Source organism: Desulfobacula sp. (genome assembly GCF_030145145.1).
In the GTDB taxonomy this organism is placed as follows: domain Bacteria; phylum Desulfobacterota; class Desulfobacteria; order Desulfobacterales; family Desulfobacteraceae; genus Desulfobacula.
Genome location: NZ_JAQYWD010000024.1, coordinates 1 through 57,671 on the forward strand (window position 1 = coordinate 1; position 57,671 = coordinate 57,671).

Below are 57,671 nucleotides of genomic sequence, written 5' to 3' on the forward strand. Positions count from 1 at the left end.
GGCATATTCAAATTATTCATAATCCAATTCCGGTATATTGGAGATACTGTAGAATGCCCAGAACCCGGTAAATATTTTTTCAAAATCTCTTGAAATCAAGTTGATATATTAAAAAATAATGTGGAATAATGGCTGGGATCGATACAATTGGCTCGTATAGTGGAATTGAAACTCAGAGAATAATGGGAGGATATAACAGAAAAAGGCAGAGCCATTTATGACCCTGCCTTAAAAGTTGATTCTATACTTTATGCTATTTTTTTCTTCTGCTTACTCCGGCAAGTCCTATTAGGCCAACACCAAAAAGAAGCATTGTGGCTGGTTCGGGTGTTGGAGCTGGAGTTGAATTTAGTTGAATATTATCGATAAAAGCTGAAGTGTCACCTTGATTACCAATAATACCAGCAAAGGTAAGAGAATGTGATCCCGCCGCAAATGCCCCTAGATTAAGTACACTATTGGTCCAAGTTATAGAATTAACAGCTAAGGTATTTAACGCTACCCCGTCTATGCTTATGGCAATCTGCTGTCCGACGGCATAGTTTGGTCTTAAAGCCCAATAAAAGTCAACCGAGAGGTCCGATGTCGACGACAGCGTAAATTCTTGAGAAGTGCTTGAAATGCCCTGCAAAAAGGCGAACTGGTTTCCTTCCTGCGCAACCCCTCCCCAAGCCGTATTACTCTTCGAAACACCAGCACCGCCAGTAAATGTCCAGCCAACATCTGGCCCAGTAGGAAGATAGGCATAACCAGTCCCACTGATACCAGAACCAGTCCAACTTTCTTCGAAACCTGCATTGGTAATTGATGTAGCACTTGCCAATCCAGTCACACAGAGTATTAACAATCCAGTAACAAACATTAATAATAATTTTTTCATATTCATCTCCGATCAATATTCAGTTTTTGGCAACTTGGCTATCTTCACCATAAGACCCTTTGACTTTCCGTCCCAGCTTCACAACAGGTTTGGCTTTGTCACGCTGTATTGAAAAGCAATATTTATTCCTATGATATAATCAAAGTTAGATTATTTTTTAAGGCACTGATTTTATTTATATAAATTTTGGGCAAATAAGTTCCATATTAATATAAAAATACAAATACATATAAAAATGAGCAAAAGATGTAATAAATTATGTAAAAAATGTTATAGCATTGTGGTGTTTTTCTTCGTCCTTACCTCAAAGATATATTTTTCCTGGTCTTACAAAAATTCATCATGAGTAGTTACCCATCATTGTTCTGATCCTCTTTTTTATAATTTTTCAGTATCGTTTTCATAAACCTTTTCAAACTTTTCTATCTTTAATGTGAAATTCATATATATGGAAACCCGCATGACCAAATGAATCAAGACTCCATTACGTTTAATTGGAGATACAGTAGCCTTGATCAAAGCCTTAAAAACTGTTTTTAGAAGCTCTTGGAATCAAGATGATATATTACCTTAACAGAGGACACACCAGATCCCATTAAGCTTTTCACATTAGCCAAACATCTTTTTGTCCAGGTCTTCTTGTCAAGGCTTACACCTCCCACATGGACGGTATCCTGCTTTTATTGCTTCTTCCCGGGAATGAAAAATAACGGTACAGTTTTTACAGTTAAAATCCTTGCATGAAGCCTGATGAAAGACATTTGATCTTCTGTTTCCATGATACACATTCGCAACGATTTTCAGGGTTTTATTATCTGTTTTAAATGATGCTTTCCCACCCCGCCGGTATTCCCATGGTGGAACAGGGTCCGGGTGACTCCAGAGACCAATCTGATTTTTCCGGGCATGTGTTTCAAGGTTTATCCAATCCCGGCAGAAACCATCTTTGCAATATTGTCGGTAAACCCAGGCTAAACCAGCTTTGATGATCTCCTGGTTTATGCAAATTTCACCAACATAAACAATTCCGACAATCCGGCCATACCGGTCAACATCTTTTTGGATAACTTTGACTTCCCTCTTGAAAACGAGGTTTGATGTAAAATTTTTAGCCTTGGTTCCGAAATCCTGTCCTTTTTCAGGAGTATCAATGCCGTATAGCCTGATTATATACTGTTTATTATTTTGAAGGACGGTTATCGTGTCACCGTCTGCAATGCCGACAACCTTCCCTTTGATGGGTGCTTGGGCAAATGATATGCCAGTAACAAGAAAGATGGCTATAAGAAAGAGAAATACGGTTTGCCGAAATATTTTACCCATGTGCTGGGTCCCCTATCAGTTGAACAATCGATATCTTTATTATCATGCCTAAGAAAAACACTGTTATCTTTCAAGAATTAGAAGATTGTGGATGGCAAGCCCCACATTATCCATTCAGATAATGACCCACCGTAAAACGCAAATCTTCATCCAGATCATCCTGGCCAGATAACCACTGCAAATAATCTTTCGGAATATCTCTGAAAAAAACGCCTTTATGCTTTCCAAAATACATTCGATTCAGCAGAATCGGTTTGCTTGAAATTTCCATCATTTTTTCTTCAACAGCTGCGGGTCCAATATCCTTGCTCATCCTTGCAAATAATCGTTCAAACAATTTTTCAAGAACCAGGATGTCACCCAAAGCGTCATGGGCAGTCGCTTCAATTTTAAGCCCCAGGAAATATCTTAAATATTGAAGACCATACCTTAATATTTTCCCCTCTGGGTCCAGATATCTGGCAAGTTTTAAAGAACAGATAACCTTTTGAGGGTGGACACCCTCCTTAATAAGCATATCAACATCAAATTTGGCATTGTGAGCGACAAGAATATTCTTATCATCGTTGAATAATTTAACCAATTTTTGATGCTGATTGCTGTTCTTAAACATCGGTTTATTTTCAACCATTTCATTTGTAATATGATGGACACACATGGAATCAATTGAAATTGGTAATGGTGGCTTGAATAGCTCGTTCACAATTTCACCTGTTTCAAGTTTATACGCGAGCTGACACAACCTATCTTTTTCTCCAGTCCCAGTAGTTTCGGTGTCGAGGAATATGAACATGAATCTCCGCTTTCTTATGTTTTTGTATTGGATCTTGTATGCTTATCAAAAAGGGTCGGTTGATTCAAGCAAAGTTGCTGTTGTAATTGTATATAAGGGAATTGAATACCTGACCGGAAATTTTCAAGGATATCGATACGACACATTGGGATTGGGTTATTTTTCAAACCATGGACTAACAGGGATAGTCTTGGGTGAATTTTTAACTTAGAGGTCAAACCCAAACAAATAGAAGTCAACACCTCACAATTATCTAAACGACGAGGTCATTTATTTTTTTAACAGTCTGTACAATATTATCAAAGCTTATTTCTGTAATATCGATTTGAATTATTGAAAGTGTAATCGTTTTTTGGCCGTTAGGAATTGAATATTGCTCGACAATAGATTTGCTATTTTGTCCTTTAAACAAGGGGTATACAAGGTAGATTGATAAGCAATTGTATCGCATGGCATACGTGCAAACCTGGTATAAATCTGTCGCTGTAATTTTTAATTTATTATTTTCAATGTAGGGGTTTTTGAATTTTGTATCTAAAATATGTGTTACTTCCGATTTATTGTAAACTACAAAATCCGGCTGAATCGGAAAATATTTATTTCCTGATGAATTTGTAGCAAGATGCTTTGTCGATTGATAAGCAACTCTTACAGGTTGCGAATATATTGATTGCAGAACAGAAAGAAAAAATTTTTCAAACAGGATATTTAAAGGAACAATAAAAGCAAGCGTATTTCTGTCTCCCTGGTTCAATCCGGATGTTAAATTCTGAAACAACATACCTGACAGTTCTATTAAAGGTTGATATTCCTCATTCATACGGTTAAACACGATTGAATCAAAAATTTCCTTGTGCAAAGGTATTAGGTCTACTTCCTCCAGATACGATAATCCTAAGCGTAAGTGTTTTTTATTTTCAGAATTTGACGACATAAACAGTAGTTTATGGATAGTCGTTTTAATAATTCTGTTAATTAAATTATTGACAGAAAACTCATCGCACTGAACCCTAAGATAACCGGGTTTCTGAACTTGCTTTAAAATGGATTGGCCAAATAAGATTTTCCCGCGAACATACAATTGGTCAATATCCTGTGAAATATATTCTCGGTACACATTTCTTTGATGAAGAGATAAAAATCGGTTAACGAATAGTCTGATAATTATTTCTATTAAACTGTCATCGTTTTCTTCAATTGAACTTTCGTTCAAATCCTTAACATTTAAAAAATCCGACCATAATAATAAACGATATACAAAACCAAGCGATTCTTTGATTTCTTCTTTATTTTTAAGATCTAAATTATTTGAATAAATTTTTGGAAGCACTTGAAGGCAGGTGTTTCCTTTAACCAAGCAACCAATGTATTTACTCATGCGGAAGTCACCATTGGCTTCAAGAATACAATTTTGAGACCCAATTATTTCTTTAAATGAAAGAATGTTCTCAAAGTGGCTTTCATAACCTGACAAGGAAGTTTTATAATCCTGAAATACAGTTATGATTTCCGGCATAAACTTAGGCCTCGTATATTCCTCTAATTGCTGAAATAAACTCTTTTTTCTCAAGCCTTTTTATCTGTGAAGTTTCGTGGCCTATAAATTTATCTGTAATTATAGCGGCGACATTCTTATTGTCGTTGTAAAAATATTCCATCAAAAGTGGGATTATTTTATAATACCAGGTTGTATAAAGTGCTCGATAATTAAAAAGCTCAAGAAAGTAGGCGTGTCCGATTCGGTGATCACGATCATAGTATTTTTGTATATTCAAATTCAGTTTTTTAAGAAGCTTTGCAAGGTCGATTTCATTTTCAATTATATTGTTTCCATTTTTTTCAATAACTTCGTCATTGGGTTCAATCTCACAGAATGTAAACCGCCTTCTTAAAGCAGTATCTAAAATTGCGATTGAACGGTCTGCTGTGTTCATTGTTCCAATAATATAAATGTTTGATGGTAACTTAAACGGTTTCCTAGAATACGGTAATGTAACACTTAAAACATCCCGTTTGTCTTTCTCAATAAGGGTGATTAATTCTCCAAATATTTTCGATATATTTCCCCGGTTTATTTCATCAATTATAAGATAGCATGGGGAGTTCGTGGTCTTTGATGGGGCCTTTTTGTGGATTTCACCTGTTTTTAAAATCTCACTGATATCGGTAAACTGTATTCGTGTTAAAGGGTATACGGTTTTTAACGTAAGCCGTACGCCGCCATTGTATTGGAAAATTTCGTATGGTGTATCAAAATGTTTAATCCACTTCACATCCCTTCTATGGGGATAATGTTTAATGTTCTTTTCATATCGATATTCTCCGGTAACAATGCCAATATCACGTATTGTGAGCGGACCATCGTAGATGAAAACAATATCCCCTTTACGAATAGTGTTAACAAACGTATGAATGCTACTGGCATCGTTAGTTGGTTTCTGAGCAGATGGGCCTCTTTCAGCTATCAGCTTATCATAAATGGAATCATAATCACTGTTTGTAAGGTCCTCTGAGGCAAACCAGCCAATTGCAATATAATTATTATCAATACAATCATTATAAATATTTTCATCTATCGTTCTTTGACCTAATGAGATTTTGTAAACAGTACTGTTTTTTCCGATGTTTGTAATATCTGTTTCATCTGCGTTTTCAGTTAATTGACTTAATGCTGCTCTATTGGATAATTTTTTTATAATCCCATCCGCAACCTGATACCGTAAATGTGTTTCATTAGTAGAATCAATATCATCATCGTTAAATACAGGCCTAATACCTTCTACAAACTCTTCATATGAGTAGGATTGGTGAAAGGTTATAAACTCAACCCTGTCATCTGAAAGTATGGTTTCGAATGGTTTAAAGACACCACATCTTTCTTTTTCAATATATTCAATTATTCTTTGGGCTGCATATGTTTTTCCTGTTCCCGGAGGCCCATACAGAATGAGATTGGGGTTATATTCCAATAACTCCTTATACTCTCCATAATCTTCCAAACTATCATCTTCCTGGTCCTCATCTTCAGGGGGCAATACTTCTATTTCATCGGCCTTCTTTTTTACATATGATCTCTTTCGTCCCACAATAATATTATCATATAATGCCACAGGACTTGTTACTGAAAAATATCCTTTTTCCTGTAAGTCTTCCAAAACAGCACGAATATATTTCAGTTTCTTCGTGGCATTATCTTTTTCTGCATACTGCAACAACTCTGTTAAAGTGTAACGTTCATTGTCTTGATTGCGGGATTCATAAAGTTCCCACAATGGAAGGTATGTTTCAAATTTAGTATTATTGAAAACCTCAATGGATTGAATTTTGTAATCTTTTTTACGATCAATAATCATACGAATATCATGATCTTCATAAGTAGGTGATTCATTTAAACTGTTAAGAACGATATAAATATTTCTGGTCTGATTGAAATCTATTTCTTCAACGGCAGGACAATCTTCACTAACAGAGATTTCAAAAAAACCGGTTTCAGCACTTTTGACGCTTTTATTTATTGTGTTTAAATTTAATTCAAAATATTTTTGCTGAAGGAATTCAGTGGATACTGAGATTGAAGGAAATTCTTTTATTACGTCAAACTCAACCATGCCTTCTTCATTAACAGTATTTGGTTTTTCAGAATATTTGCGCACCTTCCACAGTTTCTGCACTTTGGCATTATATATTGGAAATACATAATCCCCTGGCTTTATAGCATTATACCACTTACTATCTGGCTTGCCTGCTGCATAAAAATTATCATCAAACTGTATAGGATATTTTTTGCTGATTTTACCCAAAAATAATCGGCTCATTCTTATCTCCAGTTATATAATTTCAAACCAATGCAAGTTTTAATTTGTTATTGAAATATCATTTTTTATTATTCACACCAATTTCCTAATTTTCTTCAAAACAATCAGAATCAATCATCTTAACTAAAGTTTCGCACTTAATAATTTCATTTAAAAGGTAAGCGACAACATTATCACAGCATATTTCGGTATCATAAAAGCTCCTTTGGCATAGGCTGGCCTCTAACTCTTATTTATGTTCCATGTTCCAATAACAATTTCAACGAGTTTAACTTAACTCTGTTTTAAGTTTTTCAATTGCCTGTATTGCAGAATTAAGCTCATTTTTGATTTCATGTTTTTCAAGGTTGTAATGGCTGAATGTGTTTAACACCAGACTTCTGTATTTTTCAACATCCGTGACCACAGTGACGTCGACACCCCCCTTTATCTCGTTCCAGAAGTCTTCTGTGGTGTAGGAATTTAATTTTGATTTAAAGGACACTTTAATTTTGTTTTTTTCACAGTATTTTTGGATAATTTTTTCAAAATATGAGCGGACATAAACAGCGGCAGATTTATAGTCACATAGATGATAGTGAACTTTTGCCTTCTGGAGCAAATTTCCTCCATCAATGATCAAGGGCATTTCATATCCACTTTTTGTTGTCTGGGCATAGAATTCCAATGTTTGCCAAAGGCTTTGGTCAATAAATCCTTTGGCGTATTCAAACCATGGTTTGTCATAAGTGCTTAGGATAATCTGGTAATCACTAAAGTCATTTTCCAAAATTTCTAATAGTGGCATCCGGTTTGAAATATCAAGACCGATAAAAATATCATCCAGAAATAAAAGTTTATGATTAATACCCTGAGGGTGCCGTTTAATCATCCCCATATAAATTGAGATCGCAATGGCAGATAACCGAGCTTCGTTTAAAAACAAGTGGGGTTTTTGAACATCATGTCCAGCAAATGTTACACGAACACGAACGATTGCATTCTCAAAATAAGTATATTCTTTGTTGGGCCTCACTTGCGGAAAGGAAAGTGCAATTTCCATTTGGTCATCGAATTTTTTAAGAATAGGGGCTGAATGTTTCAAGATATAATCCGGGCTTTGGTCATTAAACAACTCACCAAATGCTTCATTGAATACTTTCAACGCGGAATTGACAGCGGCCTTTTTCTTGGTAATATTGAATTCCCTACCGGTGGGTTGTGCTATAAGTTCTTCCAGGTCTGTATATAATTCACCCAGCTCTTTTCCTTGGGTTAGCACAAATTTAAAATGTTTGAGTACTCCGTTTACAAGTAGCGGGAAAAGATTAATCTCATCATCTTTTTTCAGATGGTGAATGTCCAGAAGATGTTTATATGTCAAAAAGCTTTTGAGCTTGTTGGCGTCCCGAATACTTGTGTCGCCAGCATCCCCAAGATCTTTGCCGGTTTGGGTAAACGAATATTTGCCTGCCGAATGGTTGCCCTGGAAGTCAGGCTTGAAATCAATCTTTATGCCGGTATTTCCCTTTTCTCCATCGTCAATAAAAACATTTTCAAGTTCGGAAAGATCGATATCCTCTATTGAAGCCTGGAAAAAATCTTTCAGGGCAAAATAAAGTGAACTTTTCCCACTCCCGTTTTCACCATATATGAAAAGATTTTTCCTTTTAACTTGGATTGTGTGGGTTCCCATAAAGGCTTTATAGTTTGTAATTTCAATCCTATCTATTTTCATAGAATAATGTTTCCCTGAGGTTCTGATTTCATCGTTTCAATGCGTCTTGTATGGTCTTAACCACAGGAATACTATCCAGGGTTTCAATATGGTTCCGAACAAGGTGGTCCGGGTCATAAAGCCGATCAAACTCTTTTTTGATAACGATCAATTTTTCATTATCCGTCATACTGTTTGATATGGGTGATAGGGTGCCAAGGTGTGTATTAATCTCTTTTTTTGCTTTTTTCACGTCATCCTGAAAATAGAGTTCATACACCAGACCATCAATAATTTGTTCAAAATATGCTGCTTCAAGTTTCTTTTCGTTTTTAATGAGAAAGGGTATAAAATCAACCAGTATTTCAAGCGGCAACCGGTCATCAGAATCAATTTGAGGCACTGGAAGTTTTTCAACAAACATGGGTTTATACTCAAAATACCCTCCATTTCGGGTGACTCCAAGTGAACGAATATAATAATCACTAACTTTTGAATTTAATATTGCCAGCAAGTATTTTGGTTGATCACTTGTAATCATATTACTTGGTGCATTGATAAAGACATCAGGGTCTGCCAAGGCAAATTGGGCAGATAATGCCAGATTTCCCCAAACAATTTTTTGTTTTTCAAATTCCCGATAATATGATGCCGCACAACGTTGCAGCGCATACCACTCATACCGAATTCCTGTTTCTGATTTATTTCTGCTGGAAAGTTTTGTCTTATGTTTTTCAAGGTATTGGTAAAGATAATGATATCTCTTTTTAAACTCTTCTTCTGCCAGGTTTGAAGCTCCGCTGACCGATGCATCTTCATGAAGCGGGAAATGCCAGGGGATAAACAACAGCCATGTCTTTTTAAAATTCACTTGGTAGCGTTTGATATCTCTACCACTGAGGACTGGCTTAAGTACTTTTGAATTTTTTTGATCCTGAGATTCTAATTTAAGTTTTGTTTTTTTATCTATAATGAAAGCCTCATTATAGCCAGTAACTATACCCCTAAAAAGAGAAGCGTCCCACTTTTCAAGCGGGACACCAATTTTTTCAATCTGTTTTTTTACAGCAAAATCATCTTTTTCAACAATGATCCAGGAGTTACTGTTTAAATCATTCAAAATAATTTGACAGTCTTCTACCATTTTTTCAAAATTGGTGTGTTGGGTAATTGCCTTATCTGCCTTGCAAGCCAATGTGGATTTTCTGTTTTTTGCTTTTTCAAAAAGCAAAATGTTTGTATCCACTGTTGCAGTTTCAAATACATGGAAACTTGAAAAATCGATCAGCACCAGAGGATTTGTTTTTATGTTGAAAAATGACCTCAATTTTTTGCCATAATTGGCCCGCATCCATTTGTTTGAGGTTATAAAACATAATCCTCCGCCGTTTTTTAGCAAGCGATATCCTTTTTCATAGAACAGACAATAGATATCTCCGGTTTTGGCAAAAGTTTCAAATTGTTGCTTTTCCAGATCCTTCTGGATTTGCTGACCACTGAAATTCTGGATCTGGACATAAGGGGGGTTGCCGATGATGATGTCAAAACCATCATTTTGATCCCAGACTTCAGAGAAAAATAGTTTAAAGTCAAAATCGACTTTATAGCCTGATGCGGATTTTGAATTAAACCCTGCCATAGATTCTGAATCTTTTAAATAACCATGAAGCTTTTGATTAATTTTTTCTTTTAGCTTGGCCCTTTCTTTTTGGTCTTTACACTGATAAACTTCTTCTTTTAATTTTTCAATCTGGGAAAGCCAAGCAGGGCGGTATCGATCATTAAGCCCTATAAGGGAATTACCCTGGACGATTTTATAATCCAGGTTGGGCAGCGCTTTGATGGAGTTGTAATCCTCTTCATCCACCACTAAAGAAAGCCACAATCGCAGCCGTGCAATATCAATAGCACTGGCATCATAATCCACCCCATATATGCTTTCATGGATGGCATGCCGTTTATAGTCATATGCTGTTTGATTGTTTTTGGTATAGGGTGCCAAAACCTGCCGAGTATTGACGATTTCATGGAGCATGCCCACGGGGAATGCTCCTGAACCGATGGCAGGATCGCATATTTTAATATCCGCCAGCAGGGTATCTATCTTTTTGGCGTACTTTTGAACACTAACCGGCATTTTAAAATGATGCGCCGATGTCTCTTTTCCCTTTTCAATAACCAGACTATCATTTTCAAGATAAAGATGACCTTTTCGGATAAGGGATTCAATATCTTTTTTGGGTACGCTGATCTTGTCTTGTTCTGGCTTGGGAAAAAGGGACTGCTGGCTTTCATTGGCAAACAGAGAATCTTTGGGCTCTTCAAATACAGTCGTTGATGTGGTCAATTTCCCATAATCATTCAAAGCATTGTCCAGAAAATGAATCAGACTTTCCTGGCACATATAATGGACGATTTCCCTTGGAGTATAAAAGGCACCTTTGCTTTTTCGCTCCGTAACATCGAGCATATTTTCAAAGACTTTTCCCAACATCTCCGGGTCAACCGCTACTTCTTTCTCAAGGGGTTCGTCTTCTTTTATCGTAAAATTATATCGGTCAAACACATCCAGAATGCCGGTGCCAAGATCCCCAAATTTATTTTTTTCATCGTTGGTAAAAATTGTATTGGGGATATGGATGTCCGTGGTCTCCCAGTCGTAATCCGGTTCGAACAAACCGCCGTTTAAAAAAGGGATCTTGCAGCCAAGGCGTGGATAATATCCTTTGTTCTTCTGGTCTATTCGCTCCTTGGCCAGGGCTTCGTAGAAAAGATATTGAAGGCTGTCAGTATAAAAGCTGCAGTCCTTTTCAAGCGTGGTATTTAGTTGGTGTCGTAGAAACTTTTTATCTCCATTTCCCCAGGAGGCAGACTCGGGGACCCCAAGCCAACCTTTTTTCTGAAGGAAATATAAAAAAACGATCTGTCCCAAAAGTTTTTTTGAAAACCTGTAAACATTATTTGGAAAGTGCTGTTCGTCTTTTTTAAAATGCGGCTCACCTACTAAGTGATCCGTTAAAAGGAGAAACAAATCTTTATATTGGTTAAAAAAATCTTTGGTGACTTTTTCAATGCTAAAGGCATTTTCAATATCTTCAATGGTGGGCCTGGCGTAGTCCATGACCAGGACGTCCAGGAGCTGGGACTGGGCGGTATGACTGTTTTCATGTTCTCCCACTAGAAAAGAATATCGTTTGGCAGGTGTCAGCTCTTTTTTAGTTTTTACTTTTCCTATTTCATCCTGATAAGCCACAGGTTCAGTTTTAATAAAGGAAAACCGCCAGTCGGATCCCATGTCCTCTTTGGCATAAAAAGCAATCAGGGAATATTCTTTTTCAAATGCTCGCAACCGGTTGACTGCAAAATTTCGAAGTGCTGTCCTTGCTCTGTCCAGTTTGGCAAGGCTTTTGACCTCAACTACTAAAAGATCCATTTCAAGATGATTCGGATCGACATATTTCCCCACTCGCCAGTATTGAGTGATATGCTCTTTAAAGGCATGGGGAATTAAATTGCCGCTGTAATGCCGTCCCCTGGGTTCATACTCGTTTAATAGATTGCCAAGAAAATGTTCATAGGTTTCCCTGTCAAAAGCTTTTCCAAAAATCGATTCAATGTGTTTTGCGGCCTGAGTTTTATCCATGGGTGTCAGCTTAATTTGTCGTATTAAATATGTTTATGTACCTTATTGATTTCCTGCTTTTACCTGATAGGCAGAAAGAATGATCTCCTTTTTGTACTGATGCGGCTGCTGTGATATTGATGACTCCGAATCGACCACACGAATATGCTTGCGTAGAATTTTCAGCATAACCAATGGATCAAGTGTCTTTTCAAACGCTCGCTTAATGGTCATTGCAGTTTTCTTTGCTAGCGTTCCCTGCCGTATCATTCGCTTTATTCCTTCAAGAAATTCTTCATCCGAGTCTGTAAATTTTTTACATTGCTTAAAATTTCTTTCCCTCAACCGTGTTTCAATATAATCAACATTACTTCTTCCCCCTTTTTTTTGCAGGTCTGGTTCGATTTCCTGGAGGGTGTCTTGTTCAAAACACAATTTGTTGATTTCAAGAAGCTTATAATAGTCTTCCGGGATTGATTGTCGCTTGGTATCAGGCGAGCACTCGGCTATCCCTGCTGCATCGAAAAAAGTGATTTCTCTGGATCTTTTCCCGGTATTCAAATAAAATTTTTTTAACTTTCCCAGCCGGAAAAAGGTAATCAACTGGTTGGCGGAAAGGTTTTCTCCTATAGCGCCTGATCTTGCCTTTTTGGGCAGCTTTTTAACTCTTTCAAACAGAGCAGGGTCCTTGTCTCTTAGTTCCCGCATCATTTTTAGGTATTTAAGCTCTGAATCAACAGGTTCCATTTCACCGGTATAGGTGTTTTTACGGGTTAATGAATCAAACAGTTCCTGACTTCCAATCTCTTCACCATCAGATAGGTATCTTGCATCCTCTCCCAGAATATGGTGAAACATTTGTATTTTATTCGTGATGTTGGCCTCAAGCCCTAAATGGGCATCAGATTGTGTGGTTGGGAAGAAATTAAAAATAAAAATTTTTGAATGTAATGACCCCAGACGATTTACCCGGCCTGAACGCTGCAAGACCCTTGTGGGGTTCCAAGGCAGATCATAATTGATCAGAATGTTACTGCGATGAAGGTTTATCCCTTCTGAAAGTACATCTGTTGTAATCAGGATCTGAATATTATTCTGACTGTTTTTTTGATTTGGGTCATAGTTAGCTTTGATGATGTCTTTAGCAATAGCAGGAGAAAGGAAGGAATTGTCATCTTGAAAATAACCACCCTTGCTACTAAATGATAACACTTTGTTCAGAAATATTTGGCTAAGTTTTTCATGTAAATAATCCGCTGTCTCTCTTGATTCTGTGAAGAGGATCAACTTTTTCTTTTTTAATATTTTATCATTTTCCAATGAATGAATAAGACTTTGAATTTTGGGATCATGTTCTACAGGTCCCCATAATTCCAACAGCCTATTCAAAAGCATCAGGTCGTGTTGCAGGTCCTTATAAAATATTGGGTTGAAGTCTTCTGCCAGATACTTTAAAACTTTTTCCTGCTCAATAAAGTTATTCAATTTTTCAAGGTCATCATTATCCAATAGGTCATATACATCCACTTTTTTGCTGATATATACGGTACCCTTTTCAAACATTTCAATGAATTTTTTATAGGAATCAGTAAATCGGCCTAACGTTTTTTTAAAGGCATAAAAACTACTTTCAAGCCGCTTGATAAGGATGCCCTTCATAAAACCGCCAACATTCTTTTGCTGCTGTTTTTCAAATTCACTGAGACGTTTTTTCCCTTCATAATACAAAAGTGGTGTGTATCGGGAATAACGAAACAATGCTAAAAGAGTTATTGTTTCATTGAATATGAATTCCAGCTGTCCTTCAAATTCATAGATTATTTTTACTGGGTCTTGCATTTCAGGGAACTTGAGTCCTTGATTTTCGACATCCTCATTAAAAAAAGTGGTGACATCACTTCGCGTGCGTCTGACCATCACATGCTTTAAAATTTTTCCCCGTATTTCTTCTGACACTTCTAAAATGGTCTGCTGATATTCAGAATCTTTTTTATCAATATGCTTAAAACGCTTACGTAGACTGTTGAAATATTTTTCAAGATTTCGAATGCCGGGTATTGTGCTTCTTTTTGGAGATTGAAAAAGCTTGAGCTGAGCAAAAATATCATCAATGGTATTGTTCATTGGAGTGGCTGTCACCAGAATCACTTTTTTACCCCGGCAGATATCCAATAGGTCCGCATAGGATTGCGTAGCCTCATTTCTAAATCGATGAGCCTCATCAACTACAATATAATTAAAGCGATCTAAACCGAATTGAATAATTCGGTCCAGTTTGCCCAAAGATTCCACTTTTGCAGGTACCCGAAAATCGTGTAGACTTTCTTCCCAGTAACTTTTAATCATAGGAGGACAGATAACTAAAATACGCCCTTTTAATTGCTGAAGCAATTGCGCCGCAATAAACGTTTTACCCAATCCGACGACATCGGAGAGAAAAACCCCGTTATATTCTTCCAGTTTTTTTAAAGCTTGAACAACTGCCTGCTGTTGATATTGCAAATTCATAAAACCGTCAGGAAGAAAAGTATCTATTTCATCGGTAAGATTAATATCCTCCTGCATATATTCATATATTAATTTTAAATAAAGTTCATAAGGGGTGATTTGATTATTCAACCATGTTTTGTTTTGAACGGTGTCAACAAATTCCTCGGAAATATCAACAGACTGACTCCAAAGGGTCTCGAACTGGTCCAAAGCAAATTCAACATCCCTTCTTTGGCGCAATTCCACGTTAAATTCTCGATTGGCCACAAGTCCGGAATAAGAAAAATTACTGGAACCGGTAATCACAAAACCATAATCTCTGTCATCAGGTTCAAAACGACCGATATATACTTTTGCATGAATGTTTTTTGAAGGATATGCGCGGATTTCGAGTTTTTTCCCGTTCCCACCATTTTGAATATCTAATTCTTTATTTTTACAGTCAGATTTTAAAAATTCAATAAATTTTCTAAGCCCCATCTCCAATTTTTCATCCTGATCAGTTGTATTTTCAACCTCATTTATTAGATCATTTTGAAACTGTTTTTTAACCTTATAATGGGAATTAAAATCAAGAACGGACTGATTTTGATAGGTCTGAATTGTTTGATAAGCGTTGGAATCCAATCCAAGACCGACTAAAATTCTTGTCTTATCAATGTTTTCTATGGATTCATATAATTGATAAAAACCGCTTGATCTAAAATAGCCAACGAGAACATCAAATAATTGAGTATCATCTAAAGTAGCTTTGAAACGATCAAGTAAAGTTTGACCATTATCATTAGTAAAAAATGTCAGATCAGAAGAATTCAATTGTTGTCCTCATCAACTTTATAAAAAGGCGCCCCACTGCTTTGAATGCTTATACTGTATTACAATTATTTTCAAGAGAGTTGAATAGATCATTTGTGTTTTGAACAAATACAATATCGGATTGTTTTTGTTTTAAACTTAAGTTTACTGGCATGGTTATAGCTTCAATTTTTAAATGGAAAACTGTTTTGATCTGCATGAAAATTTTAAAAATTTATTATTGTGGACTTTGTCTAAGATTTTTATTCCAAAAACTATAAGTAAAACTCCAGACTATTATTAAGAGTCCACAGTCTTCAGATAATTTAAATCAACTCAAAAACAGGGTCGTAACGATACAGGCACAGAGCATCATACCCCCAACATCCGTCCCAACTCAGCAATACCTATCCCCTCCAAATGTTGAATTCGATTCCTGATTCTCATCCAGGTCTTATAGTGCATTCCCTTTGGCTTGAACAATGGCAAGGGGTTTAAGCACCCTTGCTTTGCCCCTATTCGTTTGCGCAGCTTGTCAGTCTTACTGAAACGTCTTTCCCTGGGTGTTTCATTGCAGGTTTCATATGTCAGGTCACAACATAACCGGCAGGCAAAATATTTTCCGCCACTGTAAATAACAGCGCACCGCCTTCCACAGTATGGACACCGGAACCAAATCCGTTCACCGCCATAATTACATTGGGTCCACCGTGGAGTAAGGGATAAAGCTGTTTTCTGTCTTAAAATTTATAGAAATGTCAAAATTTTTTCGCAAACTCAGGGTAAACACCTATGAAATATTTTTCTTAGAAATATTCGAAGTGTTACTATAATTTCATAATTTAGAACCTTAATGTAATAGTTACATCAATCTAAATTTTAACAAAAAATTTATTATTTTTTGCAAAACCTTTAATAGCAATATACCCAGAAATATATTACTTAAATATCTAAAAATGGAATAAATATTGCATATAGACTAATGAAAGATACTATAACCAAACCTGTTGAGAAGCTGGGACGGAAAGCCACGGGTTAAGACAAAAATCCATTTTGGATGCATTTATACATATCAAAACAACACAAATATTCGTAATTATTGACTTTTTATAATATTGGTATTAACATATATGATAATAGTTGTTTTTCTTTAAAACGCCACTACTTGTAATTGATTAAGAATGAGGGCAATCTTAATTTTAATAAAAAGGCAATCAAAAAGAATTTTGCATCATTTTTTTGTTGACAGGAGATATACTATTTCATATTGAATGTTAAAATATCAAACAATAACAATAAATAAGGAAGGGAATAGTGGTTAACTCAATCGTTGATAAAGTTATGGGTTTTTCCAAGCCACCCAAAAGGCTTAAAGAATTTCTTCAGAGAAAGAAGACGCTGGTTCACGGAAGTGGACCTGTCAATCGCTCTGAACTGAGAAATATTATGAAAAAAATTGAATCAGGTCAGATTAAAACTCACCCACTGAAGGTTCACAAATGTCGATAATAGTGGATCTTCTCAATAAATTAGGTCTTTTGTGGAAGTCAATTCTATAAAAGACCTTTTTTATTGTCTCATAACAAAGAATCGTTTTAAAATCTGTGTCAACTCCTTCTAAAAAATCGGAAACCATATGAATCATAGAATTAAAGAGTATTTTTCTAAAATATTAGCTATTATTTTATGCCCCTCAAAATGGTACGAGAGCAAATTAAGAAAATTTTTATTAAAGTGGAAAAATTGCTTTTTGAACATAATTCGTATAATTCTTTTAGAACTTGCAGATAAATATTACAAATGGTGTTATTGTGATGACCCACCAACGCGCAATTTTATTAATGACCGTGTAGATAATACAATAGAATACTTTTTAGACGAAGAATCAACAATTACAATTCTTGTAATACTCAATTTCTTATTTCTAATAATCCTATCTGTAGATTTAAATTGCATCAATAATAATTACCTTGAAATAGTTTTGAAGGTTGCAACCTACACAGGGACATTTGTTTGGTTGTTTTATGATATATCAAGAAAAATATTCAACATATGGACGTACGAATTTCTTGATTATGATCTAAAAACAGACCCTGAAGATAAGAAAGAAGCTGTTAGTGACAATGTAAAAGAAATATTAGATACGGAATCTGAAGGGTACCAGGAAAAAAAACACGGATATTTTAATCACATTGAAAAGGTAGCTCAAAAAATTCATTCTATTTATAATATTAAAAACAACTCTGATATAAACCTAAATTTTTTTTTAGCTTTCGCAAAAGATTTAAAATATGAAATAGAGGTCGTGGATGATAAGGATCTTTATAAATGGGAAACAAAATTAAACGGTATTGTACTCGCAGGTACTGACCCAAAAAAAAGAAGAATAATAATTTATCAGTATCAAGAAAATGACAAAAAGTCAGCCCTATCCTTACTTCACGAACTTGGACATGTGTTTTTTGGATTTACTAGCATGCCAAAAAAAATGATAAGTGAGGAAGCGCGAGTTGATAGATTAAATCTATATAGATTATATTTACGCACAGAGAGAGACGCAAATTATTTTGCAGCAGCCATGTTGTGCTGTGAATATAAATTTATGGAAAAATTAAAAGTAACGAAGTATGATCTAATTGAGATGATGCGAGATAAGGAATACCAAGGTCTCTCGTATGAAACAATTGCACACAGAACAGCCACTTTATCGGATCTTGGATTTCATGCATTCAAGGTCTATTATAATGGTTCAGGTAACAACGGAGAAATAATCAAACGTTTTTCTGATAGTGGTTTGGATTTTAATTATTTTTCAAAAGAACATTTTCTTAATAGTTCTGCAATGAAGTGTTTTGAAGAAGATAAATCATTTCATATTAAAGACGGTATTTATACGCAAATATCATCTATTAATAATAAAATCGGAACTCCTAATGATTATTTTTGTTTTGCAAGAAAAATAAGAAATCGTCCTGGGGATCGCAGAAAAATTGCATTTGTAATGGGTTGTCCTTTGGAAAATGCAACAGATTTAATCTACTACAAAATGCACCAAGAAAACCATTAAAAAATTCAAGATTTAGGGTAAATTTCTGAGCCTTCTTATTTCTAAATATCCCATTAAAAGGTAGTAATGTGTTTCTTGACACATGAGAATTATAATTGTAATATTCCATCTTAGGTAGACGACTTCATGAAAGGATACTACAATGAACATCGTCAAAATCTACGAAACATACCCAACCAAAGATGATTGTATAAAACACATCGAGCGATTCAGATGGGGTGATACGCCCATCTGCTCATACTGCAAATCCCCCAAAACAACGCCCGTACCCAAAGAGAAAAGACATCATTGTAACAACTGCAACACATCTTTCAGCGTAACGGTTGGTACTATATTCCATCACACAAGATTACCCTTACAAAAGTGGTTTTTGGCTATTGCTATTATACTAGATGTAAGGAAAGGTTTGTCCGCAAGACAGCTCGCCCGATCTTAATGTTAACAAAAATACTGCATGGAGAATGGCTATGAAAATTCGACAAGCCATGACTCAACAAGGACAAAGAAAAGCAAAACACCACCAGTATCTAACAGAAGACACTGGGAACCCACATCTTGAAAAACAAGTTGCTGTTGTAACAGCATTAATGAGGGTTTCTACTAACTGGAGGTCTTTTAAAAGATTGTTTGAAAGAAATTTTCAACCACCAGGTGGCTATCAAGAAGAAATGTTTGAAGATTTTGATAATTAGAATATAAACAAGCAGTGCGTTCCTGCCTTTTAGGAGATTATTGCTTGTCTATGTTCACTACCTATAAGTGGGACATTTCGTTTTGCTTTTTTCCGGTGTGCAGATTCATGAAAGCCAAATTTCTGACCGATTGTTTTCCAAGTTTTGCTCTGAACCCCATCCTCCCATGAAACACCTCCATTTTTTTAACCCAAATCAAAAGGGGAAAACCACTTCAATTTTCATTGCAAAAAGCTGTAACGCTCATCTTGGCAGCCATTACAGCCGTTTTTGTTGTGTGTTGAAAACTAACCTTTTTATTACCCCAATCGTGGTAAAATCTTCGTTACCGACAAAACCCTTAAAAGGAATTCAGGGTGCGGACTAAAGTGCGGACCTAAGCCAACATGTTCTCCCCCTGTGACCTCGAACCAAGACTCAAACCAAAGCATTCACAGCTTGCAACCAAGCCTGCAACCAACGTATTTTCCAGACAAGCCAAAGCTTGTACCTAATCCTGTCCCTAAATTTTAACAGACTGGTCACAGCCTGAAACTAAACTGGAAACCAACACCTTTTACCCAACCAATCTCAGCTTTTCTCAGGCTCTCATGGGGTTCATGTCAACCCTTGGGCTTTACCCCCGGTATCAGCCTATCAGAATCAATCTGATTTGAAACCGTTATTTTTCCGTATCTCTCATGGGGTTTGTTTCTTAAATCCATTCTGCGCAGATTTCTTTTTGCCTTCCGGTGTTTTCGGTCCGGTGCTCCATCCACCATGTAATTTACATTTTCCGTTTTGATAGAGGTCTTTCCTTTTGCAAGGTGTTCCTGCCCTGGTCTTTGCGCCGCAAGATTCCTGTTCCATAAGTTCTTCATGCGTGTATTTCATTTGCTTCTCCAAATGTTAGCTTTTGTTAAGTTCTCATGGGGTTTATATCTGCCCGGTCTATTCCTGGTATGATTTCAAACTGTAGTTTTATGGAGTTCCCATGAGGTTCGTATTCACCCGACTCTTTTTTTATGTGATTTAAAACCAACATATTACCAATATTCCATGGGGTTCGTTTATGTATGGTTTATGACTTTCAAAGTCAGGTTTTGTAAGGTTCTCGTGGGGTTCGTTACAGTTCGATTTTATTAACCGGTATTTTTAACTCTTTGAGGACATGAAAAATTATTTCTCCCACACGTGTATACTTGTCCAAAAAACTAACCATTTATCCATGGGAAAATGGCCCCCTTTTATGGAGTGCAGAAATTAACCGTTATGCACCTGCTGTTGACCAAATTTTTCAACAACCTGGGCACCTTTTTCAGTAAGACAGTGGTCATAAACCAAGTATCCACGGGTCATAAAGCCTCTATCTCTCAATCTTGTCAATGACCTGGCCACGGCAGCACTTGCACTCAGATATCTTTTCATACCGATTTGATGCCGGTTAAACTTGATTGCCCGATACGAATATGCCGGTTCAAACCCGTACCATTTGATGAGAATATCGGCATTGGTGACTGCCGGATAACCATCCCGGTTCTTGTATGCTTCCAATAGAATAAACCACTGTAATTCAGATAAACCTTTGCCCATTTTTTCTCTTCTGCCTTATCGGTTAATGGTTAATTTTCACACCAGTCTGCGCGCGTGTATAATATCCAAGCCTCGGACCTCCTCTCGGACTAAATCTTTATCTGCACCCCCACGACTTCTCATCGTCTTAACCTGAAACCAAGCCTGAAACTAAATTCCATCTAACAGGATAAAAGCCGAATTTTCACGCACGTGTAGACTTCCAAAAAATCGTTTTGTAACCTTATGGTGGAAATCTTGTCACAACCAGTGATCAGTTGTCGATCTTTAATGCAACCGGCCCTTAGATTCCTTAATCAACTGCCGAACATACCGCCGGTGTTCAATGGCATCTTTGGTATAGAACCCGTGTTTGAGCGCATTCTGATTGCCCTTGGGTGGACCGGTTGATTTACCGCCATGCAATCGGCATCTGCCGTTTGCCATTGCAGGCGCTTTACAGGGTGCACCGGATCTGGTCTTTGCACCACATCGGGGGACATCTGCAAATGGGTTGCATACATGAGGTTGATCTTCACTTCTCATTGCTTGCCCCTCCCCCCTGGGTAACGGTCCCCACAATAGCCTGGCCACCATCATGGACATGGACATGCTTAACCGTCATCTTCTGTCGACCCTTGTTACGGTGCTTATCCAAGGTTTCAAGCTGCTGGTTGTATAACCGCATCAGTTTTATGGCCTGGTTCTGGAATCGCTCATAAATTTTAGAATATTCTTTGTTGGCAGCCGCCATTCTCAAGCAGTCCATTGCCTGCACATAATTAACGCCCATCTGGCTAACCAGCATCCCTTCAAAAGCGTCTTTGGGTTTGAGTTCTGCCATCATCGACAAATAATCGTTACTGGATTTTTCAATCTTCTCGACACCATTGATGCCACTCATTATTGCATCCATACCGCTTGTAATAAGATACGTTGCAGCAGCAAAATTTTTACAACCAGTCGACTTGGCCAACACTGCAATCTCCTCTTTGCATATCACTAGGGTACACTGAGTAGCGCCACCTTTTTTTTTCACAGAAGCACTCAAGCTTTTTTGTTCTTCTGGGATATCTGATAAGAATGGTTTCACAATTTCTTTTGATTTTTTTACGGGGATCTCTTTTTTGACAACAGACTTTTTTTTATTGGTCATCAGATCTCCTTTGGCTGCCAGGGTCGAAGATGATAAAAGGGACAATTGTAAGCTGAACATAGACGGACTTCACTTTTTTGTTCACAACAGCAATCGTAGCAGTAAGCATTTATTGCCCTCCTTAAACTTTTCGGATTCTGCTGTGCTTTCTCGATGGGATCTAATAATTTGATTGTCTGTCGATTCTCTTCAGGTTGTTGCTTTAATTTCAAATTTACGGTCATTTTATTTCCTCTCATGCCCTGTTATTTTTTGTTTCAGAATTTTCTGATACTGACACCAATGGAAAAGACACATTGATTTTTTTATCAGACAGATGCCTTGTTTTGCCAAGGACGATGTCTGTGCAGGGGACAATCATGAAACTCACAGTTCTTGACTTCCGGTCTTTCAAATCCGCTGCATTCAAAACATTTGGCATTGATAGCGAATCTCAAACTCCTGGGGTTCTGTTTCGCTTTTTCAATCGGGTCCAGTTTTTGGGGAGTTTCAATCAGGCCCAATTCCAGTTTATGCCGGTATTCTTTTAACCCTTGCCTCAATTTCAAATTTACGGTCATTTTCTCTTTGCTCCTGTGATGAAATATTTTAATTCATGTTTTCCGAGTGCTAACACTTGTGAAAAAGGCTTGTCGTTTTTTTTACCGTTGTTCAGCCGTTTAATTACCTTGGCGGCAAACCGGCATATGCACCCATATTTTTTCATCCTAAAAACATTTTCCCATCCCAGATATGATCCATATGGATATTCAGGGCTTTGAATATTTTTAAGGATAAGGATCTGCTATCCTTTTCAATCCCAATGGCAGGGTGAACATGTGACGCACCGGATTTGCCCGTGGTGGTGATCATGCCCTCACGCTCTATTATCTTCCGGGCTTCCTCTGCCCGGTCAAGGGCTTCAAGTCCACTTTGCAGCATCGCCTTTCGTGCGGGGCTTTTTTACAATCACATCTGCATATTCTTGCCAGATCGTTTTTGAATTCTCTGATAAATGTTCTGGTATCATCGTTACTCCTTTCAACTTTTTACTTTTTTTACCCCCCTGCCTAATTTTGACACACCGGAAAAAAGGCTGTCCATTCGGTCACAAAAGAATGCCTCCCCATGAATAAGACCGCCCCCCTGGTATCCTGTTCACAACCTGATGGTTTAACAACTCGTTTTTAAGGTCTGTCACTGTTGGAATATCGAGCCTGGACAATCCGTATAAGAAAGACACCCTCACAGGACCCAATTTTATTTTCACCCCCATTGTCATATGATTTCAAACCAGACATTCAAGGCTATCAGTCCAATGGCTACAGCCACCATAGCCACCCAATCCATGTTGAATAAAATTTTGTAGAAGAGATTCATGCTTTTCCTCCATTGAAAAATTCACCCGGCGTTTGGGTATATTCAAGCATCTGGATACCATCAAGCAGCCGTTCAAAACTTCCAATGGAATCCTGAAGCCTATCAAGGAATTCGCACAGGGACTCTAAGCCACCACCGGCGGGTGCTGAGTTGACCTCATCTTTCAACCTGTCTAACCGGGTATTGATTAAGTCTGTCAATGTCTGTGTTCTCACCGTGTCACCTCGTTTTTTATTGCTGCCATTTGTTATTAACAGTGCCCACACTCTTAAGAGAGTGGACCCCCTTAGGGTTGGTCACCACTCTCTATAAAGGGGGGTGACCAAGCGACCATCCCATGAATAGGGGCTTTCAGGTTGGTCACCCGTGGTTGTGAAAGTGACCAACCCCCGGAACCCGGAAACCATTGTCATTAATGCCTTTAGGTTGGTCACCCTTTTTGTGTGACCAACCCCTGACCAACCTGACTGCGACCAACCCCCGACCAATGCCACAAAGTGGCACTATTGATTTTCGACAGAATAATATTCATAGGTTTGTTTACCTTTAATTATAGCTGATTTGCGTTCAATAAACCCATTATCAACCGCCATTGAAATATGATTTTTAGCAGCCGTTTTGCCCAACCCGGCAAGATCCATATAAACATTTGCCAGAGCATTGGTTGATTCAGCATAACCGCCCATATCTGTTAACGCCTGAGTAACTGTATTGGCTTTTTCTGCCTCTTCCGGCGTCATCTGTTCTTCAACTCGTTCAAAATGAAGGTGTCTTGTCATCCTGATCAGAAAGGGATCAAACATCTTAAAGTTGTTGCTCTTCTCATGCCTCACCCGGATAACGGGAATTTGTGCCACTCTTTGGCCTGTAACCTTTCCATTGACATCAATATCAGTTATCCGATTTTCTGCTATGAACTCACGTTTTAAGCTGATCCTGTTCCGGGTCCAATCATTGATAGCAGTGGAACCACGGTAATTATCCCCGTCTTTTTTGTCGTGGTGAATGACAATAGGGGTGCATTTTACTTGCTTGCAAACCCGATCAATGGCATCTAAAGCAGGCCGCATATCTGCTGAATTATTTTCATCGCTGGCGCCGGTAAAGCTGATGAGCGGATCGATGACAAGAATATCAATTTTGACGTTTTGTTCATGTTCAATGAGTTGGATATATTCAACCAGAAAATCACAGAATGATTCATCAAGAAACACTTCGCCGGTAATGGTTGTGTCATCGTACTGAGACAGGAAAAATATGTTTTTTAATCCTTCCTCAAAACTACTGGACCCTTTACACATTAGTTTCAAACGTTGGTACGTTGTGACCCTACCATTTTCGGACCCCATAATAAGGGTAGCTCTTTTCTGAGGTATAACGAAATCACCAAGAAAGCCGTTTAAGGAGTCTTCAAGATTGTTTCTAAAAGAGGCAAGAATTATTACCAGAAATAGGACAAACATGGATTTACCGATACCACCGGCAGCGTGAATCAAGACAGATTCATTCATTGAAAACAAACCGACGATTAACCATTCTATTTCCATTGGTTTTGCGATAATATCAGCACCAGATAGATAGGTTATCTCTCTTTTGCTCAATGTTCTTCTGGTAACACCTGCTAATAATTCCTTACCTAAATCCCGGTCTTTGATGAAACCATCAGTGGCAGACTCTTTGTGAAGAAAGTATTTGATCCCGCCGTGTGCGTGGGAATGGATACAGGGTTTCTGCTCTTTTTTATTAAAATAAAGTTTTGCTTTATTCCTTCCTAGTTCTGTTTCCTGTGGGTCGCATAGGGTGGCCTGGTCGTATTTTTTTAAATCCTTCAGCACATCCCCGACGATTACAGGACCAAATTTATCAAAGACTATGACATCATCCTTGAATAAATCCCTGTGTTTCCCACCCTCACATCTCGCTTGAACTGTTTTCTTTGCGGCAGCAATGGCCAGACCAACACCGGCCTTTGTTGCAGCCTCAACGAGTTTGGGAGTTTCAGTTTCAATATATTTTTTTTTAATCCTGTGTTGTTCAGGCTCAATTTGAATCTTTGCGGCCTGGATTAATACTCCGAACTTGTTAATTTCAATAGGGCTTGAGGAAGGTATTTGTTCGGTATCCATTAACATCAGGCACCTCCCGGGATATATAAGGGGTCAGGTCTTCGTTGTGTAATATTCGAACCCATCAGGTTTGCCCCAGCCACAAAATCCAAACGTTCTGGGCTGAATACTGCCGTGTCAAAAATAGTGCGTGGTAGCAATGCCCCGGATCGAGAAATCTTGATATAGCCATATCCTGCAAGCCACAAACGATGAAACAAACCCTTAGCGAATCGCCCCAGGTCTTTCCCGTTTTTAACGAGAAAGTAAAGGTGAAACCCGTCACCCTGACCCACGAGTTCATCATCATCCCGATAGATACAGGATGACGTTGAATACGTTAGCACCTTGGGAATGGTTGCGAACCCAGGACAGACGGAATCGATAATTTTGATAACTTCCTGGTAATCATACACCGGCTGGCCATCATCAGGATCATAGTCAATCATGGCCAGTGCCGGTGAAGGGTAAGTAAAATATTTTGTTGTCCTAGTGATTGTTCCCGGCTGATCGTTGAAATTTGCAGTGGAAACAATGTTTGTTTTGTCATGTCCGCAAACCCCATGCGCAATGGCTTGATCCAAACCGGGTCGTTTGAGATATTCCGGAAATTTCCTAAATTTCAAGGTGACTGTTCGGGCTGTTCCCGATGCCATGTAACATTGGCTTGAATCCTTTGTCACATTTCCATCTGGGTCAACTGAAATTTTTTTTGTGAGAATCCCATGATCTTTGGTAAATTCAGTAAACTTGAAAACTTCATCTGTCCGGTCCTGTATAACATCAAGAACGGCTTGACTATAAAAGCTGAAAGCGTTACTATCCATAGAAACATTACCCTTTCCTGCCTGCCCGGTATCGCCACCAAAGCTGCCGGGCTTTTCTTATATTGGGATACATGCTTAACTCTAAACAGACAGATCGTTTTCTGTGATTATAGTCACGCATTGGAGCGATCCCTTTTGATGAATTGCCTCACCCAGGCAGGTATGAACCGGGTGTCCCATCGGAATCTGTCGAAAAGCAGACAGGCAATTTCTGAAATACTTCATTTGATGAATAATTGAGATTCTATGCTGCAATCAGACGATTCAAATTGATAACGCCAATAACAGCGATAAGGTTTTTGAGTTTCTTTTTAATTTCACGGTAGGGGTCATGGTAATCAAGGCAATCGTCAAGGGCTTCTTTGAGCCATTCAGCAACCTTCCATTCAACAAGCTGAAGCTGATATAATTCATTCACACCAAGGCTATCTCGAAATTGATCCGGGATTTTTTTCAGGTCGAACACTTGTCTATAGGTCATATTTGTTATGGATATGAAATATTTATCAGCATTCTTTGAGCCATTGGACTTGGCAAGATCCACAAGCCTTCGAATGGCGTCAGTTAATTTAAGCCTGCTTTGTTTTCCTTCAATACGGGCCTGTTGCCAGGAAGCATTTTGCCGATGGAGTAGTATCCGCTCCATTTTTTCAAATGCTTCGACAAATTTGATTTGCCAGTCCAAAGCCTCATCGCCTGAGAATCGCATTGCGAGAACAATAAAACTTTTTTTATCAATCAAATAAATCTTCTGTAACCTATTCCAAGAATCCATGTGTGAGGTCTCCTCAAAATTGAGGCGACCTTTTTTCTCGGCAGAAATTAAATTTTCAATCTTTCGGATTACATTATCATGCCTTTTACCAAATTTTTCGGCGACAATCATAGAATTTGTAATCAGGGTATTACCATTAATTGAAATTAATTTTGCCAAATCATTCTTGATTTTCGTTTTGACTTTTGGTGTGTGATTAATTCGTTGCACTGGGGTTTTAACTCCTGTCAAAGGCTCTGTAATGGTTTCATCCGACAAATATTTAACGGGTAAAAGAGCCGATTTGATTTCCATTGGTTCAGGCCATTCTTCCACATAAAATAGACTGTCACCGTTAACAGGTAACCCAGCCTTCAATTCACCGCATCCGCTGGCAGAATCGTAATGAGAAGTTGTTCCAGCAATAGCCCGATCAATTGCAATCTGCCCATAGGTTACCCCAGTTGAAAAATGCTTTTCGTCCCATTTGTCTCGCATTAAACCGGTTTGCCGGAATAATGTATCAATCCGGCTATATTCGCCCTGGTATAAAAAACAAAGGTGACTACCAAGTGCTTTGTCTGCTAATAAATGACCACCGCAATAATCGGAAGTATTACCATTGGATAATTGTTCAACGGGCGATTTGTTTTGCCATTTAAAAGAATAGAGGGGTTCTTTAAGATGGAATCCGGTTTGAAACCAATTGTCAGATGCTTCCAGCACATAGGAAGGTGGCATCCCTTGTGGGATTCTACTCACATATTCAGGCGCTTGGTCGTCGTCAAAGTTAGAAACGAAACCGAAAAGAGATTGCATACCCTTGAAATCGCCCCAGTTTGGTGGGGGCAGATAACCACGCATGACATGAAAACCCATATAAAAATCCCCGTGCTGTTCCTGATTTCCATCTATCGTATGATCTATAAGGTATTGAAACTGTATCTTTTTTGAACTGAAATGCCATACCACCAGTTTTAAATTTATTCCGTTTTCTGGATTCTGACCGTATGAACTTAAGACGATTATTCTATTTGGTTTTTTTAATCCGGTCATTCCTTGGATAGCTTGAAGGGCTTCAATGATCTTTTTTTTATCAAAAGAAAACTTCAAATTGCGTTTTTTTACGACTGTGGTGTTATCAGAACTATACATATTTTGAGTATCCTCTTATGACTGCTGGCCGCCCAACATTGCAGGCATTTTTTTAGGCCAAATGATTGACAGTGATCTTTTTTCGCAAATATTCCAAAACGCCATCAACGGGATAAATAGTTTGACGTCCAATTTTGAACCGGCCAGAGATACCGCATTTTAAACAATCCCGGTTGGCTTCTGTCCTTTGATGAAGGATACCACCGGTTGCGAGGCCTATTTTTTTTCTGGGGACACCTGCTGGGAAATGTTCTTTCAGAAACGCTTCTAATGATTTTAACGATTCTTCAGCTTTTTGTGGAAGTTGTTTGATCTCGCCTTTGTTTATATGTTCTTGTTTTTTTTCACTTGCTGAGTCTTCAGCTTCTTGTGAGAGTGGTTTGCTCATACCATTACTCCCCTTTCGGTGGCAATAGAATCGGCAAGCTCTTGTAATTTGAGATCAAGATTTTTTGATGGTTCTTTAGAACCGCATAAAATGTTGCACAGGTAAGTGGAAGTGATCCCCACTTTATTTGCAACGGCAACCCGGGGAAAATTTTTTAAAATTTTTGCATAAGAAGGAACGGCGTTAAAAGTGTTAAGCTCTGTGATAATAGACATAAAATTTACCTATTTGTGGCGGGAATTTTAAGTTTGAATAAATTTTATTGGGAAGGGAAAAAGAAAAAAATGAATATTTATCATTTTTTTGGTTGCTTTTTGAGAGATATTTATACTACAACTCAAATACCCAACCCATGGGTAGGTTCAAAAAACTGCTGGAGGGCAATATGCGAACCTTATTTTGTGAGATGTCTGTAATTTGTAATCCCGCCTAAAGGTACAGTTACAGACATCACACACCCGTTTTAAAAACAATCGCTCAATACGAAAACCACTAATTAATAACAGTTATATATTGAATTATCAATTGATAAATGTAAATTTTTTTAGCCTGTCGCAAACTGGTCTTTTTTTTACTATTCGTTCATTGCATTCTTTAAATGCAGAACGTGTCCAAGTTCAAGTTCCTTACTTATTAACCCTTTAGGAAAAAATAATTCAGGATGACCACCCCTTCAAATCGGTTAATTATGCAGGTTTTATCCCGGGGAAAGTGTTATGCCTGTTTTGGAAAAGGGATAATATTTTTTCCTTTATTCTCTGCCACCGCCTTATTGATCGCCCCGGCTGCAAGCTGAAGCTGATCCGGTGCCAAATGGCTGTACCTTTCTGTAACTTGGATTGTTGAATGACCAAGGACCTTTTGAACGAGATACAGGCTGATTCCCTGCATAACCATCCATGAGGCGCATGTATGCCTCAGTGTGTGGAAAGTTACCCTTTCCCGACGATCATCAATCCTTTTGTTGAACAACTCGTTTGCCACCTGTCTAAAAACCTGTGATATCTGTTTAGATGCTTTACCTTCCCGCCCGGGATAAACAAGATTATGGGCTGCCACTCTATCCTTGGACAACATCATTTCTTTTACCAGCTCCGACATATGCACTGACCGGTCTTTGCCTTTAGAATCGATTATATTTAAAATCCCATGTTCAAGATCCACCTGTGACCATGTGAGGTTGAATATTTCGCCCGCCCTCAATCCACAATGCAAACTTATCAATGACTTTTCGTATAAATCAATGCTTTTCTTCCCCAATTCAAACAGCAGGATATCAGCCTCTTTTTGGGACAAAAAACGGATTCTTGCATTATTATTTTGACTGATTTTTTTCTTTAATGCCTTGGATATTATTGGCATGTCTGGTGCACAACCCCTTTCTTTTGCCTCTCGCCATATCTGCTTCAATGTTGTGAGGGTATATTCAGCTGTTCTTATGCTTTTCCCGGACTCAACAATATCATAATAGATGGTTTCAATATTGACTTTGGTTATTTCATTAAAAGGACGATGACCAATGTTTTCTTTAATCCAATTCCGATAAAGCGATTCTTCCCGCAAATATGTTTTACTCTTTTTCTGTCTTTGGATCATGGGATAATATTCTTGATAAAAATAATCGTCAATTGTCAAAGATTCTCTTTCTTTCTTTTGTGCAACCCGTTTTATTTTTGCCTTTTCAGCTTCTTTTAGAACAATTTCTTCTTTTAAAGTAGTTGGCCCGTTGCCGGTCTTAACGTTATGCTTATACTCATTAATTTTATCCAGAACTTTTCTCTCGGTCCAACCCTCAGAACTCCAGCCAAACCCCATGAATTTTCGTTTCCCCTGAACTTGATATGATCCGGAAAAATATCTATCCAGTTTAACCCCTTTTTTGCGGGTTTCATGTTTGTAATATCGTACCCCAGGAAAATGCTTTTTATCAACTTGAATCCAATTGACTTTTTTATTTGATGACATCCGCCCCTCCACACCTCAAAATATTTTACACATATTTTACACGTTTTTTAGGTTAAATCAAGTGAAAACGAATGATGAGAAGTGAATATTATAAACACAAAAATATCTCAAGATTCTTTTATTTAAAGGCAAATATGGATAAAATGTGAAATTATGTGAAGTTTAAAAAAACGGACTCTGACTCCGTCAATTAAGGTTCGAATCCTTATCACCCAGCCACTAAATATCAAGGGTTTTCAGCCGTCCGGTTGAAAGCCTTTTTTGCTTCTCCGAAAAGTTGTCCATCCCATGATGCCAACCCACAGCAAACAGTCCTATGACCCTATACAAGCTTGATGAATTTTTTCCCAGGCTCTGGCGCATAACAAACCAGTCCTCATCAATGGTCATTTCTCCGGTATCGATAATTTCTCCCATCATAATGAATGCCGGATCTTTCTTCGATATCCATGTTAAAATTGGAGGCAAGGTCTTTGTCCAGGGTGACCATGTTGTTTGTATCCTGGTCCATACCAAACTGAGAATCAGCAAAAGAGTCTAGTGCATCCGTCTCGGCTTTAATCTCTCATTCCATTCCGCCAGTGACCTGACTCAGTCCTTCTGCCGAGATAACCTGCGAAAGTCTGTTGAAAGATTTAACGGATGATGGTAAAAACAATCGAAATAATATATCGGATAATTTACTGTCCACCATTATCCGTATAGGACGACCAGAATAAATAGGTGACGCAGATCATTGAAATTGGAATGTATTTAGTCCGGCCTATGATAGGAGAAAAATCGTGAAGACTTTGTACTGGTTGCAGGGTGGCGGATGTGGGGGGGATACCTTTTCATTTTTGAGCAGTGAATTCCCCAACTGTATTGAATTATTCCGGGCCCTAAAGATTGAACTGCTCTGGCACCCTTCCCTTTCCAACATCCCCCCCCATGAACATGATCAACTTCTTGAAAAAATTTTCAGTGGAGAACAACCCCTGGACATACTCATGATTGAAGGATCGGTTATCTGCGGTCCGGCAGGTACCGGGATGTTCCATACAAAAAATGGACACCCAAAAAACGAACTGATTTATTCCCTGGCATCCCAGGCCCAGGTTGTGATTGCCGTTGGGACCTGTGCCTCCTTTGGTGGCTTTGGTGCCGATGATATCATTGAGGCCACAGGACTTCAGTTCACAAAAAAAGCACGGGGCGGTTTTCTCGGGAAAGAGTTTCTTGCCAAATCCGGTCAACCCGTGATTAATCTGGCGGGCTGTCCCTGCCACCACGATGTCATTTCCGGGGCAATAAATTTTGCTGCCAATGACGTGAGTCTGGAACTTGATAAATATCAGCGCCCCCTTGAATGGTACGGTACAACAGTACATCAAGGGTGTACTCGAAATGAATACCATGAATACCGCGTGGAAGAATCTGACTTTGGAGAAATGGGATGCCTTTTCTTTCACATGGGATGTGCCGGACCATTGGTACCAGGTCCTTGTAATAAACTTCTCTGGAATCAACAGTCTTCAAAACCAAGAGTAGGCGTCCCATGTTTTGGATGTACAGATCCTGAATTCCCAATGGCCAAGCCTTTTTTCCAAACGCCCAATATCGAAGGTATCCCCCTTTCTCTGCCCATGGGTGTCAACCGTGCCCATTATATGGTTTATAAAGGCATGGCAGCGGCTGCCGCACCCGAGCATCTCAAAAATCGGAAATCAAAAATTTAAAGAGAAAAGGACAATACCAGAATGGCTAGGATATCCAAGGGAATCAACATCCCCCTCAATAGAGTAGAGGGAGATCTTGAAATCAGAGTTGAGATTGAAGATGGCATCATCACAGATGCATGGAGTTCGGGAACCATGTTTCGCGGATTCGAAAAAATGATGCATGGACGAGGCGCCTTGGATGGGTTGGTAGTGACCCCTCGCATCTGTGGTATTTGTAGCCTTACCCATCTCACAGCAGCGGTCGAGGCATTGGATAAAATTTCAGGCACGATTCCGCCTGATAACGCACGCCGTCTGCGTAACATGGCACTCATGGTCGAAACAATTCAAAGTGATATCCGCCAGGCAGTGTTGATGTTTATGGTTGATTTTGCCAACAAGGATGCCTACCATAACCATCCCCTTGGACAAGAGGCGTGTCTCCGATACAGCCCCCTTGCTGGAAGAGCATCCATCGAGGTCATTCGGGAAACAAAACGCTTATTGCAGATAGTCGCCATAATTGGGGGGCAATGGCCCCATACCTCCTTCATGGTCCCAGGGGGAGTGACCTCAATCCCTGAAATTACCAAAACACTGCAATGCCGAATCATTCTTGAACGATTTCGTTCCTGGTATGAAAGGACCATCCTGGGGTGTTCCCTGGAAAGATGGCAGGAAATAAGCAGTATCAGCGATCTTGATGCCTGGCTCGATGAAAGCCCATCCCATAGAGAGAGCGAGCTTGGCTTTTTTATCCGCTTTTCCAGGCAGGCAGGCCTTGATTCCCTTGGCAAGGGCCCCAACCGCTTTCTTTCCTATGGCAATCTTACACTTCCCATTGACACGGCGGTCAAGGGTATCCATGGGCGATTAATCGGAGCAGGATTTGCAAACGGCACAACCTTGGCTCCCTTTGATCCTGCCATGATTACAGAAGAGGTCTCCTATTCCTGGTTTGAGCAGGGAGGAAAACCTGTCCACCCCTTTGATGGCACCACAACACCCTATGCATCCGGTAAGAGCAACCAGTCCTATTCATGGATCAAGGCCCCCCGATACGGAGGAGAGGTCGCTGAAACAGGCCCCCTGGCCGAGGCGATAATTAACGGCATCCCACTTTTCAAGGACATGATAACAAAGGCAGGGCCCAATGCCTTTACCAGGGAACTTGCACGTCTGGTGCGTCCGGCATCTTTGTTGGGGTCCATGGCAACATGGATCAACGAACTTCTGGAAAGGCGGGAGGAGAATTTTTATCATTCGGTAAAACAAATTCCAGATGGTCAGGGTGCAGGCATGATCCAGGCGGCCCGGGGAGCCCTGGGGCATTGGGTCAAAATTCAGGACCAAAAAATTTCTCATTATCAGATAATCACCCCAACATCATGGAACGGTTCTCCACGGGATGACGGTGGCATTCGCGGTGCATGGGAAGAGGCATTGATCGGCACACCTGTTAAAGATATTAATAATCCAGTGGAGGCAGGACATGTGATTCGTTCTTTTGATCCCTGCCTGGTATGTGCGGTACACTGTGTTGACAAGAAAAAAAGGAAGAAAAGCAGATCCATCCCCAGTGGGGTTAACCTGTGACTGCTTCCATCATCTGTATAGGGAACCGCTTTGTCCCTGAAGATGCTGCCGGACTTAAGGTTTTTGACCGATTACAAAAAATGCATCATTTTCCTTACGGAGTAACGATCATTGAAGGTGGGTTGGCAGGACTTAACCTCCTTCCCCTGTTGGAACAGGGCGGCAGGGTGGTCTTTGTGGATGCGGTGGCAGGATTTACCCAACCCGGAGAAATTGTGCTGCTGGATCACCAGGAAATAATGGATACCCCACGCCCAGACCATTTTAACCATGGAACCGGTCTGGCCTATTTGCTTACCGTGCTGCCCAGGGTGTGTGATGGAAAATTGCCCGAAGAGATTGTGCTTGTGGGACTTGAGGGAGAACCGACCCTTCAAATGGTTGAACAAGCTGCCATGATGAGTGTTGCCATTGCAACCCAGGGACCAATGGAGTATCGGTGATGGAAAAAACCAGAAAAGAAATGCAGAGGGAAATCGATCTACTGCGCAGCGAAATTAAAGTTGCAAGGGAGGCTGCTGAGATTACCGCTGATTTCGTGGTGAAGCAGTTTGTGCAAACCGAAAGAATGCTGCATCGATTTCAAACCGCTGATTCTGAACGACAGGCTGTTTTGGATGCTGCAACCCAGCTTTCCATCATCTCCACAGACCTTGATGGCAAAATTCAACTCTTCAGCAAAGGGGCTGCCACACTATTGGGTTACAATGCCGGGGAAATGGTTGGTAAATGCAATATTCTTTCCCTTCATCTGGAAGAGGAACTTGTCCATTATGGTAAGCAGGTAAGTGGAATTCCTGGATCCGACCTCCATGACATGAAAGTTTTTGACCAATTTGTGAAACAAAAACGAAGCCTTGCCCAGGAGTGGTTTTACGTTTGCAAAGACGGCAGATACCTGCCTGTAAGCCTGTCCATAACAAGCCTGTACGATCCCGAGGGACGGGTTGTTGGTTATCTTTTCACGGCCATGGATATGACCCTCCAAAAACAGATGGAGGGTGATCTGATCAAATCCAAGGAAATAGCAGAATCAGCCAATGCCTCCAAGGGAAATTTCCTTGCCCGGATGAGCCATGAAATTCGTACGCCCATGAACGGCATCATTGGCATGGCCTCTTTGCTGAAAAAAACAGCCATTGATCCTAAGCAGCAGCATTATTTGGAAAAACTAATTTTCTCTGCCAATACCCTTTTAAGACTTATAAACGATATCCTTGATTTTTCAAAAATTGATGCGGGTAAGCTGCAATTGGAAGCGGTTCCCTTTAATTTTGAAGATATTCTAGGCAACATTGCCAATGTTGTTGGGATGCAGGCCGAAGAAAAAGGGGTGGAATTTTTGTTCCAGATAGACTCTCAGATTCCCTATAACCTCATTGGTGACCCCTTACGCCTGGGACAGGTGCTGATGAATTTGGCGGGTAATGCTGTAAAATTTACAGACCAGGGAGAGATTGTCATCTCGGTTGCCATAGACGAGCGTAGCAAGAACGAACTTACGCTTCGATTTTCCATTCGTGACAGCGGTATTGGATTAACACCGGAAAAGATGAAACATCTTTTTACGGAATTTGGACAGGCCGACGATTCCATCACCCGCAAATATGGGGGAACAGGTCTGGGACTTGCCATATGCAAACAGCTGACAGAACTTATGAATGGTAAAATCTGGGTTGAAAGTGAGCTTGGAAAAGGCTCACAATTTATTTTCACAGCAAAATTACGAATTTCAGAAGAAACCTTAGAACACGAACCAAAACCAACAATAGCTTTGCAGGGACTTCGGGCCCTTGTGGTGGATGACAACCAGGCAGCCCGTGATGTCCTCTCCTCTATGCTGACCTCCCTTAAAATCCATGTTGACACTGCTGTTGACGGTAAATCGGCAATCGGCTTTCTGGAACAGGCCGTACGAAAAAAAAATCCCTATGATGTGGTCTTGCTTGACTGGATAATGCCGGGGATAGATGGCATTGAAACAGCCAGGCGAATCAAAGCCAATACCTCCATTCCCAAGGTTCCCGCCATGTTGATGGTAACCGCAAATGGCCGTGAAGAGGCATATGTTGAAGCAAATAATGTGGGAATTAATGCCTTTCTCTTAAAACCGGTTTATGCTTCTGTTATGTACAATACCTTGTTGGAGATTCTTGGGATTAAGACATTTTCAGAGATTAAGAGTGTCAAGGGACATCCCCAGATCAAAGACCTAAAAAAAATTCAGGGATCGAAAATTTTGCTGGTGGATGACAATAGTATCAATCAGGAAGTGGCAAGGGAGTTTCTTGAGGATGCAGGTATGGTGGTAACCATTGCCTCCAGCGGGCTTGAGTGCATCAAAGCCCTGGATCACGCATCTTTTGACCTGGTCTTGATGGATATCCAGATGCCTGAAATGGATGGCATTGAAGCGACGATAAGGATCCGGCAAAATAAGCAGTATCAGAATTTGCCCATTATCGCCATGACAGCCCATGCCATGACTGGAGATCGGCAAAAAAGTTTAGATGCAGGAATGAACGAACATATCACCAAGCCCATCGACCTTGCAGAACTCTATCAGACGTTGAAAAACTGGATACCCGAAAAACAATCACAAGCACTCCCCAACTATCCCCAAAAAGCATCCAATGCCGCTAAAGAAGAGCCGTTATCGCTTCCGTACTTGGCTGGTATAGACCAGGCATTGGCCCTTAAAACCCTGGACAATAAGACCTCTCTTTTTATAAAAATGCTCTATGATTTTAAAGAGAACTTTGGTTCTGAACCAGCCTGTATTCGTGAGTTGTCAGCGGCTGGAAACTGGCTTGATATCCAGCACAAAGCCCATACCTTGGTAGGCATTGCAAGTTATATTGGGGCCGCAGGATTAATGGAAACGGCAAAAAAGATGGAAGATGCCCTGGAAAATAACCGGCAAGGGGATGCAGTTGCTCTTCTGCCTCCCTTTATCACGGCACTGGAAGAAATCATTTCCTCTTTGGCTGGGCTTCCTTGCACAAAAGACAAGTCCCCTGTTGGGGATGGAAAAATTCAAAAAAGACAGGTTAAATTCACAGCCATAGAAGCACCCATACAGGTTTTGATCCGGCAATTGGAAAATGGTGAGATAGCAGCGGAGGATCAATTTGCTCAAGTTGAAGAATTACTTGAAGGGGTTGGGCTTGACAATCAATTAAAAACAATTTTTCAATTAATTGACGACATAGAGTATGAAAGGGCTGCAGAAATGGCCCAAAAACTGCTGAACACAATTCAACACAAAGATGAGAACTGATGATGCATCAAAAAGAAAAATCACGTATTTTGATTGTTGATGATCAAAAAATGAACCTGAAGGTTCTGGCAGATTTACTCAAGGACGAATACACGACAGTACTTGCCATAAGCGGTACCCAAGCGATGAAACATGCCCTGGGCGATTTTCCTCCGGATCTCATATTGCTTGATGTGATCATGCCGGAGATGGGCGGATATGAAGTGATAAAAATGCTTAAAAACAATGACAAAACCAATAAAATCCCGGTAATATTTGTAACAGCACTCAATTCCATCGAAAATGAAGAGCATGGACTCAAACTCGGTGCTGTTGATTATATTACCAAACCCTATTCCCCACCCATCGTAAAAATACGGGTTCGCAATCATCTAAGAACTGTCCATCAATACAAACTTCTGGATCACTTGGCATATCTGGATGGTCTTACTGAAATTTCGAACCGCCGACGGTTTGAGACGGTGTTCCAAAAGGAATGGATGCGATCCACCCGAAATCAGACTCCTTTTTCCCTTGCAATGATAGATGTGGATTTTTTCAAACAATATAATGACCATTATGGACACGCAATGGGGGATATCGCCTTACAAAAAATAGCCGGAAGCCTGAAGGCCTCCCTTAAACGACCCCAAGATCTAGTAGCGCGCTACGGGGGCGAGGAGTTTGTTATGATACTTCCGGAAACAGATGCTCCTGCTGCAAAGGTAGTTGCACAGCGTTCCCTAATGGCAATTGTCGATCTCAAGATCCCCCATGAAATTTCACAAATTGCCGATTATGTATCTATCAGTATTGGGGTTGCCACAAGATCGCATATGGATAACATTGCCTTGCCTGAAACCTTGTTACAAACAGCAGACCAGAACCTATATTTTGCCAAGCAAAATGGTCGCAATCGAATCGTAACAAGTATATAAGTTGGCAGGGTTTACTCGATGGTACCGGCACCCTCTTTTGCAATCATTGCCGTTACATATCGGTTCATTTATGGATTCCCTTTCAAAAATATCCCCTAACGGTTAAGTCCCATGAATATGGATACCTTCATTCCCAATTACGTCAAGACAAAACAACAGGGCCGGCTGCAGGAAAAAATTGATCGGGCCTCGGCGCTGCTGGCGGATTGTACCCTGTGCCCGAGACAGTGCCGAAAGGACCGGACAAAAGGCGAAAAAGGGGTTTGTTCAACGGGAAGACATGCGGTTGTGGCAAGCTGGGCACCTCATTTCGGGGAAGAACCCCAACTGGTGGGGGAGAAAGGATCAGGAACCCTTTTTTTCTCCCATTGCAACTTAAAATGCATTTTTTGCCAGAATGATGACATCAGTATTAAAGGCATGGGCCAGGAGGCAGCGGATGGACAAATTGCCGCCATCATGCTGCACCTGCAGAAAATCGGATGCCACAATATCAACCTTGTCACCCCCAGTCATGTGGTTCCACAAATTTTAACCGCGTTGGATATTGCTGCGGGTCAGGGATTGAAGATCCCGCTGGTCTACAATTGTTCGGGGTATGAAAGCCTTGATACCCTGAAAATTTTAAAAGATGTCGTTGACATTTACATGCCGGATTTCAAATTCTGGGACCCTGAGATGGCCCGCATCTGCTGCCATGCCAGGGATTACCCCCAAGTCGCCAGAAAAGCCATCATGGAAATGAATGATCAAGTGGGGGATTTAACCGTGGACGCCTCCGGCATAGCCTGTTCCGGGCTTTTGGTCAGGCACCTTGTCCTGCCGGAAAACCTGGCGGGGACCTATCACATTTTAAAATTTCTCAAAGAGACCGTTTCCCCCCATACCCATGTGAATATCATGTCCCAATACCACCCCATGGGAGAGGCGGTGAAGATCAAATCCCTTTCAAGACCGGTGACAGCCAAAGAATTCAGGACAGCGGTACACATGGCAGAAAAATTTAATCTGACCATTATTCGGTAACGTCCGAAAGCATCGTTTTATGATTGTCCGGCCACTATTGCGTTTTATAAAGCCAACGTCCGACCGTTGAGTAATGAAAATGGCTGAGGAAAATATTTATGCCTTGACCTGACACATGGATTCTGTTAACTAACCTCCCTTAATATGGTTAACGAACTGAAAAATATCAAACAGGACATATTAAAACACCTTTATCAGGCAAAGGGAACGACAGTGTCCGGTGTCCGGTTAAGTGATGCCCTGGATATTTCCCGGGTAGCGGTGTGGAAACATATCACGGCATTAAAAGAAAGCGGGGTGGAGATCGAGTCCTGCCCGAAAGGCTATTGTCTGAAGGCCCCGGATGATCTGCTGCACCCGTTTTGTTTTCGGCCGGACATTGAAAAAAATATTTTTCATTTCCAGGCCCTGAATTCGACCATGGACACGGCAAGGGATCTGGCAAAAAAGAATGCCCCCCATTTAAGTGTGGTCATTGCAGAAAACCAGACCATGGGCCGGGGACGGCTGAATCGAAAATGGGTCTCCGGCAAAGGGGGACTGTGGTTTACCCTGATTTTAAAACCCGGGACGCCCCCACCCCTGGCCTATATCTATAATTTTGCCGCTTCCCTGAGTCTTTCAAGGTCTTTAAAACGATTGTTTGATGTGGATGTCAGTGTCAAATGGCCCAATGACCTCCTGTTGAATGGCAAAAAACTGGCCGGCCTTCTTTCTGAAATGGAAACCCGGGGGGATATGGTTGAATTTATCAATATCGGCATTGGCATGAATGTCAATAACCACCCCCAAACAGATGAGCCCAATGCCATTTCATTAAAAGATGTTTTGCAAAAAACCGTGTCCCGCAAATTAATTTTAGAAACGTTTCTGGATGACTTTAAACGCCGGATTCACCCCCTGGATCGCCACCAGATCATTGGCCTGTGGAAAGAACAGACCTCCACCATTGGCAGCCAGGTCAGAATTGAAACATTGGGTGATGTGTTTGAAGGGCTTGCCGTTGATGTTGATGAGACCGGGGCGTTAGTGATTCAAGACACCACTGGTGAAACAAAAAAAATAATTTATGGCGATTGTTTTCATACGTGAAGGATAAAATAAAATGAACACCACCTCACAACACCTTAAAATGACCGTATATACGGCGTTATTTGTGGCCTTTATTGCCATTGGTGCGTTTATCGCCATTCCCATCGGACCGGTGCCCATTGTCCTCCAGAACATGTTCGTTCTTTTGGCCGGTATTATTCTGGGCCCGGTGTGGGGGCTTGCCTGCGTGGCCATTTATCTGTTGATCGGCCTGGCCGGTATGCCGGTATTTTCCGGGGGCACCTCGGGCATCGGCAGATTGTTCGGACCCACCGGCGGATACCTGCTGGGATATCTGCCTGCGGTCTTTGTCACCGGCAGCATTTCCAAAGGGTTGGGCAAAAAGATGTCCTCGGACATTCTGGCCATGCTCCTGGGCACTTTGATCGTTTATGGTGCCGGGGTTCCCTGGCTCAAGGTGGTCACGGCCATGAGCTTTGGAAAAGCCATTACCATGGGCATGGTGCCGTTTCTCCCCGGGGATATCCTTAAAATTATCGCGGCAGCCGTCATTGCCAGACGTCTGAGACCTGTGATTAAATTGTAATGTTGATCTAAAAAGAACCCGAGTATAATGCCGGAAAAAATCATTGATATAAACGACCTGTGCCACACCTTTTCAGATGGGTACATAGGGCTCAAGGCCATCTGTGTCTCCATTTATAAGGGGGAATTTATTATTCTGGCCGGAAAGAACGGGTCTGGGAAAACAACGTTTCTAAGGCATTTGAACGGCCTTTTGCAGTCGGATTCCGGACAGATCCGGGTGAAGGGGCACAGTGTCTCAAATCATCTGATTCAGACACGAAAGACCATTGGCATGGTTTTCCAGGATGCCGACACACAGATTGTGGGCGATACCGTGTTTGATGAAGTGGCCTTTGGTCTTGAAAACTTAAAATTCAGCCGTGCCGATATCACAGCAAAGGTCACCCAGGCCCTTAAAGGGTTAAGCCTTTTTCATTTACAGGATCGGACACCGTCCAGCCTTTCCGGGGGGGAAAAACGCCGCCTGGCCATTGCCGGGATCCTGGTCATGGATCCTGAGGTGATTGTGTTTGATGAGCCCTTTTCCAACCTGGATTATCCGGGAACCATTCAAGTGCTCACCACCATCATTGCCCTGAACCAATCCGGCCACACCATTATCATTGCCACCCATGATATTGAGACGGTTATTTGTGAGGCCACAAGGGTCATCATCATGGAAAACGGCCAGATCAAAGAAGACGGAACACCCGCTGATCTTGTCAAGCACCTGGAGTCCTATGGCGTCAAGGAACCCTGTTCTTCAAAATTCGGTCTAGGGATCCAGCCATGGCGCAGCTGATACCCTTCACCTACCGGCCGGGCAACTCCCTGTTGCACCGACTGGATGTCAGGCTCAAATTTTTCACCATCTGTCTGATCAGCATGTCCCTGTTATCCGCACACCTGCCGGCCTGTGGCGGTTATGCGCTGGTTTTGGTTTTTTTCTTTAAAACCGCCGGCCTTAACGTCTGGGAGACCCTGAACAGCATGAAATATTTTATGCTCCTGCTCTTTTTTGTCTTTATGGCCCGGGTGCTCACCGTTCCAGGGGATATCCTTTTTGTATTCCACGACATCTCCATCAGCGAACAGGGCATCATGGAAGGGGGCCTGGTGGCCTTTAAATTTTTTCTGGTCATGGTGACGGGCCTGATTTTTTCCACCACCACCAAGCCGTCCAGTGTCAAAAGTGCGGTGCAATGGTTTTTAAAACCGGTCCCGTTTGTGCCTGAAAAACGGGTGGCCGTCATGATCAGCCTTTCGCTGGGCTTTATGCCGGTTATCTTAAAGCAGGCCAGAGAGATCTCCAATGCCCAGAAAGCACGATGTGCCGACCTCCAAAAAAACCCCATCAAACGAATTCTGCGGCTGGTGTTCCCTTTGTTAAAAAAAACCTTTCTTTCTGCCGACAGCCTTGTTCTTGCCATGGAATCAAGGTGCTATACAGATGACAGGACCGATCCTGAATTTACGCCTTCGGGAAATGAACGCTGCTTTTTTGCCGGCACGGTTGTCCTGTGTTTAAGTCTTGTCTGTTTCTAACCTCAAGATTATTTTTCAGTCATGTTTAATTTTTCCCATTGATCATCGGATTTTTTTAAGGTAAAATTCAATTCATTAACTAGTTTCATTACTATTTAGAATGAAATATAATTCATCATACATTATCTGGGAAGGAGGCCGTTATGACAAAAATAGAAGATCAGTTGCCGGGATCAACCCTGTTTGATCTGAGGGGCAAACAATCGGTCCGGGCCACCTTTAAAATTTCCCAGAAAGCCATTGATGCCATCGGGCTTGTGGCCATTCACATGGGGATAAAACAAAAATCGCTTTTTGATCACATCATAGAAGACCTGGACGCTTTGGACAGCCTTGCCAAAACCATTCGCATCCGGCAATTTAATAAAATCCCCCGAAAGCAGAAAACCTTTGTCCTCAGCCGGAAAACCATTGAGGCGCTGGGCGCCATTTCCCAGGCATATGGAACTCCCCGGGATGCCCTTGTTGAATATTCTGTAAAAAAACTTGAATCCATTATCAGTGCTGAAAGACTGCGCCACAAAGAGCGGAAGCTCTTGCAGAAAGACGTGATCGATCATTTTAACCGGGGAAAAGCACTGTACACGAAAGCCGTCGGCATCCTTGGCCGGGAGGACCCCTTTTGCCGGCGCTTTGAAAAAGCCATTTCCGCCGGTGACGCAACACAAAAGGATCTTGCTGAGTTTATTGAAAAAAGCAAAGTGTTAGAAGATTTTTAAATCGCTATAACCATACAAATCATTAAGGAGGAAACGTTGATTGAAGTTCAAAACCTGACCAAGTACTATAAAGACTTCTGTGCTGTAAACAATATCAGCATGACCATCCGGAAAGGCGAAATTTTAGGCCTTCTGGGTCCAAACGGTGCTGGGAAGACAACAACCTTAAGAATGTTAACCGGTTATTTCAAGCCGAGTTCAGGGTCAATAAAAATAAATGATTTCCAAATGCCGGACGATGCCATCCAGATCAAATCCATCATCGGATACTTACCTGAATCCGCCCCACTCTACCACAATATGCTGGTCTATGACTACCTGGAGTATGTTGCCAAACTAAAAGGCATTGTTGATAAGGAAAAGCGGTACGACCGATTCCTGCAATTATCAGATCTTTGCGGGTTGTCTGCCATTATGGATAAACCCATTGCCAATCTTTCAAAAGGATTGAAACAACGGGTGGGCCTGGCCCATGCCATGATGACGGATCCCCAGATTTTAATCCTGGATGAACCCACTTCCGGCCTGGACCCCAACCAGATTGCCGAAATAAGGGATATTATCAAAACCATCGGCAAAGAAAAAACCATTATTTTCTCTACCCATATTTTGCCGGAAGCAGAGGCAACCTGTGACAGGATTGTCATTATCAATCGAGGAAGCGTGGTGGCCGATGATACAACCGCCCATCTCAAAGCGGGTGTCAAGCAGAATGCCATTCTCAAATTATCCCTTAAGGGTGCAGCAGAATCGGATGCCGCGGCCCTGCTGGGAGGGCTTAATTTAGACCTTGATGTTAAATCGGTTGAACCGGTTGAAGAAGGGCTTGTCTCCTTTGAGATCACACCGTCAGCGAACCGGACGGATGACCGGGATTTTCGACCGGATATCTACCTTAAAATAAAAGAGACCGACTGGATAATCACACAATTTACCAAAGAATCCCAGGCCCTTGAAAAAATATTCCGGGAATTGACCAGTGAGGAAGCATACCCATCATGAAACAGATAAAAACCATTGCTATTAAGGAATTCAAAGATTATTTCATTTCACCCATTGCCTATATTGTGATATCGTTATTTCTCATCGTAACTGGGTGGTTTTTCTTTTCAACTTTTTTTATTTTTGGCCGGGCAGATTTAAGGGATTTTTTCTCTCTGCTGCCCATTATTTTTTCATTTATCATCCCCGCCATTACCATGCGGTTGTTTTCCGAAGAAAAGAATGTCGGCTCCTATGAGACGCTGTTAACCATGCCGGTATCTTTTACGGATATTGCCCTGGGTAAATTTTTTGCCGCGACATTGTTTACAGCTTCCATGCTGATCCCAACCCTTTCTTACCCGATTTTTATCACCTTTATCGGCCAGGTGGATCCGGGGCCTGTGATCGGCGGATATCTGGGGGCTATTTTTCTTGCTGCTGCTTATTGTTCTCTGGGCCTGTTTGCTTCATCTCTGACACGGAATCAAATCATTGCCTTCATCATTGGCTGTGCGCTGTGTTTTACCTTAACCATTCTTGACAAGCTCTTATTTTTCATGCCCACAAAGATCATTTCCGTCATAGAATACATTGGGGCCAACTCCCACTTCACAAATATTTCCCGGGGCATTATTGATTCCCGGGACATTCTTTATTTTGTGAGCGTGATCTTCATTTTTATTTTTTCAACCTATATTGTCATGCATGAGAAGAACTAAGGAGAAACAATGGGACAGTTTTCAGTGAAAGAAAAATATTTTAAATTTATAATATATCTGGTGGTCATTGTATTGGTAAATATTGTCGGGATCACCCTGTTTTTCAGGGCGGACCTGACAAGCGATAAGATTTATTCCCTGTCACCGGCCAGTACAGATGTTGTGGAAACCCTGTCAGAACCCTTGACCATAAAGGTATTTTTCTCAAAAGACCTGCCGGCACCCCACAACAATACGGCACGATACCTCCGGGACCTTTTGGAAGAATATGCGGCAAGGGGGGGCAAACTCTTTAATTATACCTTTTATAATGTCACAATGGAAGAAGGCGCCCTGACACAAAAAACCGATGAAAACCGAGACCTGGCCAAAGATTACGGCATACAACCCGTACAGATCCGGATCATGGAAAATGATGAAGTCAAATTTAAAAAAGCCTATATGGGACTGGTCATTATCCACGGAGACCTGATTGAAAAAATTGAAGCCATTACCTCAACCGATGGCCTTGAATTTCAGCTGACCACGGCTATCCAGAAGATGAACAACAAAGTCAGCGCCTTGTTACAGCTGGATGAACGAGTCAATGTCACGATGTATTTATCCTCTTCTCTCAATACCATCGCCCCCCTGATTGGTCTTGACAATCTGCCCCTGCTGGGCAAAGCGGTATCAGATACGATTCAACAGCTCAATCAAAAAAGCCTGGGTATTCTTGAATTCAAACAGGTGGATATCAGCCGCAAACCAGAGCTGGATACCCTGGGAAAGAAATTCAATTTAATGGCCTTGTCATGGCCTGCCATTCCTGAAAAAAAAATCAAGGCCGGGCATGGGGCTGCCGGACTTGTCATTGATTTTAAAGGCAACACCACCACCCTGCCCCTGATCAGTGTCATGGAACTTCCCATCATCGGCACCACCTATCAAATGGTTGACCCGGTTGCCCTGGAAGAAGACCTCAACGCCGTTGTGGAAAAACTGATTGGTATTAATAAGGATATCGGGGTCCTGGCGGGTCACGGTGCCCATTCACTCATGCCGGACAGAATGGCCATGATGCAGGGCAGGCCTTCCCAGGCGATGCAGGTCTTTAACACGCTTGTGTCTTCCCGGTATTCCATTAAACCCATTGATTTAAAGGATGGAGCAATCCCGGATGGGTTAAACTGCCTGATTCTTCCCAGACCCACCCAGAAATTTTCAGCATATGAATTATTCCAGATTGACCAGGCATTGATGAAAGGCACCAACATTGCGTTTATCCTGGACGCGTTTAATGAAATCATGCCCCAGCAAGGTGGCATGGGGATGCCGCCAAGGTATGAGCCCATTGACACCGGCCTGGAAAAACTGTTGACCCATTATGGGGTCAATATTAAAAAAGCCTATGTGTTGGACAAAAATGCCTATTCCCACCAGGCACCCCAAAATATGGGCGGCGGTGAACAAATCATTTATTTTGCCCCCATGTTAAAAGAGGCATCCATCAATAATACGCCCCATTTCATGGACAATATCAAAGGGCTCGTGGCCATGCAGATTTCCCCCCTTGAACTTGTGACAAAGAACATTGATACCACAAAGGTTGTGGCCACCCGACTATTGTCTTCATCTGATGAATCCTGGCTGATGGAAGGAATGATCAATTTAAACCCCATGTTTATCCGACCGCCGGACGCCCAGGAGGAGTTGACGTCCTATGATCTGGCCTATCTGCTTGAAGGCAGGTTCACAAGCTTCTTTAAAGGCAAAACCATCCCTGAAAGGGAGATGGGAGAAAAAGACATTAAAGAAGACAACAAAGATGGCGACGATCAAACGTTTGAAGGGTTTACGGCAAGCCATACCTTCCTTGAGACTTCCAAGCCGGCCAAAGTGTTCGTTCTTCCCTGCTCCCAGATGCTTCAGGACAACATGCTGGACCCTGAAGGCCGATCCAGCAACGCCACATTTATTTTAAACGTCATTGACCATCTCAATGGGGAAGATAAAATCGCCCAGTTAAGAAGCAAACAGCAAACATTTAATCCCATTGTCCAGACCTCGCCGTTTGCCAGGGCCATTATCAAGGCCTTTAATATTATCGCGCTGCCCATTTTTGTCATCCTGTTCGGACTGGGTGTCCTGGCCAAAAGAACCGCCAGAAAAAAGAAAATCGCCAACAGATTTAATGTTTAAGGGGAATGAACCGATGAAAAAAGAATACCTGATACTCTTGGCACTTATCGTTATACTCAGTGCCTATCTTTTTTTGCATAACACCAACAAGGACCATTACACACTGCCTGAAATTCCAAAGATGGATGTCGCAAAAATTACCGGGTTCACTCTGGACAAACGAGACGGGTCCATAACGTTTAAGAAAAAAGGACCCCACTGGACATTGACCGACAAAGACTATCTTGCAGATCCCCCGGCTGTGAAAAACATGCTGGATACCCTGAAAACATTAAAACTGACCGCCTTGGTGTCTGAAAAAGGAGACCTGAAACGATACGAACTGGATGATGAAAATCATATCCGGGTCAAGGTATCAGAAGGCGCAAAAACCGTTTTCGAACTGACCCTGGGCAGAATTGCACCATCCCTTAACCATACCTTTGTCATGTTGACCAATGATGGAAACATCTACCATGCCAATGGCAGTTTCAGGTCCTATTTCAATAAGACCGAAGATGATTTCAGGGACAAAAAAGTAATGGAATTCAAAACAGCATCCATACACCGGTTTTCCATTGAAAAAGATGGCGTGTCCAAAACACTGGTGTCTAAAGAGGAAAAAAAGGACAACCAACAGACCGCCATTACCTGGCATTTTGAGGATGGCACATCAGCAGACCAGGAAAAGGTCTCAAACCTGCTGTCGGCTCTTTCATTCCTGGAATGTGAAACATATGTGGGTGCCTTGCCCAAAGATGAACTGGGAAAAACCCCCCTCCTGTGCAGAATCCGTCTTGAAAATACAGACAAGCCGGAGTTAACGCTTTTTAAAACGGGTGATGAAGATTCGGTAATGGGACTGTCTTCAATGAATGATGATACCTTTGTGCTGAGTCAATTTAACAGCAAAGAAATTGTGTCGGATATCGACACAATTTTAGGGATCATCAAGAATGAAGAAAACAAGGACCAAGAAAATAAAGAGTGAATCCTTTTTTCAAAGCAGCCTATCAACCCTACAAATGGATCATTGTCATTCCCTTTGTTTTCATTGTGACCATGGTCCTGGGGTTGATGTCCATTTTAACAGGCCTCCTGTTCAAACAGGAGGCCGTTAATTATATTGCCATTATCTGGTCAAGGCTGTGTTGTGCCATTATTCCCTTGAAGGTGACACTCCAGGGCAAAAAAAACTATAGCAAAAACCGGTCCTATGTGGTGGTGGCAAACCACCAGAGCATGACAGATATCCCGGCGATTCACGGTCATCTTGGCTTAAATATAAAATGGATCATGAAAAAAGAACTGGGCCGTATCCCTGTTTTCGGATCGGCCTGTCATTACCTCGGCTGCATTTATGTTGACCGGACCAATCATGATGCCGCCATAAAATCCATTGAAGCCGCCAAAAAGAAATTGTCCGGAAAGGCCTGTGTGCTCTTTTTTGCCGAAGGAACCAGAAGCCGGGATGGGCGGGTGATGGCCTTTAAAAAAGGCGCATTCAACTTTGCCTGTGAAACGGGTCTGCCCATATTGCCGGTGACCATTAAAAATTCCTTTCAGGTGCTGCCTTCTGATTCCCTTGATCTTACACCCGGTACCATTGAGATTATTGTTCATCAACCGGTTTATATTTTCAAGCACCACATGGATCACCTTGACGATATCATAGCGCAGACACGGCAGTTGATTGCCAGTGCACTTTAAGGGACTCGGAAATAAACAATCACTCCACTTTCATTCCCCTTTCCGCCATTTCCATCCACGATGCCTGGACAAGCCTTGGCAACAGATCGATGCCACTTTAAATTATACTGAAACCGGATGAGAACCCAAATTTAATAAATCACCTCCATTTCAACCCCTTTTCACCCTATGTGCTATCTTCACCGGTTAATAGCGGATATTCATTTTTATTTAAAAAAGAATTTGTTTTTTTTACTTGATAAGTCTATATTTTTCGTATAGATGTGGAGTTATGTGGTAGAAAGTGGATAGGTTCATCTATTTTAAGAAGGCTTAAACAAGTGTTTCGATCAAGCTCCTTTCATACAATTGATTCCAAAGGCCGGGTGATTATCCCGTCAAGGTTCAGGGATGCCCTGCGAACGGATAAATTCTATGGGGCCATGATCTCAAACAAGGACGACTGTTTATACGCGTATGCTTTAAGTGAATGGGAAAAGGTTGAATCCAGGATTTTATCGGCAAAAACCAGTGCCATGGCGAATTTTAGAAGATTTTTCCTGGGCAATTCCTGTGAATGTCAGTGTGACAAGCAGGATCGTATCCTGATCCCTAAAAATTTAAGAGAATATGCAAAACTTGAGAAAGATATTGTTCTTGTGGGCAATCTGGATCGATTTGAGATCTGGAATCGGGATCAATGGAACACGGTCAACAAACGAATGGAGCAGGAACTCAAAAAAGAGGAAGTTAAAGAAGAAATCGCTTCCCTTGGGTTGTAGCAATGGGCTTTGAGCATACGTCTGTAATGCCTCAAGAGGTGAATGAACACCAGAACCTTAAACCCGGAAACATTTGTGTGGATTGTACTCTGGGCGGGGCGGGTCATGCGCTTGCAACCCTGAAGGCGATCCTCCCTGATGGAATGCTCATCGGCATTGATCAGGATCTGGATGCCATTGACCATGCAAAAAAAATATTAGATCCGTTCAAAAAAAATGTGCGGTTGGTTCACAGCAATTTTTCCGATCTGCCACAAATTCTGAACGATAACGGGATAACCGGTGTCAATTCCATCCTCCTTGACTTAGGATTTTCGCTGAACCAACTGAAAAACGGCAACCGTGGATTTAGTTTTAACAAGAATGAACCATTGGATATGCGAATGGATATTCGAAATGATCTGACAGCCCATGAGATTGTCAATTCATTCCCAGAGGATGAATTGGTCACACTTTTCTTTAAATTTGGTGAAGAAAAATTTTCACGGCGGATTGCAAAAAAAATTGTGGAACACAGAAGACACACCCCCATTCAGACCAGTGCGGAACTGGCACAGATTGTGACAAAGGCCATCCCGGCAAAATTTGTATACAGCCAGCGCATCCACCCTGCCACAAGGGTCTTCCAGGCCTTAAGGATTGCCGTCAACAGGGAACTTGAACGGCTTGAACAGTTTATGGCCATCGTGCCGTCCCTTTTGCTAACCGGAGGGCGGCTTTGTGTGATCTCCTTCCATTCCCTGGAAGACCGGATTGTAAAACAGGCATTACGAAAATTTGAGGCGGGATGCACCTGCCCAAAGGAACTGCCCGTCTGTTTGTGCGGATTTGTCCCCCAGATGAGGTCCGTCTTCCGGCGACCATTGATACCGACAAAAGAAGAAATCAGTGCCAACCCCATGGCCAGAAGCTCAAAATTAAGGGTAGCGCAAAAGGTGTAACCCATGACCATTACAAATAACATAGCCCCAAAAGCAGTCGCCCAACAGAAGGCCGGGTTTCCCTGGATGATCGCCATCTGCCTTATTTTTTGCGAGCTTCTGGTGCACACCTGGGTCAGGACAGAGTCCACCCATACCATTTTACGCGTGTCCGAAGCCCAGGAACGCTATATCCAGAAAATGTCGTACCACAAGGCCCTGTCTATGGAAAGAGACCGGTTAAAATCCGATGGCCGAATTACCCGGATTGCAAAAACCAGGCTAAACCTTTCCATCGACACCTTGGATCAAACCATTTATCTTTCAGGGGAAGACGGTTAATGTCAAAGGATTTAAACAAAGGGATGAGATACCGTATCATTATCGTTCAGGTTCTGATGGGTCTCTTTATTTTTCTTTTAGGGGTCAAATCCTTTGATATTCAAATTTTCAAAGCCAAGGGACTGGCTGAAAAAGCGGAAAATGAGTATGTCAAACATATCACCATCAAAGGGGAAAGAGGTCAAATTCTAGACAGAAACATGAACAAACTGGCCACCAGTATTGATGCCATATCCATTACGGCCTGTCCTTCAAAAATCAAAAACCCGGAAGCGGTCGCCCAGCAAGTTTCCACCCAATTGGATATGGATCAAAAAAAACTTCAAACCACCCTTTCCTCCAACCGCATGTTTGCCTGGGTGGCCCAGAAAATTTCTCCGGATGAGGCCAATAAAATTCGACAATTGCACCTGAAAGAAATTTATTTTGAAAATGATGCCAAGCGGTTTTACCCGAACAGAACCCTTGCCGCCCAGGTCATCGGGTTTACGGGATCAGAAGATTCCGGCCTGGAAGGTCTTGAGTTTAAATATAATGCGATTCTCGAAGGCCGTTCCGTGAAAATCAGGATAAAGCGGGATGGAAACGGGGGAATTCTCGATCTTGATAAAAAAAAGAGACCTGAGTTGAAAGGAAAATCCATTGTCCTGACCCTGGATAAAAAAATTCAATTCCTGACGGAAAAAACCCTGGAAAGAACCGTAAACGACCATCATGCGAAATCAGGGATGGCCCTGGTGATGAAACCCCAGACCGGTGAGTTTCTTTCCATTGCCCATTTCCCCAAATTCAATCCAAACAATTTCAAAGGTATCGACAGAGAAGTCTTCCGAAACCGTGCTGTCACAGATGCATTTGAACCGGGATCTGCCATGAAAATTTTTACGGCTGCTGCAGCACTTGAAAACGGATTGGCACCGAGATCCATCTTTTTTTGTGAGAACGGCACCTATAAAATCGGAACCTTCACCATTCATGACACCCACCCCTATGACTGGCTTTCCATTAACCGGATCATCAAATTTTCAAGCAATATAGGGGCGGCAAAAATCGCCGCAACGATTGGTGATAAGGCCTTGTACAATCATCTGGCCGCCTTTGGATTCGGAAAAAAAGCCCGGATCGGGTGTCCTGGAGAAACATCGGGTAATTTGATTCCCTATGGGCAATGGTCGCGAATCGATGCCGGTGCCATCGCCTTTGGCCAGGGCGTTTCTGTTTCCGCCATACAATTAATCAGTGGTATCAGCGCCATTGCCAATGGGGGAAACCTGATGAAGCCCCTGTTGATAAAAGAAATCATCTCCAACAATGGCCAAGGTGTCACACGGTTTCATCCTGAAATAATCCGGCGGGTCGTTTCCTCAAAAACCGCTCACCAGGTCAAACAAATGATGCGCCTTGTGGTAGAAGAAGACGGTACCGGTACAAAAGCAGCCATGGACGGTTATACGGTTTGCGGCAAAACAGGAACCGCTCAAAAAGCCATGGAGAACCGGAAAGGATATTCAAAGCATAACTACATCTCGGTTTTCGGTGGATTTGCACCTTTTGACACACCGGAATTAGCCATTTTGGTGGTAGTGGATGAGCCCAGAAAACAATATTATGGGGGAGATGTTGCCGCCCCTGCCTTTAAAACCATTATGGCCGAATCCTTTAATTATCTGAATATCCCCCCGGAAAAAAACACGCCCATGATCGCCTCATTATCCACTGGAGAAAAAAAATGAAGCTGTCTGATCTGATCAAAGGGTGTTTGTTGACTTCATCTGCCCCGTTAACGGCTGGGGCAAACCATGATCCTGATATCAGTGCCATTGCCTCAAACTCCAGGGACATCCAGCCGGGCGGATTGTTCATTGCCATTAAGGGCTTTATGGCGGATGGAAATGATTATATTGAACAGGCCTTTGAACGAGGAGCCGTTGCCGCCATCGCCGAAACCAATCCCAAAAATCTGGACAATATCATCCTGGTTGAAAACCCAAGGCGCGCCATGGCCACTATTGCCACCAATTTTTATGGCCATCCATCAAAGGGATTGACCCTGGTCGGCATCACCGGGACCAATGGGAAAACCACAACCACCTGGCTTTTGGAAAGCATTTTCAAGGCCTGTGGATTTGCCACCGCTGTCATTGGCACCATTAATATCCGGTACAAGGATCAAACGGTTGATAACCCCGTAACAACACCGGATTCCATTGATCTTCAAAGAACCCTTTATGAGATGAAAAAAGCCGGTGTGACCCATGTCATCATGGAAGTCTCTTCCCATGGACTGGACCTGAACAGGGTGGATGGCTGCCGGTTTGATGCCGGGGTATTTACCAATCTGACCCGGGACCATCTGGATTATCACAAAACCCTGGATGCTTACTATCAATGCAAAAAACGATTTTTCACCCAATTCCTCGGACCCCATGGAACGAACAATGCACCGGCTGTATTGAATATTGATGACCCTAAAGGGAAAGCCTTATTCAACTGCCTGCCCTATACCACCATTGGTGTCAGCACACGAATGCGAACAGATATTTTTGCTGAAGGTGTCACCGATACGATTCAGGGTTTGTCAGGACCCATTCACCTGCCCAATGGCTCCTTTAACCTGACATCCTTTCTTACCGGCCGGTTTAATTTAGAAAATATTTTGTGTGCTGCCGGTGCGGCTCACGCGTTACATATCGACGTGAAATCGATCAAAAAGGGGCTGGAAAACTGCCATGCCATTCCAGGTCGACTGGAAAAAATAAAGACCCCCCTTGACCGACACATATTTGTCGATTATGCCCATACCCCGGATGCTTTGGACTCTATTTTACGCACCTTAAAACAAAGAGCCCCCAAACGGCTCATCACTGTTTTCGGGTGCGGGGGAGACAGGGATCGCTCAAAACGGCCCTTAATGGGTCAGATTGCCGGCAACCTCAGTGACATTGCCATTTTGACCTCAGATAACCCGAGATCCGAACATCCCGATGCCATTATTACGGATATCCTGGAAGGGATGGCCAATTTTCACCGGCTTTCCGATACAGATCTTGTATCAACCCCGTTCAAAAAAGGATACCAGATTGAAGTTGACCGGAAAAAAGCCCTTAAACGAGCCCTTTTTATTTCAAAACCCGGGGACATCATTATTGCTGCAGGTAAAGGGCATGAAACCTACCAGATCACCCGGGCAGGCACCCTGCATTTAGACGACAAGGAAGAACTGCAGAACGCGGCCATTGAATTTGCCGAACAGTTCACCCCCATTCCATGGTGTACAGCAGATCTGTCCCGGGCATTAGACTGTGAGCCGGTCATGTCTACCCTTGACCCCCATCATTGCTTTGCCGGGATTTCCACGGACTCAAGAGCCATTGATGACACCCGGATTTTCCTTGCCCTTAAAGGGGAACGCTTTGACGGACATGTCTTTGTTCAGCACCTCATGGAGAAAGGGATACAAGGGTTTATTACCCAAAAAGGCTTTTGGGATACCCTGGACGGAACCACCCGGAAAAAAATCAACCAAAAAAATCTGGTTCTTTTTGAAGTGGGGAACACGGTAACGGGATTGGGGCAGCTGGGTCTTTACCAACGGAACCGTTCCAATGTTAAACTGATTGCCATTACCGGTTCCAGCGGAAAGACAACCACCCGAAAAATCACCGAAGACCTGTTCAACACGCAATTTCATACCCATGCCACCATTGGAAATTTTAACAACGAGATCGGTTTGCCGTTAACCCTTTTAAATCTTTCCGCTGCCCATGAATGGGCCATCGTGGAAATGGGGATGAATCATCCGGGTGAAATATCCCGGCTGAGCCGAATCGCACGGCCGGATATTGCCATGGTGATCAACACCGCCGGGGTTCATCTTGAAGGGCTTGGCAGCGTGGATAATGTTGCCGCTGCCAAGGCGGAGATTTTTGACGGCATCCGGGAAAACGGCACAGCAATTCTTTTTGCCGATGATCCCAGACGGGAAATACTTGAAACAGCAGCCAGGAAAAACAGCGCCATCAAAACCCTTCTGTTTTTTGGTGCCAATGATGACGCCATGATCCAGCCGGTCCATATTCACCCGTCAGAAACCGCCACTGACTTTACCGCCCGGTTTGACGATCAAGAGGTCCATTTTTCCATCCCCTCCCCTGCTCTTTTTATGGTTAACAATTGCCTGGCTGCCATTTGTGCGGCCAGGACGGCAGGAATCCCCATAAAAAACATTCAAAAAGGGCTTAAGGCCTTTACCCCTGTATCCGGCAGAATGACTATTTTCAGGCTATCCGAATCAATCCATATGATCGATGACACCTATAATGCAAACCCTGCTTCCGTGACCCAGGCCTTGAATACCCTGCACAGGGTCAGTGGCGGCAGCAATAGCATTGCCGTTCTCGGGGATATGCTGGAACTGGGCGAAGAATCAGACCGACTTCATCGACAGATCGGCCAGGCAGCCGCTGTGTTGGGGATCTCCAAATTATTTTTTTTCGGAACCCAGGTAAAACACATGATCGAAGGGGCCATTGAAAACGGATTTTCAGCAGACAATATATTTCACGGCACAAAAGAGGAGATTGCTCAAAAGGTGGTGGAAGCCGCAGACAAAAACACCTGGGTTCTCGTAAAAGGCTCCAGGGGTATGGCCATGGAAACTGTTATATACACACTTCAAAAAATATTAAAGTCCACTTGTTAAGGGGTTATGATGGATCATTTCAGGGAAAAACGATCGGTGGGAGAGAGACGACAATTCACGTACACAGCGCATGTTCCTGAAAGACGATCCGGAAAAGACAGAAGAAAAATCAGCGCACGCAATTCGAAAATAAAGAAGGAATAGGGTTACACAAAATGCTTTACCAATTTTTATATCCTTACCATATCGATTATTCGATTTTGAATATCTTTCGATATATTACCTTCAGAACCATTTATGGCGGCCTGACAGCCTTTTTAATTTGTTTTCTGTTCGGACCGTTTGTTATCCGGAAACTTTCCCAGATGCAGGTCGGACAAATCATCCAGACCGATGGGCCGCAATCCCATCTGGGAAAACAGGGAACCCCCACCATGGGGGGGCTTCTGATTCTTTTTTCCATTTTCACCACCACGGTGATCTGGGGAAATCTGTCGAATCATTACGTGACCATTTTCCTTCTGGCCCTGATCCTTTTCGGCCTTATCGGATTTATCGATGATTACCTTATGCAGGTAAAAAAAAGGAACATGGGGTTCACGGCCAAAGGCAAATTCCTGATCCAGATCCTGTTCGCCTTGATCATCAGCTGGCTCATCTACAATTGTCCTGATTTTGATTCCAGCCTGACCATTCCGTTTTTAAAGGACGTTTCCCCGGACCTGGGCATCTGGTATATTCCGTTTGCCTGCCTCGTGATTGTGGGGACCTCCAATGCCGTAAACCTGACCGACGGTCTTGACGGGCTTGCCATCGGCCCCTATATCGTTGCCAGTGTCACCTACATGTTTTTTGCCTATGTTGCCGGGCATGTCCAGATTGCAGACTATCTGCATGTCCGGCATATTACCTCTGCCGGTGAAATAACAGTGGTCTGCGGAACCCTGGCAGGTGCCGGGTTAGGATTCCTCTGGTTTAATGCCCATCCTGCCCAGATCTTTATGGGAGATTCCGGTTCGATTCCCCTGGGTGGCATTCTAGGCACCATTGCCATTATTACAAAACAGGAAATCCTGCTGTTGATTGTGGGCGGACTGTTTGTCATCGAGGCCTTGTCCGTTATCATTCAAGTCTCCTATTTTAAACTGACAAAGGGGAAAAGGGTATTTCGAATGGCCCCCTTACACCACCATTTTGAGCTGAAAGGGTGGCATGAATCAAAAGTGATTGTACGGTTCTGGATTATTTCCATTACCCTGGCATTAATCTCATTAAGCACATTGAAAATAAGATAAATGACACTTCAAGAAAAAAAATCATCCTATTTTCTGATCATTGGTCTGGGGACCTCAGGGATTTCCATGGCCAAATTCCTGCATGCCAGCGGCCAGGAGGTCGTGGCCACGGATATTGACCCCGCCAGAACCGACAGGGCAAAGCAACTCAATGATCTGGGCATTCGAACCGAAATCGGGTTTCACAACCCAAAAACCTTTAACCAGGCAGCAGTTCTGGTTCCCAGCCCCGGGATCCCCTTAACCCTTGAGCCCATCAAAACAGCCGCAGCCAGGGGGGTTCCCATCTCAGGGGAATTGGACATTTTCTCCCGGTACAATGATCTTCCCATCATTGCCATTACCGGCACCAACGGCAAGACCAGCACCACCACATTGATCGGTGACATGCTGACCGCCTGCGGCAGGACCCCTTTTGTGGGAGGAAATATCGGGACGCCTTTGGTGGATCACTTGATGAACAAACGAAACACAGATGTCATTGTGGCTGAAATATCCAGTTTTCAGCTGGATCTTGCAAAAACGTTTAAACCGGATGTCGGGGTATTGTTAAATATTTCCGAGGATCACCTGGACCGATACGACACCTACACCGCCTATGAAACGTCTAAATGGCGTCTGTTTGACCATCAGGATGCCGACGACAAAGCCGTGATCAATCACTCTATTTCAGGGTTTGAAAAAAAAATCAAGACCCTCCGGTCCAGGGTGTTTGCCTTTTCATCCACCCAGGGCATCCCGACCCCATGGGGGGCTCACATCGGTTCAAACGACATTCAGGTCATCACAAAGGCGTTGAATTACCGAATAAAAACAGACGTCCTCAAAGAACTCCAAGGCACGCACAACCGGGAAAACATTGCAGCAGCCGTTCTTGCCTGCCTGGCCGTTGATGCGGATATCAACGGTATTTTAAACGGATTGAACACCTTTAAAAACTTACCCCACAGAATGAAGTTGATTCATACCATTGATGGTATTTCTTTTTATGATGATTCCAAGGCAACCAATACGGATGCCGTCATCCGTGCACTGGCGTGCTTTGACAAAAATGTTCTCCTGATACTGGGAGGCAGGGAAAAGGGAACAAATTTTTCCCTGCTGATCCCGGCGGTGCAACACCGTGTCAAAACCATTATTGCCATTGGAGAATCCAGGAAACACATCCAGGAAACCTTTGAAAACGTCTGCCGGGTCATACCGGCAGACACCATGAAAGATGCCGTTCAAAAGGCGTTTAATGCTGCAGCAGGAGATGATGTTGTCCTACTCTCCCCTGCCTGTGCAAGCTTTGACATGTAT

The 57,671-nt window shown here is 41.8% G+C and carries 48 protein-coding genes and 1 riboswitch (1 of these 49 running past the window's edge); of the genes, 26 read left to right on the plus strand and 22 right to left on the minus strand.

The features are described from left to right. Nucleotides 1-253 precede the first annotated feature (253 nt). From Q1Q15_RS14400 to Q1Q15_RS14435, 8 genes are all read right to left on the minus strand, one after another. Nucleotides 254-880 carry a PEP-CTERM sorting domain-containing protein gene (locus Q1Q15_RS14400; RefSeq protein ID WP_300461242.1) on the minus strand — a complete coding sequence of 209 codons (627 nt, stop codon included), beginning with the start codon at nt 878-880 and terminating at the stop codon, nt 254-256. Nucleotides 881-905: 25 nt separating this feature from the next. Then, a riboswitch (cyclic di-GMP riboswitch) is annotated at nt 906-984 on the minus strand. A gap of 538 nt (nt 985-1,522) precedes the next feature. Further along, entirely contained in the window at nt 1,523-2,203 is a 681-nt protein-coding gene (locus tag Q1Q15_RS14405; RefSeq protein ID WP_300461244.1) for a thermonuclease family protein, read from the minus strand. A gap of 106 nt (nt 2,204-2,309) precedes the next feature. Then, entirely contained in the window at nt 2,310-2,996 is a 687-nt protein-coding gene (locus tag Q1Q15_RS14410) for a DUF3820 family protein (RefSeq protein ID WP_300461247.1), read from the minus strand. Between the two features lie 253 nt (nt 2,997-3,249). Continuing rightward, nucleotides 3,250-4,512, minus strand: coding sequence for a hypothetical protein (locus Q1Q15_RS14415; protein WP_300461249.1), 1,263 nt, complete (start codon nt 4,510-4,512; stop codon nt 3,250-3,252). A 4-nt stretch (nt 4,513-4,516) separates the two neighbouring features. Continuing rightward, on the minus strand, nt 4,517-6,811 hold the full coding sequence (locus Q1Q15_RS14420) for an AAA family ATPase (RefSeq protein ID WP_300461252.1): 2,295 nt from the start codon (nt 6,809-6,811) through the stop codon (nt 4,517-4,519). 268 nt (nt 6,812-7,079) lie between these two features. Then, nucleotides 7,080-8,528, minus strand: a complete 1,449-nt coding sequence (locus tag Q1Q15_RS14425) for an ATP-binding protein (protein ID WP_300461253.1) — start codon at nt 8,526-8,528, stop codon at nt 7,080-7,082. 28 nt (nt 8,529-8,556) lie between these two features. Further along, entirely contained in the window at nt 8,557-12,150 is a 3,594-nt protein-coding gene (locus tag Q1Q15_RS14430) for a TaqI-like C-terminal specificity domain-containing protein (protein WP_300461256.1), read from the minus strand. A 42-nt stretch (nt 12,151-12,192) separates the two neighbouring features. Beyond that, the gene (locus Q1Q15_RS14435; RefSeq protein WP_300461259.1) at nt 12,193-15,435 is read right to left on the minus strand and encodes a helicase-related protein; all 3,243 of its coding nucleotides are present in this window, start codon (nt 15,433-15,435) and stop codon (nt 12,193-12,195) included. 1,615 nt (nt 15,436-17,050) lie between these two features. On the opposite strand from Q1Q15_RS14435, the gene Q1Q15_RS14440 reads away from it, so the two are divergent. From Q1Q15_RS14440 to Q1Q15_RS14445, 3 genes are all read left to right on the plus strand, one after another. Next, on the plus strand, nt 17,051-18,481 hold the full coding sequence (locus tag Q1Q15_RS14440; protein WP_300461262.1) for an ImmA/IrrE family metallo-endopeptidase: 1,431 nt from the start codon (nt 17,051-17,053) through the stop codon (nt 18,479-18,481). Nucleotides 18,482-18,623: 142 nt separating this feature from the next. Continuing rightward, nucleotides 18,624-18,917, plus strand: coding sequence for an IS1595 family transposase (locus Q1Q15_RS25505; protein WP_363320985.1), 294 nt, complete (start codon nt 18,624-18,626; stop codon nt 18,915-18,917). Between the two features lie 31 nt (nt 18,918-18,948). Further along, a complete protein-coding gene (locus tag Q1Q15_RS14445) occupies nt 18,949-19,173 on the plus strand; it encodes a hypothetical protein (RefSeq protein ID WP_300461265.1) in 225 nt (74 codons plus the stop codon). Between the two features lie 678 nt (nt 19,174-19,851). Here the strand turns inward: Q1Q15_RS14445 and Q1Q15_RS14450 are convergent. The 14 genes from Q1Q15_RS14450 to Q1Q15_RS14515 all read right to left on the minus strand — a co-directional run bounded on the left by Q1Q15_RS14450 (nt 19,852) and on the right by Q1Q15_RS14515 (nt 30,901). After that, nucleotides 19,852-20,046: an HGGxSTG domain-containing protein gene (locus tag Q1Q15_RS14450; RefSeq protein WP_300461268.1), complete on the minus strand. Its 195-nt coding sequence runs from the start codon at nt 20,044-20,046 to the stop codon at nt 19,852-19,854. Nucleotides 20,047-20,415: 369 nt separating this feature from the next. Then, nucleotides 20,416-20,745, minus strand: a complete 330-nt coding sequence (locus Q1Q15_RS14455) for a hypothetical protein (RefSeq protein WP_300461271.1) — start codon at nt 20,743-20,745, stop codon at nt 20,416-20,418. 267 nt (nt 20,746-21,012) lie between these two features. Continuing rightward, complete coding sequence (locus Q1Q15_RS14460) at nt 21,013-21,270, minus strand: HGGxSTG domain-containing protein (RefSeq protein ID WP_300461274.1); 258 nt, start codon at nt 21,268-21,270, stop codon at nt 21,013-21,015. After that, nucleotides 21,260-21,880: a hypothetical protein gene (locus Q1Q15_RS14465; protein WP_300461276.1), complete on the minus strand. Its 621-nt coding sequence runs from the start codon at nt 21,878-21,880 to the stop codon at nt 21,260-21,262. Before Q1Q15_RS14465 ends, Q1Q15_RS14460 begins: the two co-directional genes overlap by 11 nt. 308 nt (nt 21,881-22,188) lie before the next feature. Continuing rightward, nucleotides 22,189-22,440 (minus strand): hypothetical protein, encoded by a 252-nt coding sequence (locus Q1Q15_RS14470; protein WP_300461278.1) that lies wholly within the window; start codon nt 22,438-22,440, stop codon nt 22,189-22,191. 142 nt (nt 22,441-22,582) lie between these two features. Beyond that, on the minus strand, nt 22,583-22,801 hold the full coding sequence (locus Q1Q15_RS14475; RefSeq protein ID WP_300461280.1) for a hypothetical protein: 219 nt from the start codon (nt 22,799-22,801) through the stop codon (nt 22,583-22,585). A 434-nt stretch (nt 22,802-23,235) separates the two neighbouring features. Beyond that, complete coding sequence (locus Q1Q15_RS14480) at nt 23,236-23,454, minus strand: hypothetical protein (RefSeq protein WP_300461283.1); 219 nt, start codon at nt 23,452-23,454, stop codon at nt 23,236-23,238. Between the two features lie 288 nt (nt 23,455-23,742). Further along, the gene (locus Q1Q15_RS14485; RefSeq protein ID WP_300461284.1) at nt 23,743-25,371 is read right to left on the minus strand and encodes an AAA family ATPase; all 1,629 of its coding nucleotides are present in this window, start codon (nt 25,369-25,371) and stop codon (nt 23,743-23,745) included. After that, complete coding sequence (locus tag Q1Q15_RS14490; RefSeq protein WP_300461287.1) at nt 25,371-26,171, minus strand: hypothetical protein; 801 nt, start codon at nt 26,169-26,171, stop codon at nt 25,371-25,373. The genes Q1Q15_RS14485 and Q1Q15_RS14490 overlap by 1 nt, the downstream gene beginning before the upstream one ends. 244 nt (nt 26,172-26,415) lie before the next feature. After that, on the minus strand, nt 26,416-28,080 hold the full coding sequence (locus Q1Q15_RS14495) for a Rha family transcriptional regulator (RefSeq protein ID WP_300461290.1): 1,665 nt from the start codon (nt 28,078-28,080) through the stop codon (nt 26,416-26,418). 52 nt (nt 28,081-28,132) lie between these two features. Beyond that, nucleotides 28,133-28,468: a hypothetical protein gene (locus Q1Q15_RS14500; protein ID WP_300461293.1), complete on the minus strand. Its 336-nt coding sequence runs from the start codon at nt 28,466-28,468 to the stop codon at nt 28,133-28,135. Further along, a complete protein-coding gene (locus tag Q1Q15_RS14505; protein WP_300461295.1) occupies nt 28,465-28,683 on the minus strand; it encodes a hypothetical protein in 219 nt (72 codons plus the stop codon). The genes Q1Q15_RS14500 and Q1Q15_RS14505 overlap by 4 nt, the downstream gene beginning before the upstream one ends. A gap of 499 nt (nt 28,684-29,182) precedes the next feature. After that, on the minus strand, nt 29,183-30,433 hold the full coding sequence (locus Q1Q15_RS14510) for a site-specific integrase (RefSeq protein WP_300461297.1): 1,251 nt from the start codon (nt 30,431-30,433) through the stop codon (nt 29,183-29,185). A 219-nt stretch (nt 30,434-30,652) separates the two neighbouring features. Continuing rightward, nucleotides 30,653-30,901 carry a hypothetical protein gene (locus tag Q1Q15_RS14515; RefSeq protein ID WP_300461300.1) on the minus strand — a complete coding sequence of 83 codons (249 nt, stop codon included), beginning with the start codon at nt 30,899-30,901 and terminating at the stop codon, nt 30,653-30,655. Nucleotides 30,902-31,215: 314 nt separating this feature from the next. Here Q1Q15_RS14515 and Q1Q15_RS14520 point away from each other — a divergent pair, with 314 nt between their 5' ends. The 23 genes from Q1Q15_RS14520 to murD form a co-directional block, all read left to right on the plus strand. Continuing rightward, on the plus strand, nt 31,216-32,151 hold the full coding sequence (locus Q1Q15_RS14520) for an NADH:ubiquinone oxidoreductase (protein ID WP_300461302.1): 936 nt from the start codon (nt 31,216-31,218) through the stop codon (nt 32,149-32,151). A gap of 21 nt (nt 32,152-32,172) precedes the next feature. Beyond that, the gene (locus tag Q1Q15_RS14525) at nt 32,173-33,729 is read left to right on the plus strand and encodes a nickel-dependent hydrogenase large subunit (protein ID WP_300461305.1); all 1,557 of its coding nucleotides are present in this window, start codon (nt 32,173-32,175) and stop codon (nt 33,727-33,729) included. After that, nucleotides 33,726-34,172: a hydrogenase maturation protease gene (locus Q1Q15_RS14530; protein ID WP_300461307.1), complete on the plus strand. Its 447-nt coding sequence runs from the start codon at nt 33,726-33,728 to the stop codon at nt 34,170-34,172. The genes Q1Q15_RS14525 and Q1Q15_RS14530 overlap by 4 nt, the downstream gene beginning before the upstream one ends. After that, nucleotides 34,172-37,009 carry a response regulator gene (locus Q1Q15_RS14535; RefSeq protein ID WP_300461310.1) on the plus strand — a complete coding sequence of 946 codons (2,838 nt, stop codon included), beginning with the start codon at nt 34,172-34,174 and terminating at the stop codon, nt 37,007-37,009. The genes Q1Q15_RS14530 and Q1Q15_RS14535 overlap by 1 nt, the downstream gene beginning before the upstream one ends. 2 nt (nt 37,010-37,011) lie before the next feature. Further along, a complete protein-coding gene (locus Q1Q15_RS14540) occupies nt 37,012-37,926 on the plus strand; it encodes a diguanylate cyclase (RefSeq protein WP_300461313.1) in 915 nt (304 codons plus the stop codon). A 111-nt stretch (nt 37,927-38,037) separates the two neighbouring features. Further along, complete coding sequence (locus Q1Q15_RS14545; protein WP_300461316.1) at nt 38,038-38,952, plus strand: radical SAM protein; 915 nt, start codon at nt 38,038-38,040, stop codon at nt 38,950-38,952. Between the two features lie 144 nt (nt 38,953-39,096). Beyond that, a complete protein-coding gene (locus Q1Q15_RS14550) occupies nt 39,097-40,044 on the plus strand; it encodes a biotin--[acetyl-CoA-carboxylase] ligase (RefSeq protein ID WP_300461319.1) in 948 nt (315 codons plus the stop codon). 13 nt (nt 40,045-40,057) lie between these two features. Then, a complete protein-coding gene (locus Q1Q15_RS14555) occupies nt 40,058-40,591 on the plus strand; it encodes a biotin transporter BioY (protein ID WP_300461322.1) in 534 nt (177 codons plus the stop codon). Between the two features lie 27 nt (nt 40,592-40,618). Further along, the gene (locus tag Q1Q15_RS14560) at nt 40,619-41,374 is read left to right on the plus strand and encodes an ABC transporter ATP-binding protein (RefSeq protein WP_300461325.1); all 756 of its coding nucleotides are present in this window, start codon (nt 40,619-40,621) and stop codon (nt 41,372-41,374) included. Next, nucleotides 41,362-42,117 (plus strand): energy-coupling factor transporter transmembrane component T, encoded by a 756-nt coding sequence (locus Q1Q15_RS14565; protein WP_300461327.1) that lies wholly within the window; start codon nt 41,362-41,364, stop codon nt 42,115-42,117. Before Q1Q15_RS14560 ends, Q1Q15_RS14565 begins: the two co-directional genes overlap by 13 nt. Before the next feature lie 143 nt (nt 42,118-42,260). Then, a complete protein-coding gene (locus Q1Q15_RS14570) occupies nt 42,261-42,836 on the plus strand; it encodes a hypothetical protein (RefSeq protein ID WP_300461330.1) in 576 nt (191 codons plus the stop codon). A gap of 36 nt (nt 42,837-42,872) precedes the next feature. After that, nucleotides 42,873-43,838: an ATP-binding cassette domain-containing protein gene (locus Q1Q15_RS14575; protein WP_300461333.1), complete on the plus strand. Its 966-nt coding sequence runs from the start codon at nt 42,873-42,875 to the stop codon at nt 43,836-43,838. Then, nucleotides 43,835-44,539, plus strand: a complete 705-nt coding sequence (locus tag Q1Q15_RS14580) for an ABC transporter permease subunit (protein ID WP_300461336.1) — start codon at nt 43,835-43,837, stop codon at nt 44,537-44,539. The genes Q1Q15_RS14575 and Q1Q15_RS14580 overlap by 4 nt, the downstream gene beginning before the upstream one ends. Before the next feature lie 9 nt (nt 44,540-44,548). Then, nucleotides 44,549-46,720 carry a GldG family protein gene (locus tag Q1Q15_RS14585; RefSeq protein ID WP_300461338.1) on the plus strand — a complete coding sequence of 724 codons (2,172 nt, stop codon included), beginning with the start codon at nt 44,549-44,551 and terminating at the stop codon, nt 46,718-46,720. 13 nt (nt 46,721-46,733) lie between these two features. After that, entirely contained in the window at nt 46,734-47,690 is a 957-nt protein-coding gene (locus Q1Q15_RS14590) for a DUF4340 domain-containing protein (protein ID WP_300461342.1), read from the plus strand. Beyond that, nucleotides 47,687-48,409, plus strand: a complete 723-nt coding sequence (locus Q1Q15_RS14595; protein ID WP_300461345.1) for a lysophospholipid acyltransferase family protein — start codon at nt 47,687-47,689, stop codon at nt 48,407-48,409. Before Q1Q15_RS14590 ends, Q1Q15_RS14595 begins: the two co-directional genes overlap by 4 nt. Nucleotides 48,410-48,729: 320 nt before the next feature. Continuing rightward, complete coding sequence (gene mraZ, locus Q1Q15_RS14600) at nt 48,730-49,170, plus strand: division/cell wall cluster transcriptional repressor MraZ (protein ID WP_300461348.1); 441 nt, start codon at nt 48,730-48,732, stop codon at nt 49,168-49,170. A 2-nt stretch (nt 49,171-49,172) separates the two neighbouring features. Further along, nucleotides 49,173-50,111, plus strand: a complete 939-nt coding sequence (gene rsmH, locus Q1Q15_RS14605) for a 16S rRNA (cytosine(1402)-N(4))-methyltransferase RsmH (protein ID WP_300461351.1) — start codon at nt 49,173-49,175, stop codon at nt 50,109-50,111. Nucleotides 50,112-50,114: 3 nt separating this feature from the next. Beyond that, entirely contained in the window at nt 50,115-50,432 is a 318-nt protein-coding gene (locus tag Q1Q15_RS14610) for a hypothetical protein (RefSeq protein WP_300461354.1), read from the plus strand. Next, on the plus strand, nt 50,432-52,165 hold the full coding sequence (locus Q1Q15_RS14615; protein ID WP_300461357.1) for a penicillin-binding protein 2: 1,734 nt from the start codon (nt 50,432-50,434) through the stop codon (nt 52,163-52,165). Before Q1Q15_RS14610 ends, Q1Q15_RS14615 begins: the two co-directional genes overlap by 1 nt. Beyond that, nucleotides 52,162-55,134: a UDP-N-acetylmuramoyl-L-alanyl-D-glutamate--2,6-diaminopimelate ligase gene (locus Q1Q15_RS14620; RefSeq protein WP_300461360.1), complete on the plus strand. Its 2,973-nt coding sequence runs from the start codon at nt 52,162-52,164 to the stop codon at nt 55,132-55,134. The genes Q1Q15_RS14615 and Q1Q15_RS14620 overlap by 4 nt, the downstream gene beginning before the upstream one ends. A 155-nt stretch (nt 55,135-55,289) precedes the next feature. After that, nucleotides 55,290-56,369 carry a phospho-N-acetylmuramoyl-pentapeptide-transferase gene (mraY, locus tag Q1Q15_RS14625; protein ID WP_300461363.1) on the plus strand — a complete coding sequence of 360 codons (1,080 nt, stop codon included), beginning with the start codon at nt 55,290-55,292 and terminating at the stop codon, nt 56,367-56,369. Continuing rightward, nucleotides 56,370-57,671 carry the 5' portion of a UDP-N-acetylmuramoyl-L-alanine--D-glutamate ligase gene (murD, locus tag Q1Q15_RS14630; protein ID WP_300461366.1) on the plus strand. Its footprint extends 63 nt past the window's final position, so the window shows 1,302 of its 1,365 coding nt (coding positions 1-1,302); its start codon is at nt 56,370-56,372; its stop codon lies beyond the right edge, outside the window.

What these genes read in the sequence shown, in the direction of transcription:
- Q1Q15_RS14400 (WP_300461242.1), bottom strand. Translation starts at nt 880, where the DNA reads ATGAAAAAATTATTATTAATGTTTGTTACTGGATTGTTAATACTCTGT.
- Q1Q15_RS14405 (WP_300461244.1), bottom strand. Translation starts at nt 2,203, where the DNA reads ATGGGTAAAATATTTCGGCAAACCGTATTTCTCTTTCTTATAGCCATC.
- Q1Q15_RS14410 (WP_300461247.1), bottom strand. Translation starts at nt 2,996, where the DNA reads ATGTTCATATTCCTCGACACCGAAACTACTGGGACTGGAGAAAAAGAT.
- Q1Q15_RS14415 (WP_300461249.1), bottom strand. Translation starts at nt 4,512, where the DNA reads ATGCCGGAAATCATAACTGTATTTCAGGATTATAAAACTTCCTTGTCA.
- Q1Q15_RS14420 (WP_300461252.1), bottom strand. Translation starts at nt 6,811, where the DNA reads ATGAGCCGATTATTTTTGGGTAAAATCAGCAAAAAATATCCTATACAG.
- Q1Q15_RS14425 (WP_300461253.1), bottom strand. Translation starts at nt 8,528, where the DNA reads ATGAAAATAGATAGGATTGAAATTACAAACTATAAAGCCTTTATGGGA.
- Q1Q15_RS14430 (WP_300461256.1), bottom strand. Translation starts at nt 12,150, where the DNA reads ATGGATAAAACTCAGGCCGCAAAACACATTGAATCGATTTTTGGAAAA.
- Q1Q15_RS14440 (WP_300461262.1), top strand. Translation starts at nt 17,051, where the DNA reads ATGAATCATAGAATTAAAGAGTATTTTTCTAAAATATTAGCTATTATT.
- Q1Q15_RS25505 (WP_363320985.1), top strand. Translation starts at nt 18,624, where the DNA reads ATGAACATCGTCAAAATCTACGAAACATACCCAACCAAAGATGATTGT.
- Q1Q15_RS14445 (WP_300461265.1), top strand. Translation starts at nt 18,949, where the DNA reads ATGAAAATTCGACAAGCCATGACTCAACAAGGACAAAGAAAAGCAAAA.
- Q1Q15_RS14450 (WP_300461268.1), bottom strand. Translation starts at nt 20,046, where the DNA reads ATGAAATACACGCATGAAGAACTTATGGAACAGGAATCTTGCGGCGCA.
- Q1Q15_RS14455 (WP_300461271.1), bottom strand. Translation starts at nt 20,745, where the DNA reads ATGGGCAAAGGTTTATCTGAATTACAGTGGTTTATTCTATTGGAAGCA.
- Q1Q15_RS14460 (WP_300461274.1), bottom strand. Translation starts at nt 21,270, where the DNA reads ATGAGAAGTGAAGATCAACCTCATGTATGCAACCCATTTGCAGATGTC.
- Q1Q15_RS14465 (WP_300461276.1), bottom strand. Translation starts at nt 21,880, where the DNA reads ATGACCAATAAAAAAAAGTCTGTTGTCAAAAAAGAGATCCCCGTAAAA.
- Q1Q15_RS14470 (WP_300461278.1), bottom strand. Translation starts at nt 22,440, where the DNA reads ATGACCGTAAATTTGAAATTGAGGCAAGGGTTAAAAGAATACCGGCAT.
- Q1Q15_RS14475 (WP_300461280.1), bottom strand. Translation starts at nt 22,801, where the DNA reads ATGCTGCAAAGTGGACTTGAAGCCCTTGACCGGGCAGAGGAAGCCCGG.
- Q1Q15_RS14485 (WP_300461284.1), bottom strand. Translation starts at nt 25,371, where the DNA reads ATGTTAATGGATACCGAACAAATACCTTCCTCAAGCCCTATTGAAATT.
- Q1Q15_RS14490 (WP_300461287.1), bottom strand. Translation starts at nt 26,171, where the DNA reads ATGGATAGTAACGCTTTCAGCTTTTATAGTCAAGCCGTTCTTGATGTT.
- Q1Q15_RS14495 (WP_300461290.1), bottom strand. Translation starts at nt 28,080, where the DNA reads ATGTATAGTTCTGATAACACCACAGTCGTAAAAAAACGCAATTTGAAG.
- Q1Q15_RS14500 (WP_300461293.1), bottom strand. Translation starts at nt 28,468, where the DNA reads ATGAGCAAACCACTCTCACAAGAAGCTGAAGACTCAGCAAGTGAAAAA.
- Q1Q15_RS14505 (WP_300461295.1), bottom strand. Translation starts at nt 28,683, where the DNA reads ATGTCTATTATCACAGAGCTTAACACTTTTAACGCCGTTCCTTCTTAT.
- Q1Q15_RS14510 (WP_300461297.1), bottom strand. Translation starts at nt 30,433, where the DNA reads ATGTCATCAAATAAAAAAGTCAATTGGATTCAAGTTGATAAAAAGCAT.
- Q1Q15_RS14525 (WP_300461305.1), top strand. Translation starts at nt 32,173, where the DNA reads ATGGCTAGGATATCCAAGGGAATCAACATCCCCCTCAATAGAGTAGAG.
- Q1Q15_RS14535 (WP_300461310.1), top strand. Translation starts at nt 34,172, where the DNA reads ATGGAAAAAACCAGAAAAGAAATGCAGAGGGAAATCGATCTACTGCGC.
- Q1Q15_RS14540 (WP_300461313.1), top strand. Translation starts at nt 37,012, where the DNA reads ATGCATCAAAAAGAAAAATCACGTATTTTGATTGTTGATGATCAAAAA.
- Q1Q15_RS14545 (WP_300461316.1), top strand. Translation starts at nt 38,038, where the DNA reads ATGAATATGGATACCTTCATTCCCAATTACGTCAAGACAAAACAACAG.
- Q1Q15_RS14550 (WP_300461319.1), top strand. Translation starts at nt 39,097, where the DNA reads ATGGTTAACGAACTGAAAAATATCAAACAGGACATATTAAAACACCTT.
- Q1Q15_RS14555 (WP_300461322.1), top strand. Translation starts at nt 40,058, where the DNA reads ATGAACACCACCTCACAACACCTTAAAATGACCGTATATACGGCGTTA.
- Q1Q15_RS14560 (WP_300461325.1), top strand. Translation starts at nt 40,619, where the DNA reads ATGCCGGAAAAAATCATTGATATAAACGACCTGTGCCACACCTTTTCA.
- Q1Q15_RS14565 (WP_300461327.1), top strand. Translation starts at nt 41,362, where the DNA reads ATGGCGCAGCTGATACCCTTCACCTACCGGCCGGGCAACTCCCTGTTG.
- Q1Q15_RS14570 (WP_300461330.1), top strand. Translation starts at nt 42,261, where the DNA reads ATGACAAAAATAGAAGATCAGTTGCCGGGATCAACCCTGTTTGATCTG.
- Q1Q15_RS14580 (WP_300461336.1), top strand. Translation starts at nt 43,835, where the DNA reads ATGAAACAGATAAAAACCATTGCTATTAAGGAATTCAAAGATTATTTC.
- Q1Q15_RS14585 (WP_300461338.1), top strand. Translation starts at nt 44,549, where the DNA reads ATGGGACAGTTTTCAGTGAAAGAAAAATATTTTAAATTTATAATATAT.
- Q1Q15_RS14590 (WP_300461342.1), top strand. Translation starts at nt 46,734, where the DNA reads ATGAAAAAAGAATACCTGATACTCTTGGCACTTATCGTTATACTCAGT.
- rsmH (WP_300461351.1), top strand. Translation starts at nt 49,173, where the DNA reads ATGGGCTTTGAGCATACGTCTGTAATGCCTCAAGAGGTGAATGAACAC.
- Q1Q15_RS14610 (WP_300461354.1), top strand. Translation starts at nt 50,115, where the DNA reads ATGACCATTACAAATAACATAGCCCCAAAAGCAGTCGCCCAACAGAAG.
- Q1Q15_RS14615 (WP_300461357.1), top strand. Translation starts at nt 50,432, where the DNA reads ATGTCAAAGGATTTAAACAAAGGGATGAGATACCGTATCATTATCGTT.
- Q1Q15_RS14620 (WP_300461360.1), top strand. Translation starts at nt 52,162, where the DNA reads ATGAAGCTGTCTGATCTGATCAAAGGGTGTTTGTTGACTTCATCTGCC.
- mraY (WP_300461363.1), top strand. Translation starts at nt 55,290, where the DNA reads ATGCTTTACCAATTTTTATATCCTTACCATATCGATTATTCGATTTTG.